At 73.0% G+C, this 55,998-nt stretch carries 54 protein-coding genes, 1 tRNA gene and 1 pseudogene (1 of these 56 only partly in view); 38 read left to right on the top strand and 18 right to left on the bottom strand.

All coding sequences use genetic code 11. The annotated features are described in order from the left end of the window. Positions 1–1,332 carry the 5' portion of a hypothetical protein gene (locus AB0K37_RS03735; RefSeq protein ID WP_363974268.1) on the bottom strand. It extends 909 nt beyond the left edge of the window, so only the first 1,332 of its 2,241 coding nucleotides appear in the window; it begins with the start codon at positions 1,330–1,332; the stop codon falls past the left edge of the window. A 54-nt stretch (positions 1,333–1,386) separates the two neighbouring features. On the opposite strand from AB0K37_RS03735, the gene AB0K37_RS03730 reads away from it, so the two are divergent. From AB0K37_RS03730 to AB0K37_RS03690, 9 genes are all read left to right on the top strand, one after another. Further along, positions 1,387–2,718 (top strand): glycosyltransferase 87 family protein, encoded by a 1,332-nt coding sequence (locus tag AB0K37_RS03730; protein ID WP_363974265.1) that lies wholly within the window; start codon positions 1,387–1,389, stop codon positions 2,716–2,718. Next, complete coding sequence (locus AB0K37_RS03725; RefSeq protein WP_363974340.1) at positions 2,718–3,176, top strand: DUF4446 family protein; 459 nt, start codon at positions 2,718–2,720, stop codon at positions 3,174–3,176. The genes AB0K37_RS03730 and AB0K37_RS03725 overlap by 1 nt, the downstream gene beginning before the upstream one ends. A 110-nt stretch (positions 3,177–3,286) precedes the next feature. Next, positions 3,287–4,225 carry a prephenate dehydratase gene (pheA, locus tag AB0K37_RS03720; protein ID WP_363974262.1) on the top strand — a complete coding sequence of 313 codons (939 nt, stop codon included), beginning with the start codon at positions 3,287–3,289 and terminating at the stop codon, positions 4,223–4,225. 70 nt (positions 4,226–4,295) lie between these two features. Next, positions 4,296–4,937 carry a DsbA family oxidoreductase gene (locus tag AB0K37_RS03715; protein WP_363974259.1) on the top strand — a complete coding sequence of 214 codons (642 nt, stop codon included), beginning with the start codon at positions 4,296–4,298 and terminating at the stop codon, positions 4,935–4,937. A 92-nt stretch (positions 4,938–5,029) separates the two neighbouring features. After that, a complete protein-coding gene (locus AB0K37_RS03710; RefSeq protein ID WP_363974256.1) occupies positions 5,030–6,157 on the top strand; it encodes a hypothetical protein in 1,128 nt (375 codons plus the stop codon). A 71-nt stretch (positions 6,158–6,228) separates the two neighbouring features. Beyond that, entirely contained in the window at positions 6,229–7,845 is a 1,617-nt protein-coding gene (locus AB0K37_RS03705; RefSeq protein ID WP_363974253.1) for a hypothetical protein, read from the top strand. A 15-nt stretch (positions 7,846–7,860) separates the two neighbouring features. Beyond that, positions 7,861–8,667: a methyltransferase domain-containing protein gene (locus AB0K37_RS03700; protein WP_363974250.1), complete on the top strand. Its 807-nt coding sequence runs from the start codon at positions 7,861–7,863 to the stop codon at positions 8,665–8,667. A gap of 87 nt (positions 8,668–8,754) precedes the next feature. After that, positions 8,755–10,014 (top strand): serine--tRNA ligase, encoded by a 1,260-nt coding sequence (gene serS, locus AB0K37_RS03695; protein ID WP_363974247.1) that lies wholly within the window; start codon positions 8,755–8,757, stop codon positions 10,012–10,014. A gap of 133 nt (positions 10,015–10,147) precedes the next feature. Next, entirely contained in the window at positions 10,148–10,951 is an 804-nt protein-coding gene (locus AB0K37_RS03690) for a Cof-type HAD-IIB family hydrolase (protein WP_363974244.1), read from the top strand. 42 nt (positions 10,952–10,993) lie between these two features. On the opposite strand, the gene AB0K37_RS03685 is transcribed toward AB0K37_RS03690, so the two are convergent. Both AB0K37_RS03685 and AB0K37_RS03680 read right to left on the bottom strand, forming a co-directional pair. Continuing rightward, positions 10,994–11,533, bottom strand: coding sequence for a bacterial proteasome activator family protein (locus AB0K37_RS03685; RefSeq protein ID WP_363974241.1), 540 nt, complete (start codon positions 11,531–11,533; stop codon positions 10,994–10,996). Between the two features lie 13 nt (positions 11,534–11,546). Then, the gene (locus AB0K37_RS03680; RefSeq protein ID WP_363974238.1) at positions 11,547–12,503 is read right to left on the bottom strand and encodes an NAD(P)H-quinone oxidoreductase; all 957 of its coding nucleotides are present in this window, start codon (positions 12,501–12,503) and stop codon (positions 11,547–11,549) included. 172 nt (positions 12,504–12,675) lie between these two features. Between AB0K37_RS03680 and AB0K37_RS03675 the strand changes: the two genes are divergently transcribed. The 4 genes from AB0K37_RS03675 to AB0K37_RS03660 all read left to right on the top strand — a co-directional run bounded on the left by AB0K37_RS03675 (position 12,676) and on the right by AB0K37_RS03660 (position 15,937). Continuing rightward, entirely contained in the window at positions 12,676–15,096 is a 2,421-nt protein-coding gene (locus tag AB0K37_RS03675; RefSeq protein WP_363974235.1) for an AAA family ATPase, read from the top strand. Between the two features lie 21 nt (positions 15,097–15,117). Continuing rightward, entirely contained in the window at positions 15,118–15,486 is a 369-nt protein-coding gene (locus AB0K37_RS03670; RefSeq protein WP_363974232.1) for a signal peptidase I, read from the top strand. A gap of 78 nt (positions 15,487–15,564) precedes the next feature. Further along, positions 15,565–15,653, top strand: a tRNA-Ser gene (locus AB0K37_RS03665). Between the two features lie 119 nt (positions 15,654–15,772). Continuing rightward, the gene (locus AB0K37_RS03660) at positions 15,773–15,937 is read left to right on the top strand and encodes a hypothetical protein (protein WP_363974229.1); all 165 of its coding nucleotides are present in this window, start codon (positions 15,773–15,775) and stop codon (positions 15,935–15,937) included. Between the two features lie 3 nt (positions 15,938–15,940). On the opposite strand, the gene AB0K37_RS03655 is transcribed toward AB0K37_RS03660, so the two are convergent. Further along, positions 15,941–16,681 (bottom strand): M15 family metallopeptidase, encoded by a 741-nt coding sequence (locus AB0K37_RS03655; RefSeq protein ID WP_363974226.1) that lies wholly within the window; start codon positions 16,679–16,681, stop codon positions 15,941–15,943. Between the two features lie 162 nt (positions 16,682–16,843). Here AB0K37_RS03655 and AB0K37_RS03650 point away from each other — a divergent pair, with 162 nt between their 5' ends. Continuing rightward, positions 16,844–17,266, top strand: a complete 423-nt coding sequence (locus tag AB0K37_RS03650; protein WP_363974223.1) for a hypothetical protein — start codon at positions 16,844–16,846, stop codon at positions 17,264–17,266. Here AB0K37_RS03650 and AB0K37_RS03645 read toward each other — a convergent pair. Beyond that, positions 17,263–17,724 carry a MarR family transcriptional regulator gene (locus tag AB0K37_RS03645; RefSeq protein ID WP_363974220.1) on the bottom strand — a complete coding sequence of 154 codons (462 nt, stop codon included), beginning with the start codon at positions 17,722–17,724 and terminating at the stop codon, positions 17,263–17,265. The two genes, AB0K37_RS03650 and AB0K37_RS03645, sit on opposite strands and share 4 nt — an antisense overlap. Before the next feature lie 162 nt (positions 17,725–17,886). Here AB0K37_RS03645 and AB0K37_RS03640 point away from each other — a divergent pair, with 162 nt between their 5' ends. The 3 genes from AB0K37_RS03640 (at position 17,887) to AB0K37_RS03630 (ending at position 20,953) form a co-directional block, all read left to right on the top strand. Beyond that, positions 17,887–18,897, top strand: coding sequence for a pirin family protein (locus AB0K37_RS03640; RefSeq protein ID WP_363974217.1), 1,011 nt, complete (start codon positions 17,887–17,889; stop codon positions 18,895–18,897). A gap of 298 nt (positions 18,898–19,195) precedes the next feature. Further along, entirely contained in the window at positions 19,196–20,389 is a 1,194-nt protein-coding gene (locus AB0K37_RS03635; protein ID WP_363974214.1) for an ATP-binding protein, read from the top strand. Positions 20,390–20,716: 327 nt separating this feature from the next. Then, the gene (locus AB0K37_RS03630; RefSeq protein WP_363974212.1) at positions 20,717–20,953 is read left to right on the top strand and encodes a hypothetical protein; all 237 of its coding nucleotides are present in this window, start codon (positions 20,717–20,719) and stop codon (positions 20,951–20,953) included. Between the two features lie 65 nt (positions 20,954–21,018). Here the strand turns inward: AB0K37_RS03630 and AB0K37_RS03625 are convergent, their stop codons facing one another. Both AB0K37_RS03625 and AB0K37_RS03620 read right to left on the bottom strand, forming a co-directional pair. Then, positions 21,019–21,837 carry a MauE/DoxX family redox-associated membrane protein gene (locus tag AB0K37_RS03625; RefSeq protein WP_363974209.1) on the bottom strand — a complete coding sequence of 273 codons (819 nt, stop codon included), beginning with the start codon at positions 21,835–21,837 and terminating at the stop codon, positions 21,019–21,021. Next, on the bottom strand, positions 21,831–22,787 hold the full coding sequence (locus tag AB0K37_RS03620; protein WP_363974206.1) for a hypothetical protein: 957 nt from the start codon (positions 22,785–22,787) through the stop codon (positions 21,831–21,833). Before AB0K37_RS03620 ends, AB0K37_RS03625 begins: the two co-directional genes overlap by 7 nt. 202 nt (positions 22,788–22,989) lie before the next feature. Between AB0K37_RS03620 and AB0K37_RS03615 the strand changes: the two genes are divergently transcribed. From AB0K37_RS03615 to AB0K37_RS03605, 3 genes are all read left to right on the top strand, one after another. Then, the gene (locus AB0K37_RS03615; protein ID WP_363974204.1) at positions 22,990–23,529 is read left to right on the top strand and encodes a SigE family RNA polymerase sigma factor; all 540 of its coding nucleotides are present in this window, start codon (positions 22,990–22,992) and stop codon (positions 23,527–23,529) included. Positions 23,530–23,793: 264 nt separating this feature from the next. Further along, on the top strand, positions 23,794–25,404 hold the full coding sequence (locus tag AB0K37_RS03610) for a long-chain fatty acid--CoA ligase (protein ID WP_363974201.1): 1,611 nt from the start codon (positions 23,794–23,796) through the stop codon (positions 25,402–25,404). Between the two features lie 203 nt (positions 25,405–25,607). Continuing rightward, positions 25,608–27,212, top strand: a complete 1,605-nt coding sequence (locus AB0K37_RS03605; protein WP_363974198.1) for a sigma-70 family RNA polymerase sigma factor — start codon at positions 25,608–25,610, stop codon at positions 27,210–27,212. Between the two features lie 4 nt (positions 27,213–27,216). On the opposite strand, the gene AB0K37_RS03600 is transcribed toward AB0K37_RS03605, so the two are convergent. After that, positions 27,217–27,987 carry a MerR family transcriptional regulator gene (locus tag AB0K37_RS03600; RefSeq protein ID WP_363974195.1) on the bottom strand — a complete coding sequence of 257 codons (771 nt, stop codon included), beginning with the start codon at positions 27,985–27,987 and terminating at the stop codon, positions 27,217–27,219. Positions 27,988–28,075: 88 nt separating this feature from the next. Here AB0K37_RS03600 and AB0K37_RS03595 point away from each other — a divergent pair, with 88 nt between their 5' ends. The 15 genes from AB0K37_RS03595 (at position 28,076) to AB0K37_RS03525 (ending at position 42,882) form a co-directional block, all read left to right on the top strand. Beyond that, a complete protein-coding gene (locus tag AB0K37_RS03595; RefSeq protein WP_363974192.1) occupies positions 28,076–29,056 on the top strand; it encodes an adenylate/guanylate cyclase domain-containing protein in 981 nt (326 codons plus the stop codon). A 181-nt stretch (positions 29,057–29,237) separates the two neighbouring features. After that, positions 29,238–30,800 (top strand): amidohydrolase family protein, encoded by a 1,563-nt coding sequence (locus AB0K37_RS03590; protein WP_363974189.1) that lies wholly within the window; start codon positions 29,238–29,240, stop codon positions 30,798–30,800. A gap of 67 nt (positions 30,801–30,867) precedes the next feature. Continuing rightward, a complete protein-coding gene (locus AB0K37_RS03585) occupies positions 30,868–31,920 on the top strand; it encodes an ABC transporter substrate-binding protein (protein ID WP_363974186.1) in 1,053 nt (350 codons plus the stop codon). Positions 31,921–31,922: 2 nt separating this feature from the next. Next, the gene (locus AB0K37_RS03580; RefSeq protein ID WP_363974183.1) at positions 31,923–33,533 is read left to right on the top strand and encodes a sugar ABC transporter ATP-binding protein; all 1,611 of its coding nucleotides are present in this window, start codon (positions 31,923–31,925) and stop codon (positions 33,531–33,533) included. Then, positions 33,526–34,470, top strand: a complete 945-nt coding sequence (locus tag AB0K37_RS03575; RefSeq protein WP_363974180.1) for an ABC transporter permease — start codon at positions 33,526–33,528, stop codon at positions 34,468–34,470. Before AB0K37_RS03580 ends, AB0K37_RS03575 begins: the two co-directional genes overlap by 8 nt. Further along, positions 34,470–35,435, top strand: coding sequence for an ABC transporter permease (locus AB0K37_RS03570; protein WP_345171582.1), 966 nt, complete (start codon positions 34,470–34,472; stop codon positions 35,433–35,435). Before AB0K37_RS03575 ends, AB0K37_RS03570 begins: the two co-directional genes overlap by 1 nt. Further along, on the top strand, positions 35,435–36,574 hold the full coding sequence (locus tag AB0K37_RS03565; RefSeq protein ID WP_363974176.1) for a M20 family metallopeptidase: 1,140 nt from the start codon (positions 35,435–35,437) through the stop codon (positions 36,572–36,574). The genes AB0K37_RS03570 and AB0K37_RS03565 overlap by 1 nt, the downstream gene beginning before the upstream one ends. Then, complete coding sequence (locus tag AB0K37_RS03560; RefSeq protein ID WP_363974173.1) at positions 36,571–37,314, top strand: MBL fold metallo-hydrolase; 744 nt, start codon at positions 36,571–36,573, stop codon at positions 37,312–37,314. The genes AB0K37_RS03565 and AB0K37_RS03560 overlap by 4 nt, the downstream gene beginning before the upstream one ends. Further along, entirely contained in the window at positions 37,311–38,168 is an 858-nt protein-coding gene (locus AB0K37_RS03555; protein ID WP_363974170.1) for an IclR family transcriptional regulator, read from the top strand. The genes AB0K37_RS03560 and AB0K37_RS03555 overlap by 4 nt, the downstream gene beginning before the upstream one ends. Beyond that, positions 38,165–39,379, top strand: a complete 1,215-nt coding sequence (locus tag AB0K37_RS03550; RefSeq protein WP_363974167.1) for an alanine racemase — start codon at positions 38,165–38,167, stop codon at positions 39,377–39,379. The genes AB0K37_RS03555 and AB0K37_RS03550 overlap by 4 nt, the downstream gene beginning before the upstream one ends. Positions 39,380–39,405: 26 nt before the next feature. Continuing rightward, positions 39,406–40,071 carry a bifunctional 4-hydroxy-2-oxoglutarate aldolase/2-dehydro-3-deoxy-phosphogluconate aldolase gene (locus AB0K37_RS03545; RefSeq protein ID WP_363974164.1) on the top strand — a complete coding sequence of 222 codons (666 nt, stop codon included), beginning with the start codon at positions 39,406–39,408 and terminating at the stop codon, positions 40,069–40,071. Continuing rightward, on the top strand, positions 40,068–41,018 hold the full coding sequence (locus AB0K37_RS03540) for a sugar kinase (protein WP_363974161.1): 951 nt from the start codon (positions 40,068–40,070) through the stop codon (positions 41,016–41,018). The genes AB0K37_RS03545 and AB0K37_RS03540 overlap by 4 nt, the downstream gene beginning before the upstream one ends. A gap of 10 nt (positions 41,019–41,028) precedes the next feature. Then, on the top strand, positions 41,029–41,412 hold the full coding sequence (locus AB0K37_RS03535; protein WP_258940161.1) for a Rid family detoxifying hydrolase: 384 nt from the start codon (positions 41,029–41,031) through the stop codon (positions 41,410–41,412). After that, the gene (locus tag AB0K37_RS03530; protein ID WP_363974158.1) at positions 41,412–42,563 is read left to right on the top strand and encodes a hypothetical protein; all 1,152 of its coding nucleotides are present in this window, start codon (positions 41,412–41,414) and stop codon (positions 42,561–42,563) included. Before AB0K37_RS03535 ends, AB0K37_RS03530 begins: the two co-directional genes overlap by 1 nt. Before the next feature lie 109 nt (positions 42,564–42,672). Continuing rightward, complete coding sequence (locus tag AB0K37_RS03525) at positions 42,673–42,882, top strand: hypothetical protein (RefSeq protein WP_363974155.1); 210 nt, start codon at positions 42,673–42,675, stop codon at positions 42,880–42,882. Position 42,883: 1 nt separating this feature from the next. On the opposite strand, the gene AB0K37_RS03520 is transcribed toward AB0K37_RS03525, so the two are convergent. From AB0K37_RS03520 to AB0K37_RS03495, 6 genes and pseudogenes are all read right to left on the bottom strand, one after another. Continuing rightward, entirely contained in the window at positions 42,884–43,315 is a 432-nt protein-coding gene (locus AB0K37_RS03520; protein ID WP_363974152.1) for a DUF6069 family protein, read from the bottom strand. A 58-nt stretch (positions 43,316–43,373) separates the two neighbouring features. Next, positions 43,374–44,309, bottom strand: a pseudogene (locus AB0K37_RS03515) (sigma-70 family RNA polymerase sigma factor); the annotation flags it as partial. Between the two features lie 10 nt (positions 44,310–44,319). Then, positions 44,320–44,703, bottom strand: coding sequence for an SgcJ/EcaC family oxidoreductase (locus AB0K37_RS03510; RefSeq protein WP_363974149.1), 384 nt, complete (start codon positions 44,701–44,703; stop codon positions 44,320–44,322). 169 nt (positions 44,704–44,872) lie between these two features. Then, positions 44,873–46,114 (bottom strand): amidohydrolase, encoded by a 1,242-nt coding sequence (locus AB0K37_RS03505; protein ID WP_363974146.1) that lies wholly within the window; start codon positions 46,112–46,114, stop codon positions 44,873–44,875. A gap of 218 nt (positions 46,115–46,332) precedes the next feature. Next, the gene (locus tag AB0K37_RS03500; protein ID WP_363974143.1) at positions 46,333–46,692 is read right to left on the bottom strand and encodes an MmcQ/YjbR family DNA-binding protein; all 360 of its coding nucleotides are present in this window, start codon (positions 46,690–46,692) and stop codon (positions 46,333–46,335) included. Between the two features lie 55 nt (positions 46,693–46,747). Further along, a complete protein-coding gene (locus tag AB0K37_RS03495) occupies positions 46,748–48,841 on the bottom strand; it encodes a peptidoglycan recognition protein (protein ID WP_363974140.1) in 2,094 nt (697 codons plus the stop codon). Between the two features lie 197 nt (positions 48,842–49,038). Between AB0K37_RS03495 and AB0K37_RS03490 the strand changes: the two genes are divergently transcribed. Beyond that, positions 49,039–50,040, top strand: a complete 1,002-nt coding sequence (locus tag AB0K37_RS03490) for an ATP-dependent DNA ligase (protein ID WP_363974138.1) — start codon at positions 49,039–49,041, stop codon at positions 50,038–50,040. A gap of 36 nt (positions 50,041–50,076) precedes the next feature. On the opposite strand, the gene AB0K37_RS03485 is transcribed toward AB0K37_RS03490, so the two are convergent. Beyond that, positions 50,077–50,667 (bottom strand): TetR/AcrR family transcriptional regulator, encoded by a 591-nt coding sequence (locus tag AB0K37_RS03485; protein WP_363974135.1) that lies wholly within the window; start codon positions 50,665–50,667, stop codon positions 50,077–50,079. 83 nt (positions 50,668–50,750) lie between these two features. Here AB0K37_RS03485 and AB0K37_RS03480 point away from each other — a divergent pair, with 83 nt between their 5' ends. Further along, entirely contained in the window at positions 50,751–51,806 is a 1,056-nt protein-coding gene (locus tag AB0K37_RS03480; RefSeq protein ID WP_363974132.1) for a hypothetical protein, read from the top strand. 69 nt (positions 51,807–51,875) lie between these two features. Here the strand turns inward: AB0K37_RS03480 and AB0K37_RS03475 are convergent, their stop codons facing one another. The 3 genes from AB0K37_RS03475 to AB0K37_RS03465 all read right to left on the bottom strand — a co-directional run bounded on the left by AB0K37_RS03475 (position 51,876) and on the right by AB0K37_RS03465 (position 54,365). After that, positions 51,876–53,126, bottom strand: coding sequence for an RNA polymerase sigma factor (locus AB0K37_RS03475; RefSeq protein ID WP_363974129.1), 1,251 nt, complete (start codon positions 53,124–53,126; stop codon positions 51,876–51,878). Positions 53,127–53,232: 106 nt separating this feature from the next. After that, positions 53,233–53,598: a YciI family protein gene (locus AB0K37_RS03470; protein WP_363974127.1), complete on the bottom strand. Its 366-nt coding sequence runs from the start codon at positions 53,596–53,598 to the stop codon at positions 53,233–53,235. Positions 53,599–53,660: 62 nt separating this feature from the next. After that, positions 53,661–54,365 (bottom strand): DUF998 domain-containing protein, encoded by a 705-nt coding sequence (locus AB0K37_RS03465; protein ID WP_363974124.1) that lies wholly within the window; start codon positions 54,363–54,365, stop codon positions 53,661–53,663. Positions 54,366–54,766: 401 nt separating this feature from the next. Between AB0K37_RS03465 and AB0K37_RS03460 the strand changes: the two genes are divergently transcribed. Further along, positions 54,767–55,998: DUF4185 domain-containing protein (locus AB0K37_RS03460; protein ID WP_363974121.1), on the top strand; the 1,232-nt coding region annotated here is incomplete at its 3' end.

The raw sequence follows: 55,998 nt of genomic DNA, 5'->3' as shown, positions 1-55,998 counted from the left end.
CCCGGCCAGCGCCACGCCCGTCAGCAGCCCGGCGAAGCCCAGCACGGTGCAGATCAGGACGGGGGTCGGGTGCTCGGCCCGCCACCACGGCAGCAGCCCGGCGAGGAAGGACGCGCCGGGCGCCGCGCCGCCGAGCAGCGCGATCACCCGGGTGCCTCCGAGGATCCGCGCCCGTGAGCGTCGGTCGCCGCCGAGGCGCCGCAGCGCGACCACCGCGATCCCGTACAGGACGAGCTGCACCGCGAACAGCACCCAGTAGAACGACGTCTGGACGGCCCGGATCGCCTGCGCCGCGACGTCCTCGTCCATGAGCGCGTCGACCCGGTCGTGCGCGGACGACGTGGACGGCTGGGACCGCCACGCGGACCCGACGGCCTGCTTGGGCTGCTTCACCCCGAGCAGCTTCAGCGTCGTCGCGGTGAGGTCGGTCAGCGTGACCAGCCCGTCCTGGCGGGTGGCGCTTGAGGTCATGTAGCCGGGCCCGTAGGCGGGGCCCTTGGCGACGGCCACGCGCAGGTGCGGGTTGACGCCGGTGTCGGACAGGCCCGCGACCAGCACGGTCGTCCCCGCCGGGAGCGCGGCCACGACCTGCGCGACCCGGCGGTCGGCGGCCTTCGCCGCGGCGGCGCGGCTCTCGTCCGACAGCGGGACCTGGTCGCCGTGCGGGTCGACGCCGGCGTTGATGTAGGCGCGGAAGAGGTCGTCGACGTCGACCGCGGCGAGCGGGCAGCGCGCCCAGTCGGCGGCGGTGGCCTTGTCGGTCGAGTCGACGTACCGGTCGACCCGGCCGGCGCCGTCGGCGGCGCCGAACACCGCGCCTGGCCCGACCGCCGTCGTGCAGCCGCCCGCCCGGTGGACCTCGTCGCCGAGCAGGCCGACCCGCGCGTGGTAGTTGGTGCCCGCGTTGTCGCTCTTGATCGCGGGCCAGCCCGCGGCGACGGCACCGCCGGCGGGCGGCGGGCCGGTGGGGGAGGACTGGCCGGGCGGCACCGGCGTGGACGGCAGCGCGCAGTCGCCGTGCGCCAGCCGCGACCGCTGCCCCGCCGACAGCGTCAGCCAGCCGTCGGTGGGGCAGGTGATGACGCGGGTGGTGCGGACGCTGAGACCCGCGGCGGAGCCCTGCGCGGTCAGCCCCCACAGTGCCGGGGTGTTCTCGCGGGTGACGTCGCTCCACATCAGCGCCGGCACCCCGATGATGACCACGCGGCCGGTGACGGCCCGCTCGGCGGGGGCCGTGGGGGAGGCGTGCGCCGCCGCGGGCCCGAGGACGGCCGCGAGCGCCGCCGCGAGGGTCGCGAGGAACATGGCGATCTTCGTTCCCCGGGACGTCATGGCGTTCAGGTTACAAGAGCCCTACCACCGGGCAGGGGCCATATCCTGCGGGCTGTGGACGGTCTGATGGCGCGGGATGCCCGTGACTCCCCCGGTGAGGCGGCCGGTGCCCCCGCCCGGCGGGGCGCCCGCGACCTTCTGGTCCTGCTCGCCGGGATCGCCGTCGCCGCGGCCGCCGCCGCGCCGATCGTCCAGCGGTGGCTCGGCAACCAGCCCGACCAGCGGCTCGTCGACCTGGAGGTCTACCGGGAGGGCGGGCTGGCGGTGCTGCGCGGCGCGCCCCTGTACGACTTCCTCACGCAGCCGCCGCAGCTGCTCCCCTTCACTTACCCGCCGATCGCCGCCGCCCTGGCGGTCCCGTTCACGCTCCTGCCGTGGCGCGCGGCGCAGTGGACGTGGACGGTGCTGATCTACCTGTCGCTCGTGATCGTCGTCTGCTACGCCTTCCGCGACCTGATCCGCCGGACGGGTCGCTGGGCGCCGCTCACCGCGGGCGTCCTGGTCGCGGCGACGGCGTGGCTCGACCCCGTCCGCGACCAGGTCCGGTTCGGGCAGGTCGGGCTGTTCCTGCTGGCCATGTGCCTGGCCGACTGCTGCGCCCGCACCGCCCGCTGGCCGCGCGGCATGCTCGTCGGCCTCGCCCTGGCGATCAAGCTGGTGCCGGGCGTCTTCCTGATCTACTTCCTGGTCACCGGGCGGCGGGACGCGCTGGTCAACGCCGTGCTGACCGCCGTCGTCGCCACGCTGGGCGGGTTCGCGCTGCTGCCGTCCGACTCGTCCGCGTACTGGTTCGGCGCGCTGCTGGAGGGCGGCGACCGGACGGGCGCGGTCGACGGCACCACCAACCAGGCGATCCACGGGATCGTGGCCCGCATCCTGGACGAGGGGCCGGCCCGGACGCTGGTGTGGCTGGCCCTGGCCCTGGTCGTCGCCTGGTTCGGCTTCGGGTGGGCGCGCCGGGCGACGCTCGCCGCCGACGCCGCGACCGGCGCCGACGCCTCCAGCCTCCTGCTCGCCGGGGTGGCGATCGTCGGGCTGCTGTCCGTCGTCCTGTCCCCTGTGGGATGGATTCATCATCTCGTGTGGATGATCGCGGTATTGGGGGCTTTGGTCGGCGATGGGCGTGACACGCGAAGATGTCTGGTCGCGTTCGCCCTGTGGCTGCTGTTCCTGTTCCCGGTCCCGTGGTGGGCGCGCGGTCTGATCGGCCCGGATCATTCCCCTGCAACGGTTCTCGCGGGCCAGGTGCTGCGCGACTCGTTCGGACTCGCCGCGCTGGCCTCGATCCTGGTCCTCGGAACATGGCTGGTGAAACGGCTCGATCCGGACAACCACCCCCGAGATCCTTCGCAACGGCAGGTCGGCATGGGTACGCTCGGCGCGTGATGCTCGTCGCAGTGGCCGTCGCCGGCCTGGTCGCCGGGATTGCGGGGCTCTCCATCGCGGTGGTCGCGCACAACCGGGTCAACCAGGTCGTGGACGAGTGCGGGGAAATGCTGAGGCGCCAGCTCCAGGTCGCGAGCGGCGAGGTGGACGAGCGCGCCCTGCGCGATCTCGCGATCGTGCACTACGACGCGCTCAAGGAGATGTCCGGGCACCGGTCCTTCTCCCTCGCGCTGATCAACGCGGTCGGCGACGGGGTGGTGGTGAGCTCGATCAACGGGCGGACCGAGACGCGGACGTACGCCAAGGCCGTCCAGGGCGGGCACGCCGTCGAGACGCTCTCCCCCGAGGAGAACCAGGCCCTGCGGGCCGCCCGGCTCGGCAAGGGCCCCATCGTCTCGATGGACGACCCGCTGCCCGACTTCGGCAACGGCGCCCGCACCCCCACGGCCCGCGCCTGAGGCGGCGCCCGCCGCTCCTGAGGGGCCGGGGCGCCGGACGGTAGACTCGTCTTTCTCACCATGCCTCTAGACGGCTGCCGCACAGCCGAAACACGCCCCGGGGGACTCCAGTGACCGCAGACGACAGGCAAGCGCGCTACGCCTACCTGGGTCCGCAGGGCACCTTCACCGAGGCGGCGCTGCTCACCCTCCCCGGCGCCGCCGGGGCCGAGCACATCCCGTACGCGACCGTCCCGGCCGTTCTCGAAGCGCTGCGCCGCGGCGAGGTCGACACCGCCGTCGTCGCGCTGGAGAACTCCGTCGAGGGCTCGGTCCCCACCACGCTGGACGAGCTGGCGACCGGCGAGCCGCTCCAGATCGTCGGCGAGATCCACCTGCCGGTGTCGTTCGCCCTCCTCGTCCGTCCCGGCACCGCGCTGGACGACATCAAGACCGTCGCGTCCCACCCGATCGCGCAGCCGCAGTGCCGCCGCTGGCTCCTGGAGAACGTCCCCGACGCCGAGTGGCGCGCCGCCACCTCCAACGCCGAGGCCGCCCAGCACGTCGCCGACGGCCACTACGACGCCGCGCTCGCCGGCTCGTTCGCGGCCGCCCGCTACGGCCTGTCGGTCCTCGCGGAGGACATCCACGACGTCGCCGACGCCGTCACCCGCTTCGTCGTCCTGAGCCGCCCGTGCCCCCCGCCGGCCCCCACCGGCATGGACAGGACGACCGTCGTCGCGTTCATCGGCGAGGACCACCCGGGCGCCCTGCTGGAGATCCTCACCGAGTTCTCGGTCCGCGGCATCAACCTCACGCTGATCCAGTCCCGCCCGACCGGCGCGGGCCTCGGCTCCTACCTGTTCTGGATGGACTTCGAGGGCCATGTCGCCGACGCCCGCGTCGGCGAGGCCATGATGGGGCTGCGCCGCGTCTGCGCCGACGTCCGCTTCGTCGGCTCCTACACCCGCGCCGACCAGGTCCGCCCCGAGATCCGCCGCGGCACCCACGACGCCGACTTCACCGAGGCCGCCGCCTGGATCACCGGCATCCGCACCGGCCGCGCCTGAGCCCGCGCCGGGAAATCAAAGGCGCCGGGGCCGTGTTGGCACGGTAGACCGTCCTGAGAGAGGTGTCCCCGTGCGTGTTGAGATCTGGGCCGACGTCGTGTGCCCCTGGTGCTATCTGGGTAAGCGGCATTTCGAGCGCGCTCTGGAAGGCTTCGCGCACCGGGACGAGGTCGAGGTCGTCTACCGCGCGTTCCAGCTCGACCCCTCCTTCCCGCCGGGCGAGACGGTCGACGTGGCCGACATGCTGGCCGAGAAGTACGGCATGACGCGCGACGAGGCCGTCGAGAAGAACCGGGAGATGGAGGAGCGAGCCGCCGCGGCCGGCCTGGAGTACCACCTCGAAGGCCGCCAGGCGGGCAACACCGCCGACGCGCACCGGCTCGTCTACCTCGCGGGTCAGCGCGGCGTGCAGGGCGCGGTCGTGGAGGCCCTGTTCAGGGCCTACTTCACCGACGAGCGCCCGGTGTTCGACCGGGACACCCTCGTGGACGTCGTCGCCGAAGCGGGCTTGGACGCGGCCGAGGCACGCGGCGTGCTCGCGTCCGACGCGTTCGCCTCGGAGGTGGACGCCGAGCAGCGCGCGGCGCGGGACATCGGCGCGACCGGCGTGCCCTTCTTCGTCATCGACCGCCGCTACGGCGTCTCGGGCGCCCAGCCCGCCGAGACGTTCGCGCAGGTCCTCGATCAGGCGTGGGCGGACGCGCACCAGTAGCGGGCGCGGCCTCGCCGCCGTGACGCAACCGAGACCGTCGGAACGCGTCCCGCGACAACCGGTTGTCGATCTTGGGCGTCCTCTTCACACCAGTGAACAGTGGAGAGGTCGTTCCGTGCGCCGAATTCGCCGTCGTCGCGGCCCTCGCCGTGGCTTCCCCCTTCACCGCGGCCCCCGCACACGCGGCGGCACCCCTGCGGGTGCCCGGTGGCCGCGCCCTGGCGCCGGCGGGCTCGCCGCTGATCGCCGAGCAGCGGCTCAAGACCCGGTTGACGATGCACGTCCCGGACCGCCTGCTCGTCGGTGAACGGGTTCCCGTGACGGGCCGCCTCGAACGGCAGGACCGCGACGGCGCCTGGGGCCCGCTCGCGGGCAAGCGGCTCGCCCTGAAGTTCGACCCGCCGTCGGGGCCGAGCTGGAGCACGGTCGCCACTCCGGTCACCGACGCGAACGGCGACTACAGGGTCCAGGTCCTGGTCGTCGAGAACGGCGCCTGGGTGATCGATTTCGCGAACGATCCGGTCAACCTGCCGGACGACTACTACAGCTACGAGATGGCATACGCCCAGACCGACGTCCGCCAGGTCACGCACCGGACCTCCATCAGCGGTTTCAACGCGACGCCCGAGCCGGTCGGCCTGGGCAGCACCATGCGGGCGTCCGGCACCGTGATGTTCACGATGGCCGACGGGACGAGGAGGCCCGCGGGCGGCGCCACCGTGCGGCTCCAGTTCTCGGCCGACGGGAAGACCTGGAAGGACAAGGCCGCGCAGTCGCCCGGCCTCGACGGCAAGTTCGCCATCGACGTGAAGGCCGAGCGTGACGGTCACTGGCGGGCGAGGGTCCCCGACGACGACGGCTACCTCGTGGTGCCCTCCGTCAGCAGCACCGACAACGTCGACGTGAGGTACCGGACGTACATCCACCAGTTCAACGCCTCCCCGGAGCCGGTGAAGAAGGGTGCGGCGATCACCGTCAAGGGCCTGCTGTACCGCTACATGCCCGCGGGAGGGCCGGGCCCGGGTGCGCCGGTCTCCCTCTACTTCAAGGCCAAGGGGTCGTCGACCTGGACCGGTGTCGCGGTGGTGAAGACGGCGAGCAACGGCTGGTTCAGCAAGAAGGTCACGGCGTCCAGGGACGGTTACTGGACGGCGGTTTACCAGGGCAGCTCCGGCTACCTGCCGTCCAACCAGCCCGCCGACTACGTGGACGTCCGCTAACGGCCATTGATCAACCGCTGGTCGATCTTGGGCTTAAGCTCCATACCAGCATTCAGTGGAGAGGTTTTCCCTTGCGTCGATCATCCGCACTGCTCGCCACCGCGGCCATCACGGCCTCGCTCTTCGTCGCGCCAGGCACCGCCGGCGCCGACGCGACCGATGTCAGCCTGGCCCTCGCCTTCGACAATCTGGCCAAGGACCGCGTCGTCAAGTTGACGCTGGGCGCCAAGTCGGCGAGCGGGGTCACGAAGGTCCGCGCGAACATGCGTTACCTGAACACCGGGACGGAGCCCTACGCCACCGTCGAGTTCACGCGGAGCAGCGGCACCGACAACGACGGTGTCTGGGGGGCCGAGTTCCGTCCCGACATCGAGGCCCGCCCCGGGCTCACGTACGTCGAGGTGCTGGTCACCACGGCCGACGGCGCCACGTACACGCGGAACCACGGGTTCTTCGACTGCTACTCGACCGCCATCACCGACTTCTCGAACTCACCGAGCGTCATCGACATCGATCACTCCGACGTGACGATGCGCGGCCGGGTGATGATCCAGAAGTACCGCGAGGCGGCGCCGGAGCCGGCGCAGGGCGCGGAGGTCAGGGCCGGAAGCCTCGCCAAGACGACGGCGGGTGAGGACGGCTCGTTCACGCTGACGTCCACCGGCCTCGCGTCCCCGAGCGTCGCGGTCCCCCGGGCAGGGCGGTTCTGCGGAGCTTCCAAGGCCGCCGCCGTCACGGTCGACAAGCAGGCCACGTCCGTCACCGCGCTGATGGCGCCGGGGCCGACCGTGGCGCCGTACACGCAGGTGACCGTCCGCGGCACGGTCCTCCGGCGGAGCTCCGCCGGCGCCGTGCCCGCGGCAGGCGCCGAGGTCCAGATCGATGTTCCGGACGACATCAAGGACGACGGAGGCATCACGTCGGTCCGGACCGCCGCCGACGGCACCTTCCGCGCCTACTTCCCCGCCGGGCGGCAGGTCGGCAAGTCGGGCACGGTGACGGCTCGCGTCCTGGACGACGGTTTCCTCACCGGCAGCCAGATGAGCCTGGGGACGGTGAACATCCGGAACGGCGCCGAGATCACGGGGTTCGACGCCTACCCGGAACCCCTCGCCTACCGTGACCCGATCGTCGTGCACGGCCGGCTGGACGTCCGGCCCGACTACACCAACGTCGCGAACCTGCCGGTGTACCTGGAGTACTCCCTGGACGGCACGACCTGGAAGATCTGGGCCAGCCAGACCCTGGCACGGCCGGGGACCTTCTACTTCAACAGCGAGAAGGCCGTGACGAAGGACGCGTACTGGCGCGTCCGGTACCCGGGCAGCGATCTGACCATGCCGGTCGTCAGCAACACCGACTTCGTCGACGTCAAGTACCGGACGCAGTGGTACAACTTCAACGCCTCGCCCGAGCCCGTGAAGAAGGGCGCGACCATCACGGTCAAGGGGCAGCTCTACCGGTTCAGGGACGTGCCGGGCCCGGGCCCGAACGCGCCCGTGTACGTCTACTTCAAGGCCGCGGGCACCTCGACGTACAAGCAGGTGGCGGCGACGAAGACCGACGCCAACGGCTGGTTCTCGAAGACCTTCAAGGCGTCCGTGGACGGCACCTGGAAGGCGGTCTACAAAGAGACCTCCGGGTACCTCGGCTCGACCTCGCCGGGTGATGCGGTGGACGTCCGCTGACGTAGGCTGCGGGGCGTGGCGAAGGACTTCGACCTTTACGAGCGGGAGCTGTGGGCCGGGCGGGCCCCCGCGTACGAGCGGGGATTCGCCCACGTCACGCGGTACATGATCGAGCCGCTGCTGGACGCGGCCGGGGTGGCCGACGGAACGCGGCTCCTCGACGTCGGCACGGGCCCCGGGTTCGTCTCGCGGGAGGCGGCGCGGCGCGGCGCGCTGGTGTCGGCCATGGACGCCGAGCCGGGCATGGCGGAGACGGCGCGCCGGAACGTCCCCGGGCTGGACGTGCGGGTCGCCGTCCTGCCCGAGGTCCCGTTCGAGGACGCGACGTTCGACGCGGTCGCGGGCAACTTCGTCATCAACCACGTGGGCGCACCCGACGCGGCGCTGGCCCGGCTGCGGCGCGTCCTGCGCGAGGGCGGGCGGCTGGCGATGACCTGCTGGGCGATGCCGGGCAGCGGGGCCCTCGCGGTCGTCCGGGAGGCGATCGAGGCGGCGGGCGTGCCGTGGCCGGACGACATCCCCGAGCCGCCGTTCCTGGAGTACGGCGAGCCGGCGGCCTTCGGGCGGCTGGTCGCCGAGGCCGGGTTCGCCGACGTCGCGGTCGAGGAGGTGACCTGGGAGCACGTCGTCGACCCCGAGGAGTGGTGGCGGACGGGCGCGCTGGCCCGGGTCGGCACGAACGGCGTGGTCGTCGGACGCCAGGACGCGCCGACCGTCGCCCGCGTCAAGGCCGCCTACGACGAGATCGTCGCGGACTACGCCGCCGGTGACGGGAAGGTGGCGCTGCCCGCGCACGCGCTGCTGGCGAGCGGCGTCCACTAGCGGCGTCCATGAGCGGCGGTCATCGGCGGACGCGAACCGCCGATACTCGCGCGCGGACGGGGGCGTCGGGCCGGTAGCCTCGGGTCTGTGATTGACCTGCGAGCTCTTCGAGAGGATCCCGAGCGGCTGCGCGCCTCGCAGCGCGCCCGCGGTGAGGATGACGGCGTCGTCGACCGGCTGCTCGACCTGGACGGGAGGCGCCGCTCCGCGCTGACCTCGTTCGAGCAGCTCAGGGCGGAGCAGAAGAGTTTCGGCAAGTCGGTGTCCAAGGCGCAGGGCGACGAGCGGCAGGCGCTGCTGGCCCGCGCCAAGGAGCTGGCGCAGCAGGTGAAGGAGCGCGAGGCCGAGGCCGACCGCCTCGGCGAGGAGCTCGACGCGCTGATCAAGGGCGTTCCGAACCTCATCGAGGAGGGCGCCCCGCCCGGCGGCGAGCAGGACTACGTCGTCCTGGAGCACGTCGGCGAGCCGACCGCGTTCGACTTCGAGCCGAAGGACCACCTGGAGCTCGGCGAGAGCCTCGGCGCCATCGACATGGAGCGCGGCGCGAAGGTGTCGGGCGCGCGGTTCTACTACCTGACGGGCGTCGGCGCGCGGCTCCAGTACGCGCTGCTGAACCTCGCCATGGAGCAGGCCGTCGCGAGCGGGTTCGTGCCGATGTACCCGCCGGTCCTGGTGAAGCCGGAGGCGATGGAGGGCACGGGGTTCCTCGGCGCGCACGCCGCCGAGGTCTACCAGCTCCCCCAGGAAGAGCTGTACCTGGTCGGGACGTCGGAGGTGCCGCTCGCCGCGTTCCACATGAACGAGATCGTCGACGAGCTGCCGCGCCGGTACGTGGCCTGGTCGTCCTGCTTCCGCCGCGAGGCCGGCTCCTACGGCAAGGACACGCGCGGCATCATCCGCGTCCACCAGTTCGACAAGGTGGAGATGTTCTCCTACTGCGACCCGGCCGACTCCCACGCCGAGCACCTGCGGCTGCTGGAGTGGGAGAAGGAGATGCTCGCCAAGGTCGAGATCCCGTACCGGGTGATCGACGTGGCGGCGGGCGACCTCGGCGCCAGCGCGGCCCGCAAGTACGACTGCGAGGCCTGGGTGCCGACGCAGAACACCTACCGCGAGGTCACCTCGACGTCGAACTGCACCGAGTTCCAGGCGCGGCGCCTGGCGGTGCGGTACCGCGACGCCGACGGCAAGAACCAGCCGGTGGCGACCCTGAACGGGACGCTGGCGACGACGCGCTGGATGGTCGCGATCCTGGAGAACCACCAGCAGGCCGACGGCTCGGTGCGCGTCCCGAAGGCGCTGCAGAAGTTCCTGGGCCTGGAGGTCCTGGAGCCGGTCAAGCGCTGAACGCGCGTGGAGCGGGGCCCGTCCTGACCGGAACGGGCCCCGTTCGCGTCTCCGCGGGCCTTGGGGCGATGCCGGGAGCCGGGCGTGTCAGGGCCCTGGCCTAGGGTGTGTCCCATCTGCCCAGGAAGGTGACATGACTGAGTCCTCGCCGCGTGTGATCGCCACCGACCTCGACGGCACGATCGTGCGCTCCGACGGCACGATCTCCGCCCGCACCGTCGCCGCCCTCGCCCGGGTCGAGCGGGCCGGGGCGATGCTCGTCATGGTCACCGGGCGGCCGCCGCGCTGGATGACGGAGATCGCCGCGGCCGTCGACCACCGCGGCGTCGCGATCTGCGCCAACGGCGCCGTCCTCTACGACCTGCACACCGAGACCGTCCTGCAGGCCAACGAGATCGCGCCGGACGTGCTCGCCGAGGTGATCGGGCGGCTGCGCGGCGTCGTGCCCGAGCTGCGCTTCGCGGTGGAGTACCCGACCGGGTTCGTGTTCGAGGCCAGCTACGACCTCGGCCGGTGGGACGCGGCGGCGCTCGGCGGCCGTCCCGTCGACGACGCCGAGCTGGTCAGCCGGGGCGGGACCAAGCTGCTCGCCTTCCACCCGGCCGCCGACCCCGACGCGCTCTCGGCGAAGGCGGTGCGGGCCGTCGGCGACCTCGTGACCGTGACGCACTCCTCCGGGCGGGGGCTGCTGGAGATGAGCGCGCTCGGCGTCACCAAGGCCAGCGCCCTGGCGGCCCTGTGCACCGAGCACGGCATCACGGCGCGGGACGTCACCGCGTTCGGCGACATGCCCAACGACCTGCCGATGCTGACCTGGGCGGGCACGTCCTACGGGGTCGCGAACGCGCACCCGCTCGTGCTCGCCGCCGTGTCGCACAAGACGTCCCGCAACGACGACGACGGCGTGGCCGAGGTCCTGGAGCGCCTCTTCCCATAGCGCGGCCGCACCCGCTGCGGGGTGCGGCCGGAGTCGTGCGTCCTACAGGTAGGGGCCGGACGAGCGCGGACCGGGCTTCGGCTCCTCCTCGACGCCGGGGGGCATCATTCCCGCGGGCAGGGCGCGCCGCATCTGCTCCAGCTGCGCCCGCGCCGCCATCTGCTGGGCGAACAGCGTCGTCTGGATGCCGTGGAACAGGCCCTCCAGCCAGCCGACGAGCTGCGCCTGCGCGATCCGGAGCTCCGCGTCGCTCGGCACCGTGCCCTCGGTGAACGGCAGCGACAGCCGCTCCAGCTCCGCGACCAGCTCGGGCGCGAGACCGTCCTCCAGCTCCTTGATGGACGACTGGTGGATCTCCCGCAGCCGGGCCCGGCTCGCCTCGTCCAGCGGGGCGGCCTTGACCTCCTCCAGCAGCTGCCGGATCATCCCGCCGATCCGCATGACCTTCGCCGGCTGCTCGACCATCTCGGTCACCGACTTGCCCTCGGACTCGCCGTCCCCGCCGCCCTCGACGGTGATGCCGCCCGGGCCCAGAACGAGCACCTGGGGCTCTTCCGACTGCTTCTTCGAAGCCTCGCTCATAAACTCCACATCCTCACACGGTCAGCAGGATCTTGCCGACGTGACCGCTTTCTTCCATCAGTTGGTGCGCGCGCGACGCTTCCGCCATGGGAATCCGCCGGTCGACGACCGTCCGGATCCGTCCCGACTCCAGGAGCGGCCACACATGCTCCCGGACGCCGGCCACGATCTCCGCCTTCTCCTCCAACGGACGGGCCCGCAAAGTCGTGGCGTGCACCAGCGCCCGCTTGCGCAGCAGCATGCCGATGTCCAGCTCCGCCTTCGCGCCGCCCTGGAGCCCGATCACCATCAGCCGCCCGCCGGTGGCGAGGGCGTCCACGTTGCGCCCGAGGTACCTGGCGCCGATGAGATCGAGGATCACGTCGTAGGGGCCGCTCTCGACGAAGTCGTCCTCGCGGTAGTTCACGGTGACGTCCGCGCCGAGCTCCCGGCACCGCTCGGCCTTCTCCGGGCTGCCGACCGTCGTCACCACGCGCGCCCCGCGCGCCTTGGCGAGCTGGATGGCGAACGTCCCGATGCCGCTGCCGCCGCCGTGGACGAGCAGCGTCTCGCCCTCGCGCAGCCCGGCCAGCATGAACACGTTCGACCACACCGTGCAGGCGACCTCCGGGAGCCCGGCCGCCTCCACGACGTCCACGCCGCGCGGCACGGGCAGCACCTGCGAGGCGGGGACGGCGACCCGTTCGGCGTAGCCTCCGCCGCCGAGCAGCGCGCACACCTCGTCGCCGACCTTCGGCCCGGTCACGCCCTCGCCCAGCCCGGCGATCCGTCCGGACACCTCAAGGCCCGGGTACGGGGGAGCGTCGTCCGGCGGGGGATAGAACCCCCGGCGCTGCATGACGTCGGCCCGGTTGACGGCGCTCGCCGCCACGTCGACCAGCACCTCGCCAGGACCCGGCGCCGGATCCGGCACCGGCTTCCATTCGAGGACGTCGGCTTCGCCCGGCTCGCGAATCACGATCGCATGCATACCGGTCACGCTACCGGGCGCGTCCAAGACGTCCCTTGCCCCGGGCTCCGCCGCGGGCAAGGCCGATCTACGCGCGGGATGCCCGCTATTGACGCACCGGTATCCTGCGTGGGGGTCTTTTTGCCCGCCTGCACCGTGTGGATCATCAGAGGCGTGCCCGAGGGGGAAAACGGTGGCGAGGAACGAGCACGACGGGCGCTCCCTGGAGGAGCGACTGGCCTCTCTGGACGCGATGAGCGGTGACGCGGCGGGCCCGTCCCCCGCCCCCGAGGGCGCGCAGCCGCCGGCCCAGGAACCGGCCCGGGAACCCGAGGAGCAGGACGCGCAGCCCGCCCCCGCCGAGCCCCCCGCCCTGAACGACGAGCCCTGGCTCGCGGCGCCCCCCGCCTTCCAGGATTCCCCGGAGAACTTCGGCCCGCCGCAGCCGGCGCCCTACGAGGGCGGCCCGATGCCGCAGCCGTTCGACGGCGGGATGCTCCCGCCCCCGTACGCGACGGGCGGCTACCAGTCCCAGCCGTCCCCGTACGACACCAACGGCAACGCGGCCCCGCCCCTCGACCAGCTGCCGCCCTACCCGGCCGACCAGTTCGGCCGCCAGGACGCGCCCGGCCAGGCCTACCAGCCCGTCGACCCCGCCACGGGCCAGCCGTACCCGCAGGACACGGACGACTCCGGCCGCCCGTACGTCCCCCTCGACCCGGCCACGGGCCTCCCCTTCGCCCCCGACCCGAACGCGGCCGGCCAGCCGTACCCGCCGGTCGACCCGTCCACGGGTCAGCCCTTCGCGCCTGAGCCGAGTCCGGAGGGGCAGCAGTTCCCGCCCGTCGACCCGAGCACCGGTCAGCCGTTCCAGCCGGGCCCGGCCGCGCCCGGCCAGCCCTACCCGCCGGTCGACCCCGCCACGGGCCAGCCCTACGACCCGAACGCGGGCGGTCAGCCCTACCCGCAGGTCGACCCGGCCACGGGCCAGCCCTACCCGCCTGACCCGAACGCGGGCGGCCAGCCCTACCCGCAGGTCGACCCGGCCACGGGCCAGCCCTACGCGCCTGACCCGAACGCGGGCGGCCAGCCCTACCCGCAGGTCGACCCGGCCACGGGCCAGCCCTACCCGCCTGACCCGAGCATGGGGGACCCCATCCTGTTCGGCCCGAGCGCTGAGGGGCAGCAGTTCCCGCCGATGGACCCGAACGCCGCGGGTCAGCCGTACGCCCCTGACCCCAATGTCGGCGGCCAGCCCTTCCCCCAGGTGGACCCGAACGCCGGGCAGCCGTACCCGCCTGACCCGAGTGCGGGCGGCCAGCAGTTCCCGCCGATGGACCCGAATGCCGCGGGTCAGCAGTTCCCGGTGGTCGACCCGAACGCCGGGCAGCCGTTCCCGCCGGGCCCGCCCGCGCCGGGCCAGCCGTATCCCCCGATGGACCCCGCCACGGGCCAGCCCTACGCGCCTGACCCGAACGCGGGCGGCCAGCCGTACCCGCCGGTCGACCCGAACACCGGCCAGCCCTACGCGCCTCCCTTCGACCCGGCCACCGGGCAGCCGTACCAGCCGCAGGGCTACGGGTATCCGGCCGGGCCCCCGCAGGGGGAGGGGCAGCACCCGCAGGCGCCCGGACAGATGATGCGGCCGGGCCACCCCGCCCAGCCCCAGCAGCCGCAGAGCGCCGACAGCCTCAGCTCCGAGAACCTGCTCGGCGAGCGCCGCATCGCGCCCTCGTCCGGCTGGCGGCGCGCGGTCTACAAGGCGACCGCGGGCAGCATCCACCCGGGCGAGTCGCAGGGCGACCTGCGCCGCAAGGACCTGATCGGGCGGGCGCGCACCGCCGTGGCGGGCGGCCACCACCGGGTGGCCGTCATGTCGCTGAAGGGCGGCGTCGGCAAGACGACCACGACCACCGGCCTCGGTTCGATGCTGGGGTCGCTGCGCGGCGACCGCGTCATCGCGGTGGACGCGAACCCCGACCGCGGGACGCTGTCGGACAAGGTCAGGCTGGAGACCGCCGCGACCGTCCGCGACCTGCTCAACAACCGCGACCAGATCCACCGGTACGCCGACGTCCGCGCGTTCACCTCGCAGAACGAGGCGCGCCTGGAGATCCTCGCGTCCGACCGCGACCCGGCGGTCAGCGAGGCGTTCAGCGCCGACGACTACGCGGCCGTCGCCGTCGTCCTGGAGCAGTACTACTCGGTCTGCATCACCGACTGCGGCACCGGGCTGCTGCACTCGGCGATGGCGGGCGTGCTGAGCCTGGCCGACCAGCTCGTCCTGGTCAGCTCCCCGTCGGTCGACGGCGCCCGGTCCGCGAGCGCCACCCTCGACTGGCTGGAGGCGCACGACCACGGCCACCTGGTCCGCAACGGCGTCGTCGTCCTGTCGATGGTCCGCAACCGCACCCGCAGCCAGGTCGACCTGGACAAGCTCCAGGCCCACTTCGAGAGCCGCTGCCGCGCCGTCGTCCGCATCCCCTACGACGACCACCTGGAGGAGGGCGCCGAGGTCGAGCTGGAGCAGCTCGCCCCCGCGACCCGCGAGGCCTACCTGACGCTCGCCGCCGTGGTGGGCGACGGCTTCGCCTTCCAGCGCCCGCAGCTCTGACCTGGGCTACCGTTGCCATCTGTGACGGACGACGACGGTGTGTACGTGGGGAAGGCGGCACCGGACGCGGCCACCGACCGCGGGTGGCTGCTCGGGCACTTCAAGACGCCCGGCGACCTGCGGCACAGCGCCGAGGTCGAGATCAAGTGGGGCGTGCACCCCAAGGGCGAGCGCCGCGCCGCGTGGACGGACGGAGAGAAGCGCACCGCCCTGCTCGTGCTGATCAGCGGCCGCTTCCGGCTGGAGTTCCCCGGCCGCGACGTCGTCCTCGCCGAGCAGGGCGACTACGTGGTGTGGGGACGCGGCGTCGACCACTCGTGGGAAGCCGAGGAGGAGTCGGTGGTGCTCACGGTGCGCTGGCCGTCCATCCCCGGCTACCGCGTCCCCTGAGGGCGGTCGCCATATGCGGTCGAACGCAACCGCCCCCGCCCGCTATCGTGGGCGATGACCGCCGCGAGGCGGTCACCTGGAGAGTTCGCATAGTGGACTAGTGCAGGCGCCTTGAAAGCGCCCAGGGCTGGGGACAGTCCTCGTGGGTTCGAATCCCACACTCTCCGCTCAGAAGTTCTCGCCATGTAGCCCGGGGGCGACCCCCTGGAACCCCCGGCTGCGACTCGGGATGCTCTCGTGGTGAAATCGTCCGACTCGGGCGGAAGGGTTCGTTACCCTCTTCGGCATGTCGCAGACACCGCAGGATCCTGCAGGCACGACGCACCAGTTCCAGAACTTCGCCAGCCAGGCGCAGCCGGAGAAGTCCGGCCCGAACATCGGCCTCATCGTCGGCATCGTCGCCGTGGTGGCCGTCGTCGCGATCCTCGTGATCGCCCTGATGATGATGTGACGCTCAGCGGCCCGAGCTGGAGAAGTGCTGGTAGTCACGGGCGCCGCTCCAGGTGCCGCCCCAGCTCCAGCCGATCGAGGCGAACGCCTTGACGACCTTGTCGCCGGCGTGGATGACGCCCGGGTCGTCGTTCTTGCGGTTCTTGTACTTGACGCAGTCCTTGTGCGCGACGCGCCCGTCCGCGTAGACGTACGGGTTCTGGCACGGGTTGATGTCGACCGCGAGACCGTAGGCGTGGTTGGAGAACGAGCTCGACCCGGTCGCCTGGCGGCAGTTGAACGCCGAGGTGTTGTTCGCCTCGATGGAGTCGAAGTCGCTGCCCTTGTACTTGTCGACCGGCTCCATGCGCTCGATCGGGTACCGCATGGCGTACAGCTTCCTGAACACCTTCACCAGGTCGTCGGCCGCCTTCGCGTTGACGACGAGCCGCCCGCCGGTGTGCGGCTCGTCGTCCATCCCCCAGTAGGTCATCTCGATCATCCGGAGCCCGGAGGGCGACACGGGGCAGCCGCGCCGCCACGAGTACTTGAGATCCCCGGCCGTCACCTTCTTGATCGTGGACTGGAAGCCCTGCTTGCTGGGGGACGGCGACGGGGAGGTCGGAGCGGACGCCGTCGGCGGGGTCGCCGGGGGCGCCGACTCGCCCGTGTCGTCGCCGCCGCGGCCACATCCGGCCGCGGCGAGCGGCACGGCCAGCAGCGTGGCGAGGAAAGTCGCGGTTCCTTTGGCCCTCCTACCTGGCATCTTTGCAGCATACGCAGGTCACGGGGTGCGCGCGCCGGGCCGGGTATTCGCTACGGTGCGTTTGAAGGCGCGCTCGCCGGAAAGGGCCGGGACGGACGGGCCGTGATCCTCAACCTTCCGCCGGGCATGTCGCCCGGCGGGCGCCGGCCCCAGGGAGCCGGGATGGCGGAACCTCAGGAGAGGGACCTCCCAAGCCTCGAAGACGAGATCTTCGCGGTCGCGCACAGCGTGGAGGTCGAGCAGGCTGCGCATGCGCACCCCCTGCTGCAGACGGAGAGGGCGCAGGTCGCCGCGGAGCGCGCGCGGGCGTTCCTCGGCCGGGACGTCAAGGCGCTCGCCGCCGGGATGGCGGCGTTCGTCTTCGTCGACGCCGTGATGATGTACCCGCCGCTGATGATGAGCCGCAGGCCCAGCCTGATGCCGCAGTTCGTGACGCTGCTGGTGCTGGCGTTCGGGCTCGGCGGCCTGCTCGTCTGGAGGGTCGGCGGGCGGTGGCGGACGTTCGGCATCGGGATGATGCTCGCCTGGGGCCTGCTGACCCTGCTGTCCGTCGGGTTCCTGACCGGCGTGACCGCCCCGCTCTAGGACGAGCCGCCGAGCCGCTTGAGGACGACGCTGAACGCGCGCCCGATGGCCTCCAGGTCCTGGGGCTCCACCACGTCGATGAAGAACGTCCGGACGACCTCGACGTGGTCGCGTGCGGCGCGGTCCAGCACGGCGAAGCCCTCGTCGGTCAGGTGCGCGTAGACGCCGCGCTTGTCGTTCGGGCAGCTGTCACGCTTGACCAGGCCCTTGGTCTCCAGGCGGGAGCAGGTGTGGGAGAGCCGGCTGCGCGACTGGCTGGCGTTGTCGGCCAGCTCCGCCATCCGCAGCCGCCGGTCGGGCGCCTCCGACAGCCGGACGAGGATCTCGTACTCGGAGTTCGACAGCCCGTGCTTGGTCTTGAGATCGCGGTCCATGACCTCGGCGAGCCGGACGCTGCCGTCCACGTATGCCCGCCAGTCGCGCTGCTGGGCGGCGTCGAGCCAGCGAGGTTCGGTCATGCCCCGAGTATAGACCACACATTGAAGATTCAACTAACTCTCGCTATCTTCAGCCTAACAGGACGGGCGCATCCGTCCGAGGAAATAGTTGAAGCATCAACTACGTTGCAGGGACCATGCGCCGCCCGATCGCGGACGGACACCCGGACGAGGGAGAACCCGATGCCTGCCGTGATGGCCGACCCGCTGACCCTGCCCCGCCTGCCGCTGCTGCCGCAGGAGGGCACCGACTGGCGCCGCGTCGCGAAGGTCGTGACCGCCAAGCGCCACCTGGAGGGCGAGGGCTTCCAGGTCAGGCGCCCGTTCCCGGGCATCGACCTGTCCCTGGCCGACCCGTTCCTGCTCCTCGACCACATGGGCGCCGTCGAGTACGCGCCGGGTGAGGCGAAGGGAACCCCGTGGCACCCCCACCGGGGGTTCGAGACCGTCACCTACATCATCGACGGAGCGTTCCAGCACCAGGACACCACCGGTGGCGGCGGCCTGATCTCCGACGGCGCCACGCAGTGGATGACGGCCGCGTCCGGCATCCAGCACATCGAGCAGCCGCCGCCCGAGCTGGTCGCCAAGGGCGGCCTGTTCCACGGCGTCCAGCTCTGGGTCAACCTGCCGCGCGCGCAGAAGTGGGTCCCGCCGCGCTACCAGGACATCGAGGCCCGCGACGTCAAGCTGCTCGCCGCGGACGACGGCTCGTCCCTGGTGCGCGTCATCGCCGGGTCGCTCGCCGGGTACGACGGCCCCGGCACCACCTACACGCCGATCAACTACCTGCACGCGACCGTGGCGCCCGGGGCGCGCCTGGCGCTGCCGTGGCCGCGCGACTTCAACGCGCTGGTGTACGTCCTGTCGGGCCGCGGGACGGCCGGCGTCGAGGAGGTCGCGCTGGACGAGGGGCAGCTCGCGGTGTTCGCCGGCTCGCACCACAAGGGGGACGGGGACGGCCTCGTCGTCCGCGCCGCCGACGCCCAGCCGAACGCCGGCGCCGAGGGGTGGGAGATCCTCGTCCTCGGCGGTCTGCCGATCCGGGAGCCGATCGCCCGGTACGGGCCCTTCGTGATGAACACCCGCGACGAGATCGTCCAGGCGTTCGAGGACTTCCAGGCCGGGCGCATGGGCACCGTCCCCGCCGAGAAGGTCCCCCACCGGTCCGAGGCGGACGAGTCCCTGGCCTGACTCCGGTCCGGCCCCTGAGCTCCCCGGCCGCGGGGGTGGTGCCCGCGGCCGGGGTCCGGCTTCCGTGTTCCACGGGACGGGGGAGACGGCATGCGCTACTGTGTTCGAATGGTCGAACAGAAGTTCGACCGCCCTGTTCGATCGCGCTCGCCCGGGAGGCGACATGGTGGCGACCATGGCCACACGGGGGCCCGACGGCTCCGCGCGCTGCGGGCGGCGGCGTGACCACGCGACACGCCGCGGCGTTCTCTACGCAAATCTACGGCCGCAGCTATATCGCCTCATAGAGTCCGAGAGCGTGGACCCCGTGCGGAACCCCTATGCCCCCGGCGCCGGGCAGCGCCCGCCCGAGCTGGCCGGCCGCGACCGCGAGCTCCGGCAGTTCGAGGTGGTGCTCGAACGCGTGGCCCGCGGCCGCCCCGAGCGCAGCATGATCGTCACCGGGCTGCGCGGCGTGGGCAAGACCGTGCTGCTCAACGCCTTCCGGTCGCAGGCGATCCAGCGGCTGTGGGGGACGGGGAAGATCGAGGCCCGGCCCGACCAGTCGATCCGCCGCCCGGTGGCGTCCGCGCTGCACCGGGCCGTCCGGGAGCTGGCGCCCCGGCACCGCGCGCCCGACCGCATCGAGGAGTTCCTCGGTGTGCTCAAGGCGTTCGCGCAGGCGGGCCCCGAGCCGTCCGGCAAGGCCAAGGCCCGGGCGCACCGCTGGCAGCCCGGCATCGACGTGCCCGCCGCGCGCGGCCGCGCCGACTCCGGCGACCTGGAGATCGACCTCACCGAGCTGTTCGTGGACGCCGCCTCCGTCGCGACCGACGTCGGCGTCGGCATCGCCCTGTTCGTCGACGAGATGCAGGACATCCCGGCCGACGACGTGTCCGCGCTGTGCGCCGCGTGCCACGAGCTGTCGCAGGTCGGCGGTCCGCTGATCGTGGTGGGCGCGGGCCTGCCGCACCTGCCGGCCGTCCTGTCGGCGAGCAAGTCCTACTCCGAGCGGCTCTTCCGGTACGCCCGCATCGACCGGCTCGACCGCGAGTCGGCCGACGTCGCGCTGCTGGCCCCCGCCGAGCGGGAGGACGTCACCTTCACCCCGGAGGCCCTCGACGCGCTGTACGGCGCGGCCGACGGCTACCCCTACTTCGTCCAGGCGTACGCCAAGGTCGTCTGGGACGTCGCGCCCGACAGCCCCATCACCGTCGACGACATCAAGGTCGCCGCGCCGGAGGCGGAGAGCGAGCTCGCCGTCGGCTTCTTCGGCAGCCGCTACGAGCGCGCCACCCCCGCCGAGCGCGACTACATGCGCGCCATGGCCATGCTCGGCGACGACCCGGTGCCCACCGCGTCGGTCGCCGACGAGCTCGGCCGCAAACCGTCCAGCCTGTCGCCCGCGCGCGACGGGCTCATCAAGAAGGGCCTCATCTACAGCGCCGAACGCGGCATGGTCGCGTTCACCGTCCCGCACTTCGGCACGTTCCTCCGCTCCCAGCCCGCCTGAGCTATCCGACTATCGGGCTCTCTAGCGCCGACGCTAGAGAGCGGTAGAAGGCCGCATCGAGCTGGCTTGCTGGATGAATATCCGGCCCTCTAGCGGCAGAGGTAGAGAACCGTAGATTTCGCTCGTCTCCCCTCTGGCTTCTTCTAAGCCTTTCTAGATTTCTCGGTATAGAGCGCTAGAGAGTTGCAGAGAGGCGATCGGGCGCCGTCCTGACGAGGCGGACGGGGCCGGTCGACCGGCGACGTCCGCATGTTGTCGTGCCAGGTCAGCGGGGTAGGAGATCACTGGCGACCCGCGGCGGGCATCTGGGCGATGCCAGGGGAAGACATGAAAGTACGACGCCGGCCCGACGGATACGAGACCGACGACGAGCTCTCGGGCGAGGACGATATATCGGCCTCGATCCTCGGCTACGACGAGTCGGCGATGCGCCAGGACCAGGGCGGCCGCCCGCCGGAGATCGGGTCGGAGAACCGGTACATGGTCCGGCTGCGCGAAGCGCTGCACGCCCGCACCCGGCGCCTCCTCTACCGGCGCTCGCGCGGGGGCGCCCAGCAGTTCTGACGGCGTCCCGGCGTCACGGCGTCCCAGCCTCCCGGCGTCCCGGTGGCCCAGGGCCCTCCCGCGGGCTATCCGGCGCATCCGGCGGACGCCACCACCGCCGACCGGACGGCCCGGTCCCGCTCCGACGTCGACACCGCGAACACGATCTCCACGTCCCGCTCGCTCAGGCGTCCGGGAAAGGCCACGAACCGCCAGCAGCCCTCCCGCCACACGTCGAGCGGCACGGCGCTCCTGATCGCGTTCTCGTGCTCGGCCCACGCCGGACTCCCGTACAGCCGCGCGTACGTCTCCGGCATCGGGCTGCGGCGCCGCTCGCACGGGACGGCGGCGCGCGGCAGCCGGTGCCGCCCGGCCAGCTCCGCCAGCTCGGGGGACAGCGCCACGAACAGCGCGACCTCGACCGCGAACATGAGCCCCACCTGCGCGGGGACGTCCCGCAGCACGTCCACGCCCGCGTGCGGCGCGCCGAGCGAGACGACGGCCGCGCAGGTGAACAGCATCGCCCGCAGCACGCTGCGCCGGTCCACCTTCTTGGCGCTCAGCGCGCCGAAACAGCCGCACCCCGCGTCGGGCCTGTGCACCCGCAGCTCCCCGACCACCCAGGTCGCGGCGGCGAACGCCACCGTCGTGGCCAGCCGCACCGACAGGTGCGAGGTCACCAGGAGCGCGAGGCCGAGCAGGCCCTCGCCGATGCCGAGCCCGACCGTCATGCCGCGGCTGCGGCGCAGCGCCGACAGCCGCGCGAGCCTGGCCGGCACCGGGACGCCGTGCACGTGGTCCGGCGCGCCGGCCGCCCGCTCCCGGACCGTCAGCTTCGCCAGGCACGCCACCAGCAGCACCGACGCCAGCAGCAGGACCTGCGTGTTCTGGATCGCCGTCACCATGGCCCCTCCATCCCCCCCGGCGCACCCGGCCGGACGGTCGCGTTGAAGCAGCCGGCCGCCAGGTCGCCGCCGAGCCCGGCGAAGGCGGCCGGGGTCAGCTCGACGATCCGCCCCCGCGGCGACGCGTCGCACTCCACGCACCGGTCGCAGAACCGGGCCGCCGTGCAGCCGCACTCGATCACCGGGACCGTCGCCGCCCGCCCCCCGCACTCGTTGCGCACGGTGATCTCGCTGCCGATCGACAGGTACGGCATCGGCGCGCATCCGGACGGGGCGTCCGCGCAGCCCCCGGCGTCCCCCTCGGAGTCGACCGCCGGGTAGGACGCCCCGTCCCGCCACTCCCCCTCCACGCCGCCGAACCAGGTCGCCGTCCCGCGCAGCTCCCGCGGCACCGGCGCGGCCGCCTCCGGCGCGGCGAGGTCGGCCACCCGGTACCCGGGCTGCGACGTGCCCGGACGCACCGCCTGGGGGCCGCCGGGGGACCCCACGCAGACCACGTCGAGCAGGTAGCCGGGCTCCAGGCGCGGATGCCGGACCAGCACCGGGCCGAGGACGGACGGCGGGATCACCACATGGGCGCGCCCGCGGTGCGGCCCCATGTCCACCTCCACGGCGCCGCGTCCGCACGCGAGGATCGTCCCGCTGACCCGGCCGATGTCGACCCAGATCCGCTCGGCGCGGCCGCCGCCGGCCCGCCGGACGACCACGGGCCGGCCCGGCCGGAGCGCGGCGGGGCCCCCGCGCCCGCCGTGCCAGATCGCGGTGTCCTCGCTCATCGGGACGCGGATCTCGGCGCCCCGCGCCGACGCCTCGGCCACCACCAGCAGATGCGGGCTCGCGTCCAGGATGATCCCGCTGATCGCACGCGCGCGGCGATCGGCCTCCGGGCCTTCGGGAGCCGCGAACAGCGCCCGGCGGTGCGCCGCCCGGCGGAGGTGGGTCGTCGGCATCGCGGCACTCCGGCATCGATCGTCGTGACGTACGGCAAGAGCTGTTAGGACAGTGAGTCAAGAGTCACGCGCCGTGACCTCGCTGTCGACGGATTTGTCGCGATAAGTCAACGGCCGGAGGAACTTTGATCTACCTCGGTGGAAAAATATAAACTGGTTGACCCGGAAATATTGTTCTAGTAGGCCCGTAATTACGCCGAGCATGCGATCGTCGTCGTACCGGGAGTCGGTGCGGCTCCCCAGCCCTGGTCCGGTGGTGGGTGTGAACGCGACGCGGCACGAGGAGTTCCGCGCATACGTGGTGGAACGCGGCCCCGTCCTGCTCCGGGCCGCCACCCAGCTCACCAGCGACCGCGCCGAGGCCGAGGACCTCCTCCAGGCCGCCCTCGCCAAGACCTACCTCGCCTGGGACCGCATCGAGGACCGCTCCGCCCTGGACGGCTACGTCCGCCGAGCCATGGTCAACACCCAGATCTCCTGGTGGCGCCGCCGCAAGCTGGACGTCTACCCCACCGACAAGCTCCCCGACCGCCCCGTCGAGGACCACACCGACCGCAGCGAGATGCGCGACGCTCTGGGCCGCGCCCTCGACCGCCTCCCCGAACGCCAGCGCCTGGCCGTGATGCTCCGCTACTACGAGGACATGTCCGAACGCGAGATCGCCGAAGTCCTGGGCGTCAGCGTCGGCACGGTCAAGTCCACCGTCTCCCGAGCCATGGCCCGCCTCCGCGAGCTCTACTGACCCGGGGGCGCCCCTCGGCCCGTGCCCCGTCTGAGCTTTAGTCCAGAGGGTTGATTTGTCCTTTCCGGCGCTTTTGGATGGGGACACCCCTATCCGCCCTTGGAGGGGGACCCGAACCCCGGCGAGCCGGGCGACCGCAGCGACACGACGACAACCCGCACTGGCCCGGCAGACCCGCAGCGTGGCGGCAGGATCGCCCGGCTCGTGACGGGGGTTCCAGGGGGCGCCACCCCTGGGGAGAGGCAGACTCCCGTGTGGAGCACGATGCAGGACTTTCCGCTGACCATTACGACGATCATGCGCTGCGGGGCCGGGGTCTTCGGGGAGGCCGCGGTCTCCACGTGGACGGGCGACGGGACGCGGCGCCGCACGTACGCGGAGGTGGGTGAGCGCGCCGCCCGGCTGGCGGGGGCGCTGCGGGGACTCGGCGTGGACGGGGACCAGCGGGTCGCCACGTTCCTGTGGAACAACACCGAGCACCTGGAGGCGTACCTGGCGGTGCCGTCGATGGGCGCCGTGCTGCACACGCTCAACCTGCGGCTGTTCCCCGACCAGCTCGTCTACATCGCGAACCACGCCGAGGACCGTGTCGTCATCGTGGACGCGTCGCTGATCCCGCTGCTCGCGCCGGTGCTGGCGCGGTTCGAGACCGTCCGGCACGTGGTGGTGGTCGGGGAGGGCGACACCGCCCCGCTGGAGGGCGCCGGCAAGGAGCTGCACCGCTACGAGGAGCTGCTCGCCGCGGCCCCGGCGACGTTCGCGTGGCCGGAGATCGACGAGCGGTCGGCCGCCGCGATGTGCTACACGAGCGGGACGACCGGCCACCCGAAGGGCGTCGTCTACTCGCACCGGTCGGCGTACCTGCACTCGATGTCGACGTGCACGGGGAACGCGATGGGGCTGAGCGCGTCCGACGTGGTCCTGCCGGTGGTCCCGATGTTCCATGCGAACGCCTGGGGGCTGCCCTACGCGGCGGTGATGGCGGGCGCGCCGCTGGTCATGCCGGACCGGTTCCTGCAGGCGGAGCCGCTCGTCCGGCTCATCGAGGCCGAGCGGCCGACGGTCGCGGGCGCGGTGCCGACGATCTGGTCGGACGTGCTGCGGTACGCGAAGGAGCACGGGTCGGACCTGACCTCCCTGCGGCTCGTGCCGTGCGGCGGGTCGGCCGTGCCGGAGTCGCTGATGCGGGGGTTCGAGGAGATCGGCGTCCGGATCGTGCAGGCGTGGGGGATGACGGAGACCTCGCCGGTCGCGTCGGTCGCGCACCCGCCGCCCGGGGCGGCGGGCGAGGACGCGTGGCGGGCGCGGGTGACCCAGGGGCGCGTCCTCGCCGGGCTGGAGATGCGGATCGTGGGGGACGGCGACGTGGTGCTGCCCAGCGACGGGGAGGCCGTGGGGGAGGTCGAGATCCGCGGTCCGTGGATCACCGGCGCCTACCACCTGGACGAGGACCCCGGCAGGTTCCACGACGGCTGGCTGCGCACCGGGGACGTCGGGACGCTGTCGCCGGACGGGTACCTCGTCCTCACCGACCGGGCGAAGGACGTCATCAAGTCGGGCGGGGAGTGGATCTCGTCGGTGGAGCTGGAGAACCACCTCATGGCCCATCCGGACGTCGTGGAGGCGGCCGTGGTCGGCGTGCCCGACGACCGCTGGCAGGAGCGCCCGCTCGCGTCCGTCGTCGTGCGGGACGAGGCCGCGGTCACGCCGGCGGAACTGCGGGAGTTCCTCGCCGGCCGGGTCGCCAGGTGGCAGCTTCCGGAGCGCTGGGCTTTCATCACCGAGGTGCCGAAGACCAGCGTGGGCAAGTTCGATAAAAAAGTGCTTCGGCGGCGCTACGCGGACGGTGATCTGGAGGTGCGGCGCGCTGATTGACACCGCATTGATTACTGGATTCTGACCCCGAGTCACAGATCGGGTGGTCACTCAGAGACGCGGCCAATCACCCCGGGTCACGTTCGCGGTGATTTCAGTCGATCAAGTGGTGCGGGCGGGGTTCGGGGGTGTATGCAAGGTGGGCCGAATGTCCGGATGGCCCCCATGGGGGCAACTTCCACACTCCGCTGCCGGGAGCGTGAATGCCCAGGTTGTCCACCTCCGCCCCCACAGCCGACCGCAAGCTCGTCAAGGGACTCAACGAGGGTGACGAGGCGGCCCTGGCCGCGCTCTACGACGAGTACGGCGAGCGCCTTTACGATTACACGCTGTCCATGTCGGGGGACGGGAAAGCGGCCGCCGACATCGTCCATGACGCGTTCATCGACGCCTGCCGCCGCGCTCCGCGAATGCGCGACCACCTGTATCTGAGTTCCTGGCTGTACGGCGCGGCGCGGCGCCGCTGCATCCGCCGCGGACGCCCCAAGGTGCTGTTCTGGGACCGGGACGGCGAGTTCTCCGACACGCCGTTCCTGGACCGCGCCGAAGCCGGCGACCCGGCGCCGGCCCGGCCGCGCTCGGACGAGCTGCACGACCTTCTGCGCGCGTGCCTGTCCCGGCTGGAGCCCGTCGACCAGGAGGTGATGCTCCTGACGCACCGGCACGGCCAGCCCCCGGCCCGCCTCGGGGCGACGCTCGGCCTGTCGGCGCGGCGGGCCGCGGCACGGGTGCGCAGGGCGCGCGCCGAGCTCGACGCCGCCCTGCGGCGGGAGATCGGCCGCGCGGGACGGGAGTGCGCCGCCGCCGCCGGCGCGGCCGAGGAGTCGCGGTCCGCGGCGATCCCCGTCCTGGCGGCACGCGCACCGGAGCGCCGGGAGGAGCCCCCTCCGGCGGAGCCGGTCCGGCGGCCGTGGTGGCGGTTCCGCGGCCGAGGCGAGGTCTCCCCGGTCGATCCCGCGACCGAATCGCACGCCGCAGGCTGCGAGGACTGCCGTGCCCGGTCCCGGGTGACCGCGGCCGAACTGCTGGGGCGGGCGCCCGCGCCGGTGCTGCCCGCGGCGCTGCGGCACCGCGTCATGCACACCGCGACGGACCCCGAGCTGGCGGGCTACCGCGCCGACATCGCGGCGCGCGGCGGCACGCTGACCCCGTCCGGCCTGCCGAGCCAGCCGGACGTGCCGTCGCCGTTCACTCGCCGGTGGCTGTTCACGGGGGGCGGCATGGTGGGCGCGCTGGCCGCGGCCCTCGCCGCCGCGGTCGTGATGGGCCCCGGGATCGGCGGGGGGACACTGTCGTGGCCGCCGTTCCGCACCCATCCGGCGCCGTCGATCACGCAGGAGAGGCCGGAGGGCCAGGGGCCCGGCAGGAAGGCGCCGCAGGGGCCCGGCGGTGGCGCGCAGGCCCGTCCCGGCCAGCCGCCGCCCGAACCGCAGACCCACGAGAAGGGCCAGGAGAGCCCGGAGGGCCCGCGGCCGACGCCGCAGCACCCGGCGCCGCCGTCCCACTCGCCCAAGCCGCCCGGCGTCCTCGTGGTGAACCCCGCCAAGGTCGAGATGTACGGGACGAAGACCGCCCAGGTCAGCCTCGCGGCGAAGAGCGGCCCGGTGTCGTGGACGGCGATGACGTCCTCGAACCAGCTGATCCTGTCGCAGATGCAGGGCGGCATGCCCGAGGACGGCACGACGCGTCTGACGGTCACGCTGCGGACGGCGCTCATCGGCCTGCCGGGCCAGGGCACGCTGACCTTCACCGACTCCGAGGGCGCGCCGCACGAGGTGAAGGTCGTCTGGGGCGCGACGCTGCTGTAGCGGCTCAGGCGTCGGGGGTGGGGCGGTCCCCGAGATGGCTTCTGATCGTTTCGAGGTGGTCGCCGAGCGCCGCCTGGACGCGGGCCTCCATGGCCCGCGCGATGAACGGGTCGACGACCATCTTCACCAGCGGGCGCATCCGGCGGACCACGGCGGCGATCTCGCCCACCTCGTCGCCGTCCGGGACGGGCTGGTGCTCCAGCCGGGAGAACACGTGCTCCTGGACGAGGTTCACGAACCGCCCGGCGATCACGTCGCAGTCGGCGCGGATCTGCCCGGCGATGTCGAGGACGGACTCCAGCGGGATGCCGGCGGCGACGAGTTCGGCGCCGACGTGCAGCAGCCGCGGGCTCGGCACCCGGTACTTGTCCCCGTCCGGTTCGATCAGGCCGAGCTCGACCGTCCGCTCCAGGGTCCGGGCGAGCTGGTCCTCGTCCAGGCCGGAGCCGAACTTCGCCACGAGCTCCTCGTAGGTGGCGGTGCCGGGGATCTCGTCCGACCACGGGTCGGTGAGGACCTTCTCCAGGCCGAGGACCTCGGCGACGTCCTTGCCGGTCTCCCAGGCGCCGATCAGGTCCTTGATGATCGCGAAGGTGTAGCCCCGGGCCAGCAGCTTGCCGATCAGCCGCAGCCGCGCCAGGTGCGTGTCGTCGTACATGCCGACCCGGCCTTCGAGGCGGGGCGGCGGCAGCAGGCCGCGGTCCTGGTAGGCGCGGATGTTGCGCACCGTGCTGCCCGCCAGCCGCGCCAGCTCGTCGATTCGGTACTCGGCCATGCCCCGTCCGCCGGCTCGTGTCGTCTGACCGCCGTGATCTTACCCGCACCTCATTGTTACATCGATCGATGGCACATAGGGTTGCCGCATGGCGGACGACATCGAGGAGACCCTCCTCGGCGGCCCCCTGCGCTACACGCGCAGAGAGGTCGAGGCCAGGGCGGGCGTCTCGGACGACTTCGCGCGGCGCATCTGGCAGGCGCTCGGCTTCCCCGTCCCGCCGGACGACGAGGTCGCCTTCACCGACGGCGACGTGGCCGCGCTCGTCGAGATCCGCGAGGTGCTGTCCCACGAGCTGGTGGACGAGGAGACGGTGCTCCAGCTCGTCCGCGCGGTCGGCCAGACGATGGGACGGCTGGCCAGCTGGCTCGGCGACGTGTGGCTCCAGCGCCTCGGCGCGCTGCCGTCCGACGAGCCGGTGACGTCCGACCTGGTCACCGCGGCCCTGGTCGCCACCGAGGAGCTGCGGCCCTCGTTCGAGCGGCTGCTGCTGCACGGGTGGCGCCGCCAGCTCACCGCCGCCGGGATGCGCGCCGCCGCGTCCACCGCAGCCGCGCAGGCCGACCCCGCCGCGGGCGTCGCGCTCCTCGCGGTGGGGTTCGCCGACGTCGTGTCGTTCACCCGGCTGAGCCGCAGCCTGGACGGCGACGCCCTGGCCGGCTTCGTCGAGCGCTTCGAGTGGGCCGTCACGCACATCGTCGCCGAGTGCGGGGGCCGCGTGGTCAAGACGCTCGGCGACGAGGTGCTGTTCGTCGCGCCCGCCGCCGGTCCCGCCGCGGAGATCGGGCTGCGCGTCGCGGAGCGGTTCAACGAGGACCCCGATGTCCCCAAGGTCCGCGTCGGTCTCGCCTACGGCGAGGTCATCCAGCGGCTGGGCGACGTGTTCGGCACGCCCGTCAACATGGCCGCGCGCCTGACGTCCACCGCCTACCCGGGGACGGTCCTGGCCGACGCCGGCCTGGTCTCGGCGCTGCCGTCCGGGCCCTACGACGCCTCCGGTCTGCGTCCACGCCCGCTGCAGGGCCTGGGCCGCGTGCGGCCGTTCCTGCTGCGCCGTCCCAAGGCGTAGGCGGTCCCCCCTTCACCGGCGCCGAACCCTCCGGCTTCGGGTAACGTCGCAGGTCAACGGGTAGTTGTGCAATGCAAAATCATGTGTTGCAAATCTGGTGCCGCGCTTGGTGCGCCCCATAACCTCCACGACTACCGGCACTGAAGTCCGGTTACGCGCTCGTTGGGGTGAATGAGGTCCAATGTACGATCTGCTGGTTCGCGGGGGGACGGTGCTGGACGGCACCGGGGCCCCGGGGCGCCGCGCGGACGTGGCCGTCACCGCGGGCCGGATCGCCGCGGTCGGCGCCCTCGACGGCGCGCGGGCGTCCGCCGAGATCGACGCGACCGGCCGGTACGTCATGCCGGGCTTCATCGACACCCACGTCCACGGCGACGCGGCCGTGTTCGACCCCGAGGTGCAGCTCGCCGCGCTGCGGCAGGGCGTCACCACGTTCGTCCTCGGCCAGGACGGCGTCTCCTACGCGCCGGCCGGCGCCGGGACGCTCCGCTACGTGAGCCGCTACTTCGCGCCGGTCAACGGCACGCACCCCGGCCTGGACGGCGGGCCGGTGACCGTCGCGGAACTGCTCGCCTCCTACGACCGGCGCACCCCGCTCAACACCGTCTACCTGCTGCCGCACGGCACGATCCGGCACGGCGTCATGGGGACCGCCCGGCGGGCTCCGGAGCCCGGCGAGCTGGCGGCCATGCGGACGCAGGTCGAGCGCGGGCTCTGCGAGGGCGCGGCCGGGCTGTCCACCGGGCTGGAGTACGTGCCCGGCGCCTACGCCGCCGCCGCCGAGATCGCCGCGCTGTGCGCGCCGGTCGGCGCGGCCGGGCTCCCCTACGTCACGCACATGCGCGGGTACGAGTCCGCCGCCGGCGCGGCGATGGCGGAGGTGCTGGAGATCGCGCGGGCCGGACGCGTCGCCCCGCACGTCTCGCACTACCACGGCCCCGGCGCCGAGCTGGTCGCGCTCGTGGACGGCGCCCGCGCCGAGGGCATCGACCTGACCTTCGACAACTACCCCTACCTGCGGGGGTCCAGCACGCTGACGCTCGTCACGCTGCCGGACTGGCTCCCCATCGCCGACCTGGACGCCACGCTCGACGCGCTCGCCGACCCGTCGGTCCGGGAGCGGCTGGAGCGCGACTGGTTCGCGCACCGGCCCGAGGTGTGGCCCCGCATCACGCTCTCGCACGTCCCCGCCGACGAGTTCCGGTGGGCGGAGGGCATGAGCCTGCCGGACGCGGCCGAGCGGGCCGGTTCGGGCCCCGGGGCGTTCTGTTGCGACCTGCTCGTCGCGACCCGGCTGGAGGCCGGATGCGTGTTCGGGCAGCCGCCGACCAACAGCGAGGAGTCGGTGCGGGCCCTGCTGCGGCACCCCGCCCAGACGACCGGATCCGACGCCATCTACCAGGGCGGGCACCCGCACCCGCGCGGGTGGGGCGCCTTCGCCCGGCTGCTCGGGCGGCACGTCCGCGAGCTCGGCGACTGGACGTGGGAGCAGGCGGCCGTGCACTTGGCCGGGCGCGCCGCCGACCGGTTCCGGCTCACCGACCGGGGCCGCGTCGCGACCGGCCGCGCCGCCGACCTCGCCGTCGTCGACCCGGCCGCCGTCACCGACCTCGCCACCTACGAAAGACCCAGGGTGCCCGCCGAAGGCGTCGAGCACGTCGTGGTCAACGGCGTCCCCGTCCTGTCCGGAGGCGTCCTCGCCGAGACCGCGAGACCGCCGGGACGGGCCCTCGCGCCCGCCTGAACCCGAAGCGCCCCCCGCCCAGTTCGCCGAGGCCCGTCCGGGCCCGGACCAGCACAAGGAGTCCCTCATGATCGGTAGGTTCACGCGCGCCGCCGTGGCCGTCACGGCGCTGGGCACGCTGGCCGCCACCGCCGCGTGCGGCGTCGATTCCGGCGACGGCGGGTCGTCCGCCTCCGCCGGGAAGTCCAAGGCCCTCAAGGTGGGCTGGTCCACGATCTACCTGACCCCGTCGTGGATGCAGCAGACCGACAAGATGCTGAAGGACGACGTCGCCCAGCTGAAGAAGGACGGCAAGGTCGCCGACTACCAGGTGTTCAACGCCAACGGCGACACCTCCCAGCAGATCGCCCAGATCCGGGCGATGATCCAGCAGAAGTACGACGTGATCCTCGTGGACGCCGGGTCGTCCACCGCGCTGAACCCGGCGCTGGAGCAGGCCGCGGGCGCCGGCATCACGGTCGCCAACTTCGACAGCCTGGTCACCTCCGACAAGGTCGTGCGCGTCGGCACGGACCAGAAGGAGTGGGGCCGGATGATGGGTCAGTGGCTCGGCGAGAAGCTGGGCGGCAAGGGCAAGATCATCGCGTTCAACGGCCCGGCCGGGGTCGCGGTCAGCGAGGAGCGCTGGCAGGGCGCCCAGGAGGGCCTCAAGCAGTACCCGGGCGTCAAGGTCGTCTCCAACGTGCACAGCGAGTACAACCTCGCGCCGGCCGCGCAGGCGTTCGCCTCCGCCTACTCCGCCAACCCCGACATCGACGGCGTGTTCTCGCAGGGCGGCGCCCTCTCGGCCGCCGCGCTCCAGACCCTCGTCAAGCAGAAGAAGAAGCTCGTCCCGATCACCGGCGAGAACTACAACGGGTTCCTCAAGCTCTGGAAGGACAACAAGGCCGGCGGGTTCTCCTCGCTGTCCACCGCCCAGCCGAACTACCTCGGCGTGATCGCGCTGCGCGCGGCGGTCGCCAAGGCCGGCGGCGCGACGGTGCCGAACCAGATCACGGTCCCGCTGCCCAAGATCACGGACGAGAACCTGGACCAGTACGTCAAGGCCGACCAGCCCGACGACTCCTACCCGATCCAGGCGCTGCCGCTGTCCGAGATCGACAAGCTGATCGGCAAGTAGCGATGACACTCCTGGCCGTCGAGCGGGTCTCCAAGTCCTTCGCGGGCAACCGCGTGCTGAACGAGGTGAGCTTCGACGTCCGCGCCGGTGAGGTGCTCGCCCTGGTGGGCGAGAACGGCGCGGGCAAGAGCACCGTGCTCTCGCTGATCACGGGACTCCTGTCGCCCGACTCCGGACGCGTGGTCTACGACGGCGCGCCCGCAGGCGCCTGGTCCCCGCACCGCGCGCGGGCCATGGGGATCGGCTCGGTGCACCAGGAGCTCAGCCTCAACCCGCACCAGACCGTCGCCGAGAACGTGTTCCTCGGCCAGTGGCCGGCGCGGCGCGGGCTCGTCCTGCGCCGCGACCTGGCCCGGCGCGCCCGGCCGCTGCTGGAGCGCGTCGGCCTGGACGCCGACCCGCTGACCCGGGCGGGACGCCTCCCGCTCGGGCAGCAGCAGCTCGTCGAGCTGGCCAAGGCGCTCGCCTCGTCCCCGCGCCTGCTGATCCTGGACGAGGCGACGTCCGCCCTGGACGACGACCAGGTCGCGTGCGTGTTCAAGGTCGTGGACGAGCTGCGCGCGGCCGGCTCCTCGGTGATCATGGTCAGCCACCGGATGGGCGAGCTGTTCGCCGTCGCCGACCGGCTGACCGTGCTCAAGGACGGCGAGGTCATGGCCACCCGCGAGCGCGCCGAGACGGATCACGACGACATCGTGCACCTGATGATCGGCCGGGAGCTGTCCGACCTGTTCCCGCCGAAGGCCGGGGCGAGGGCCGCCGCCCCGGCGGTCGGCGACGCCGCGGCCATCCCCTCCGAACGGGAGATCGCCGCGGAGAGGACCGCGGCCGAGGACTCCGCGGGGGACGCGACCCCGGTCCCCGCGGGCGAGCCGGTGCTGAGCGCGCGGGGGCTGACCGTCCCCGGCGCCTGCGCCGGCGTCGACCTCGACCTCGAACCCGGCCGGATCATCGGCCTCGGCGGCCTCCAGGGGCAGGGGCAGCGCGCGGTGCTGCGCGCCCTGTTCGGGCTCGTCCGGCACACCGGCCGGGTCGAGCTGGACGGACGCCCCGCGCGCCTGGCGTCGCCGCGCGAGGCGATCCGCCGCCGCATCGCCTACGTCCCGGAGGACCGCAAGGTCGAGGGCCTGCACGTCGCGCAGACCGTCCGGGCCAACCTGTCCCTCACCAACCTCGGCGTCGTGACGCCCGGCCGCCGGCTCACCACCGTCGACCGCGGCGCCGAGGACCGGCTCGTCGCCGACCTCGTCGAACGGATGCGGATCAAGGTGACCGGGCCCGAGCAGGAGGCGCGCCGGCTGTCGGGCGGCAACCAGCAGAAGGTCGCGCTGGCCCGCTGGCTGCCCTCGGAGCCGCGGGTGCTGCTGCTGGCCGAGCCGACGCGCGGCATCGACGTCGGCACCAAGCGCGAGATCTACCACCTGCTCCGCCGGCTGGCCGACAGCGGCGTGGCGGTCCTGGTCACCTCGGGAGACACCATGGAACTCGTCGGCCTGTGCGACGAGGTCGCCGTCATGTACGAGGGCGCGGTCGTGGACCGGCTCTCCGGCGGCGACCTCACCGAGGAGCGGCTCGTCCGCGCCTCCGTCACCGGGACGGTGGCGCATGCCTGACCGCCTCTCCGCCGCGCTGCGCGGCAACCTGGACGTGACGGGCCTCGGCGCGCTGCTGGTCGTGCTGCTGGCCGTCTACAGCCACTACGACTCGCAGGTGTTCACCCCCGCGTCGATCACGATCCTGTCGGCGCAGTTCCTGCCGCTGATCCTGGCGGCGATGGGGCAGAGCACCGTCATGCTGGCCGGCGGCATCGACCTGTCGCTCGGCGCGGTGCTGTCGCTGGCGATGGCGGTGTTCGCCGTCCGCGCCGAGGACGGCGTGCCGGCCGCCGCGGGCCTGGCCCTGGCCGCCGCCGCCGCGACCGGCGCCGCGAACGGCGTGCTCGTCGCCTACGCCGGGCTGCCGCCGATCATCGTGACGCTGGCGGCGTCGTTCCTGTGGGGCGGCGTCACGCTCGTGGTCCTCCCCCAGCCCGGCGGGAGCGTCCCGTCCGGCCTGGTCAAGGCGTACAACAACGGCTGGAACGGCCTCGCGCTGCCGTTCGTGGCGATCGCCCTGGTGCTGCTGCTCTGGAAGCTCGTGCGGACGACCCGCTTCGGTCTGTCGCTGTACGCGGTCGGCGGCAACGAGCACGGCGCCTACGCCAGCGGCATCGGCACCCGCAAGGTCAAGATCTCGGCCTACGCGCTCGCGGGCGTCTTCATCGGCCTCGCGGGCATCGGCCTCGCGATCCAGACCGGCTCCGGGGACGCCACGATCGGCGCCCCGTACACGCTCAACTCGATCGCCGCGTCGGTGCTCGCCGGGGTCAGCTTCTTCGGCGGCGTCGGGCAGATGCGCGCCACCGTGCTGGCCGCGCTGCTCATCGGCCTGCTGACCAACCTGCTGCTCTTCACCGGCCTCTCGCCGTTCTACCAACTGATCATGCAGGGCGCGGTGCTGATCGTGGCGATCGCCGTCAAGACCTTCGCGACCAGAGAGAGGACGGACTGATGGCCGCGCTTTCGCGCACCGCGGGCGCCCGCGGGCCGGTGGCGGCGCTGCGGGACAACCGCGCCGCCTGGGCGTTCGGCGTGCTGCTCGTGACCTGGCTCGCCGCGATCCTGTTCGCCAAGGGGTTCGACAGCGTCTCCAGCGTCCGCTACCTGGTGCAGACGGCCGCGTTCCTCGGCATCGTCGCCGTCGGCCAGACCCTCGTGATCATGATGAGCGGCATCGACCTGTCGGTGTCGGGCGTCGTCGCGCTGTCGGCGGTGGTGTGCGCGCAGGTCGCGTCCGGCTCGGGCGGGCCCGCGGGCGTCGCCGTCGCGCTCGCCGCGAGCCTGCTGGTCGGGCTCGCCAACGCCGCCGGGGTGACCTGGCTGCGGGTGCCGCCGATGGTGATGACGCTGGCCACCGGCACGATCGTCGCCGGCGCGCTGCTCGTCTACACCAACGGGTCGCCGAAGTCGGCGAAGGTGCCGATGCTGGCGTCCCTCGCCAACGACCGCGTCGCGGGCGTCCCGCTCGCGTTCGTCCTGTGGCTCGGCATCACCGCCGTCGCCGCGTGGCTGCTGCACGCCTCCCGCGCCGGGCGGTGGGTCTTCGCGCTCGGCAACGGGGAGCGCGCGTCGCGCGCGTCCGGCGTGCCGCTCGCCCGCACCGCGTTCATCGCCTACGGGGCGTGCGCGCTGCTCGCCGGGGTGTCGGGGCTCGTGCTGCTCGGGTTCACCTCCACCAGCTCCCTCACCATGGGCAACCCGTACCAGCTCCTGTCGATCGCGTCGGTCGTGCTCGGCGGGACGTCGATCCTCGGCGGGCGCGGGCACGTCCTCGGCACGGTCGCGGGCGCGCTGCTGCTGACGCTGCTGACCGCGCTGCTGGCGGCGTGGAACGTTTCGGAGGGCGTCCGGCAGATCGTCCTCGGCCTGCTGATCATCGCGCTGCTGCTCGCCTACGCGCGGGAACGGCGGTCCTGATGACGCGCTCGGGGGAGCTGCTCAAGGCGATGGTCGGCATCGCCAGCGTCAACCCGCGCGCCGGGTCCGGACCCGGGTTCGGGGAGGCCGCGGTCGCCGAGTACGTGCGCGGCTGGCTCGAAGCGCGCGGCGTGAGGGCGGAGCTTCGGGAGGTGCTGCCGGGACGTCCCAACGTCGTCGCGACCGTGCCGGGACGCGATCCCCGCATGGTGCTGCTGGAGTCGCACCTCGACACCGTCGAGACCGCCGGAATGACCGTCGACCCGTTCGCCGGGACGATCCGGGACGGCCGCCTCTACGGCCGCGGCGCCTGCGACGCCAAGGGCCCGCTCGCGGCGTTCATGCTGGCGGCGGCCGAGCTGGCGGCCGGCGACCCGCCGCCGTTCGGGGTCGTTCTCGCAGGGGTCGTGGACGAGGAGCACGCCTACCAGGGCGTCCTCGCCCTGATCTCCGACCTCGGGGACGCGCCGATCGCCGGCGCCGTCGTGGGGGAGCCGACCGGGCTCGTCCCCGCCCCCGCGCACAAGGGCTGCGTCCGCTACACCGTCCGCGCGCTCGGGACGGCCGGGCACAGCTCCCGGCCGGACGAGGCCGTCAACGCGGTCGCCCTCATGACGCGGGTGATCGACCACATCGGCGCGGCGGCGCCGGACGTCCCGCCGCACCCGCTGCTCGGGACGGCGACCCGCTGCGTCACCCGGATCCGGGGCGGCGAGGGCCCGAACACCGTGCCGGGCCGCTGCGAGATCGACGTCGACCGCCGCACCCTGCCCGGCGAGGACCCCGTCGAGGTGTGGCGCCGCGACCGCGCCGAGCTGGCCGCGCTCATCCCGGGCCGCATCGAGGTCGACGAGCCGTTCACCGTCGACCACGCCCTTGACACGCCCGCCACCAGCCCGGTGCCCGCGGCTCTCAGCCGCGCCCTCGAAGCGGCGGGACGTCCCGCTGCGGTCCAGGGCATGCCGTTCGGGACCGATGCCAGCAAGCTCGCCCGCGCCGGCATCCCCTCGGTCGTGTTCGGCCCCGGCTCCATCGCCGACGCCCACTCCGCCGACGAGTCGGTCGCGCTGGCGGACGTGGACCTCGCCGCCCGGCTCGTCGCCGACACCGTCCGCTCGCTCGGCGGGGGGCGGTCATGAGGCTGACGCAGCACGTCGAACTCGTCGGCAGCGGTGCCGCCGGGTTCGACCTCACCGACCCGCTCGACTGCCACGTCTACCTCGTGCGGGGGTCGCAGGGCGCGGCGCTGGTCGACGCGGGCGCCGGGGTGTCCGCCGGGCTGTTCGCCCGGCGGATGCTCGCGGCGGCCGGGCCGACGGGGGAGCGGCACCTGCTGCTCACCCACGGGCACGCCGACCACGCGGGCGGGGCCGCCGGACTGGCGCGCGGCGTGGAGGGGCTCGCCGTCCGCGCGGGGGCGCCGGCGAGCGACTGGATCGCCTCGGGCGACGAGGAGAAGCTCAGCGTCGACCGCGGCAAGGCCGCCGGGGTCTACCCGGAGGGCTACACGTTCCCGGCGTGCCCGCGGGTCCGCCCCATCGCGGACGGCGAGCGCGTCGACCTCGGCGGAGGCGTCGCCCTCCAGGCCGTCGCCACCCCCGGGCACGCCGACGGGCACACCTGCTACCTGCTCGACGCGCCCGAAGGCCGCGCGCTGTTCTCGGGGGACTGCGTCTTCACCGGCGGGCGGATCTCGCTGCAGAACCTGCACGACTCGCGCGTCCCCGACTACGCCGCCAGCCTGGAGCGGCTCGCCGGGCTGGAGGTCGACATGCTGCTGCCGGGCCACCACGAGATATCGCTCGCCCGCGCCGGGCGGCACCTGCGCGCCGCGCGGGACGTCCTGCGCCGGGGCCTGCTTCCGGGGAGCACGACATGACGACCGACCAGGCGAAACCGAGGAACCAGTCGTCGTCGCTGCGGCGCGCGCTCGCCGTCCTCGACCACGTCCGCGACCACGCCGACGCGCGCGGGGTGTCGCTGACCCGCATCGCCGACGACCTCGGCATCAGCAAGAGCACCGTGCTGCGGCTCGCGCAGCCGCTCATCGACGGCGACCTGCTCACCCGCGACCGCGAGACCGGCTGGTTCCGGCTCGGGCACGGCGCGCTGCGGCTCGGCCAGGCGTACCTGTCGACGCTGGACATGCGGTCGGTCGCCGCCGACCCGCTGCGCCGCCTCCAGCACCTCGTGGGGGAGACGTGCCACCTGGTCGTCTACGAGGCCCCCGACGTCGTCTACATCGACAAGGTGGAGAACGAGCACAACGTCCGGATGGCGTCCCGCGTCGGGCTGCGGATGCCCGCCTACCGGACGGCCGTCGGCAAGGCCATCCTCGCCTGGCTCGGCGAGGACGACTTCCAGACGGTCGTCGCGGCCGGGATGCCCGCGCGCACCGAACGGACGATCACCGACCCGGCGCGGCTGGCCGCCGAGCTGGAGCGGGTACGGCTTTCCGGGTACGCCGTGGACGACCGGGAGAACGAGCCCGAGGTCCGCTGCGTCGCCGCGCCGATCTTCGACCACACCGACCGGGCCGTGGGGGCGCTCAGCGTGTCCGGGCTGACCTCCCGGATGACGCCGGCGCGGGTCCGGGAGGTCGGTCCGATGGTCGAGCGGGCGGGCCTGGAGATCTCCCGCGTGCTGGGCTCGTCCCGGCCGTCCCGCCGCCGCCCGGACCGGCCCCGCGACGACCCGTCGCGCCACGACCCGCAGGAAGGGAACCAGCCGTGAGCCTCACCATTCCCGGCGAGCATGTCGACTGGCGGACCAAGGGCCTCTGGCTGCCCGGTCCGCCCGTCCCCCTGGAGGAGTTCGCCGCCGCCCGGCACCCGCTGTTCGACGGCCCGTTCACCTGGCCGGTGATGGTGGCGCGGCGGTCGGCGCTCGACCACAACATCGCGGCGCTCGCCGCGTTCTGCCGTGAGCACGGGCTCGCGTTCGCGCCGCACGGCAAGACGTCCATGGCGCCGACGCTGTTCCAGGCCCAGCTGGACGCGGGCGCCTGGGGCATCACCGCCGCGACCGCCAACCAGGTGCTCGCCTACCGGACGTTCGGCGTCCCCCGCGTCCTGCTGGCCAACGAGCTGCTCGACCCGACCGCGCTGCGCTGGCTCGGCGGCGAGGTCGACCGCGGCATGGAGTTCCTGCTGTACGCCGACTCCGCCGAGGGCGTCGCGGCGATCTCCGCGGCGGCCGGTGAGCGCCCGATCCGGGTGCTCGTCGAGCTCGGGCACCCGAACGGCCGCACGGGCTGCCGCACCGTGGAGGAGCTGGCCGCCGTCGCCCGCGCCGTCGCCGGCGCCCCCGGCACGGAACTCGCCGGCGTCGCCGGGTACGAGGGCGGGCTGCCGGACGTCGCGGCGGCCGGCGCCTACCTCGGCGCGCTGCGCGACGCCACCGTCGAGCTGTCCCCGCTGCTCCCCCGCGACGTCGTCGTCACCGCGGGCGGCAGCGCCTACTTCGACCAGGTCGCCGAGAAGCTCGCGGGCGACTGGCTGCCCGGTCACGACCTCACCGTGGTGCTGCGCAGCGGCGCCTACGTTTCCCACGACGACGGCATCTACACCGAGCGGACGCCGTTCACCCGCGTCCCCGGCTCGCTGGACGCCGCGCTGGAGATCTGGGCGCAGGTCACGTCCGTCCCGGAGCCCGGCCTCGCGATCGCCGGGATGGGCAAGCGGGAAGCCCCCTACGACGCGGGCCTGCCCGTCCCGCTGCGGATCCGCAGGCCGGACGGGACGATCGCCCCGGCGGACGGCATGCGCGTCACCGACACCAACGACCACCACGCCTACGTCGCGACGGGGGACGCCTCCGTGCGCCCGGGAGACCTGATCTGCTTCGGCATCTCCCACCCGTGCACGGCCTTCGACAAATGGCAGGTCATCCCCGTCGTCGACGACGACCACACGGTGGTCGACCTGATCCGCACGTACTTCTGAACCGGTACCTCCGAGAAGGGAACCCCATGATCCCCCGCCTGGCGCCGGGACCCGCGCTGACCGCCACCGGCGTGGTCGCGGTCGTGCGCGGCCGCCGCGCCGACCGCGTCGCCGACGTCCTGGACGCGCTGGCCGCCGCCGGCGTCCGCTGCCTGGAGGTCACCCTCAACACCCCGGGCGCGCTGGACGGCCTGCGCGCGGCCCGCGACCGGCTGCCCGCGGGCGTCGAGGTCGGCGCCGGAACGGTCCGCACCCGCGCGGAGGCGGAGGCCGCGGCGGACGCCGGCGCGTCCTTCCTCGTCGCCCCCGACACCCGCGCGGAGGTCGCCGAGGCGGCCCGCGACCGGGGCCTGCGCTACTACCCGGGCGCCCTCACCCCGAACGAGGTCGCCCGCGCCTGGGACCTCGGCGCCACCGCCGTGAAGATCTTCCCGGCGAACGCGTTCGGGCCGCGCTACCTGCGCGACCTCGCCGAGCCGTTCCGCGACGTGCGGCTGCTGCCGACGGGCGGCATCGGCCCGGACACCGCCGCCGGCTACATCGCGGCCGGGGCGATCGCGGTCGGCGCCGGGGGCTCCCTCATCGGCGACGCCCTCGACGGCGGCTCCCTCACCGCCCTGGCCGACCGGGCGCGGGCGCTGCTCGCCGCGGCGGCCCCGGGGGAGCGCGCCCCGCAGGAGGCCCCCCGATGAGCCCCGACCTCGTCACGTTCGGCGAGACCATGGCGCGGCTGGAGAACCCCGCCGTCGGGCCGATGCGGCACGCCCGCTCGCTCGACCTCGGCATCGGCGGCGCCGAGTCGAACACGGCGATCGGGCTGGCGCGGCTCGGCGGCAGCGCGGCCTGGTTCGGCCGCGTCGGCGACGACGAGTTCGGCAGGCTGATCACCACCGCGCTCGCCGGGGAGGGCGTCCGGCTCGACCACACGGTGGTGGACGGCACCGCGCCCACCGCGCTGCTGTTCAAGGAGCGCCGCTCGGGCACGCTCACCCGCGTCCAGTACTACCGGACGGGCAGCGCGGGCTCCCGGCTCCGCCCGTCCGACGTCCCCCACGACCTGATCCGGACCGCGCGCGTCCTGCACGTCACCGGCATCACCGCCGCCATCAGCGACACCGCCCGCCAGGCCCTGGACGACGCCGTCGACACCGCGCGGAACGCCGGCGTCCCCGTCTCCCTCGACCTCAACTACCGGTCGGCGCTGTGGACGCCCGCCGAGGCCGGGGAACGCCTGCACACCCTGGTCAAACACGCCGACCTGGTGTTCGCGACCGAGCAGGAGGCCCGCCTCGTCGTGTCCGGCGACGACCCGGCCGCGCTCGCCGCCGCCCTGGCGGCGCTCGGCCCCCGCGACGTCCTCGTCAAGCGGGGCGCCGCCGGGGCGGTCGCGTTCTGCGAGGGGCGGCTGCACGTCCAGCCCGCCCACCGGGTCCCGGTCGTGGACCCGGTCGGCGCCGGGGACGCGTTCGCCGCCGGCTACCTCGCCGAGTTCGTCCGCGGCCTGCCCGTCGCCGCCCGCCTGGCCACCGCCACGGCCGCGGGCGCCTACGCCGTCACCGTCCGCGGCGACTGGGAGGGGCTCCCCAGCCGCGCCGACCTGGAACTCTTGAAGACCGCGGAAAACGACGTCACCCGATAAGGAGACAGATATGAGCAAGCGCGAGATTCGCAGCGCGGACTCCGCCCCGCCCGTCGGCACCTACTCGCAGGGGCTCGTGGTCGGCGACTTCGTGTACACGTCCGGCATGGGGCCGCTCGACCCGAAGACCGGCGAGATCGTCGGCACGGACGTCGCCACGCAGACCCGGCAGACCCTCGCCAACCTGGCCGCCATCCTGGCCGAGCACGGCCTCGGCCTGGACGACGTGGTGAAGTCGACCGTCCACCTCCAGGACCTGCACCGCGACTTCGCCGCCTACGACGAGGTCTACCGGGAGCACTTCACCAAGCCCTACCCGGTGCGCACCACCGTGGGATCGCAGCTGATGAACATCCTCGTCGAGATCGACTTCGTCGCCTACAAGAAGAGCTGATGGACTCGTCCCTCTTCGCCATGGTGGAGGATCTGCGCGGCGCCGACGCCGCGCGGATCCTCTCCCACGGGGTCTCGGCCATCACGATCGGCGCCGCCTACCACCGCGCCCGTGACGTGACACCGCACGGCACGACGCGCGTCACGTTCCGCCACGACGGCGTCCATTTCCCCCTGGGCGACGTCTTCGACGGGCTCCGGCTGGTGCCGCCGGTGCAGAAGGGCGCCGACCAGGAGCCCATAAAGGCGCTCAGAGAAGAGACCCGCGCGCGTGGAATCGCGCTGCACGGCTGGGGCGTTTTCCTGCACAACACCACGCTCGGCCTCACTTTCCCGGACGTCACGCAAGAGAACTGCTTCGGCGACCGTGGTGCGCCGGCCGACCTATGCCCGTCCCACCCGGACGTCCGCGCATATGCCATCGCGTTGGGTCGCGCCATCGCCCGCCAAGGCGTGGACTCCGTCGTCGCGGAATCCCTCCACTTCGGGACGTTCGGCCACGGCTATCACCACGAACGCTCTTTCGTGGACCTCGGCCCTGCCGCCGAGTTCTCCTTGGGCCTGTGCTTCTGCCCGCACTGCCTGGCCCTTCTCCCGGACGCGGCGAACGCCCGCGACGCCGCGGCCCGCTTGGTCGGGGAGGTCCTGGACGGCGGCCCGCCCGCCGCCGACCTCCCTGACGTTCTCACCGAGTACGCCCGTGCCCGCTCGCCGATCGTGACATCGCTGGCCGCCGAGGTCGCCGCCGCCATCGCCGCCGAGGGCTCCCGGCTGACGTTCCTCGACCTCACCGGCGCCGTCCTCGGCTACGCGGACGGACGTCCCACCGGCGCCCCGGCGGCCGCGTCCGCCTGGCGGGTCGGCGTCGACCCCGCGGCGCTCGGCTCGGCCGTCCCGTCCTACGCCGTCCTCTGCTACGCCCACGACACCGCCCGCGTGGCCGAGGACGTGGCCGCCTACCGGGCCGTGCTGGGGCCGGACACCGTGCTCCGCGCCGTCCTGCGCCCCGGCCATCCCGACACGACCTCGGCCGAGCACCTGTCCGCCAAGGCCGCCGCCGCCCGCGCCTCCGGCGCCGACACGGTCGACTATTACGCCTACGGCCTGTCCCCGCTGCCCGTCCTCGACCGCATCCGGTCCGCCGGGGCATGATGGGCGCATGAACGCGTGGATCACCGTCGTCACGTACGAGAACGTCCAGGGCTGCCCGCGGCCCGCCGCCGCACTGCGGCGTTGACTGCGTGACCGCGGCATCGACTGGATGCCGTTCCAGAACGACGACATCACGATAGGGCTCGCCTGCGGGCGCGACGACGACGGGCGCCCGCGCGGCTGGTACAGCGTCCAGGTGCGGGCCGAGGCCCTCCGGCGCCTCGGACTGCACCCCGGCCAGCCCACGTCCCGGGCCGCCGCCCCCTCCCCCCCGGCCTGGTGGCACGCCGCCGCGGAGCGCGCGGCGCGCTGGCGATGACTCAGTCGTCCGCGGCCGACAGGCGGCGGGCGAACATCGGGATGATGATCGCCGCGGCCAGGACATGCGCGGCGCACAGCATCACCTTCGTCGAGGTCGCCGTGGCGCCCGCGGCGACGGGCGTCGTGAACGACACGACCGTCAGCGCCACCGCCGCCGGCACGAACGTCCGGGACGGGTTCCCGGCGAACCGCGCGAGGAGCATCGCGAGGACCGTCCCCCAGAACGTGCAGATGACCGTCCCCATCGCGAACATCCCGACCATGATCGGCTCGGCGGTGTCGGCGCCGACGCCGCCGGCCTCCATCGGGACGCCGGCCGCGCGGGCGGCCAGGCCGAACAGCTCGGTGGCGACGGAACCCGCCAGCGCCGCGGCGGCCCCGGTCAGCCAGATCGGGCGGGCGCCGCTGGTGAGCGTCTGAGCGATGTCCATGATGTGCTCCTTTCAGGGCTTCTGAAAGGAAGTCGAAGCCGCGCCCCCGGAATCGACATCATCCGCCGAACATCTCCGGCAGATCGAACGCGGCGAACACCCGCGCGTCCTGGAAGACGACGTTGCGCGCCACGCCCCGCGGCGTCACGGTGAAGACCTGGAGGGTGTGCAGCCGGTACGCGCCCTCGGACCGCCGGTACGCGACGAGGGCCGGCTGCCCGTTGGCGGACGTCCGCGCCATCCGCCAGTCGGTGCCGGCCATCGCGAACACCCGCGCCATGAACCGCCCGTAGTCGCGCCGCCCCCGGTACCAGAGCGGCACGGGCGGCATCTCCATGACGGCGTCGTCGGTCAGCAGCGCCACCAGCCCGTCGACGTCGGCCGCCTCGAACGACCTCACGTACCGGTCGAGGACGGCGCCGACCTCCGCGTCGTCCGGCTCGGTGATCTCCTCCTCCGCGACGCCCGCCACCCCCGCCCGGGCGCGCTGCAGGGCGCTGTTCACCGCGGCCGGGGACGTCTCCAGCAGCTCCGCCGCCTCGGCCGCGCCGAACTCCAGGACGTCCCGCAGGATCAGCACGGCGCGCTGCCTCGGCGGCAGTGCCTGCATCGCCGCCACCAGGGCCAGACGCAGGCTGCCGCGCCGCACGACGCGCGATGCCGGGTCGTCGAGCAGCGCGTCCGGAAACGGCTGCAACCACGGCACCTCGAACGCCGGGCTCAGCGGCGCGTCCGGGTCCTCGCTCGGCCCCCCGAGCCCCGACGGGAGCGGGCGCCGGGCCCGCCCCCGCAGCGCCGTCAGGCACACGTTCGTCGCGATCTTGTAGAGCCAGGTGCGGACGGACGCCAGGCGCGGTTCGTAGCGGTCCCGGGCCCGCCACGCGCGCAGCATCGTCTCCTGGACGAGGTCCTCCGCCTCGTGCACCGAGCCGACCATCCGGTAGCAGTGCACCAGCAGCTCGCGCCGGTAGGAGTCGAGATCCTCGTCCATGGTGGTCCCCCTGTCAGCGGGCGGGCGCGTTGGCGTAGGCGGCGACGAGCCAGCGTCCGTCCCGGCGCGACAGCACCCACGTGGCGAGCCGCTCGCGCTCGGGCGGGAACTCCTGCTCCCCCGCCATGATGATGCCCGCCCTGCTGACGACGATCGCGGTGTCCCCGTGCACGCGGACGTCCTGCGGCTCGTCCACTGCTCGGGAGCCCTTGAGCGGCCCCTCGAACGCGGCGGCCATGTAGCCGCGCACGGCCTCGCGGCCCCGGTTGAACACGCCGGGCATCACCACGGTCGCGTCCTCGACGTAGAGGTCGGCGAACGCGTCGGCGTCGCCGTCGCCCCACGCCTTGTACAGCCGCTCGAACACCTCGCGGACGGCCGTCTCGTCGCTGTTCATCGCGTGATTCCCTTCTCGAACCGGATCGGTCGAGGTGTGTACTGCGGAGGGCTCACCGATTCATCGCTCCGCCACGAGAAATCTCGCGGAGGAAACGTGAAGGGGGCCCGGCGTGAACCGGGCCCCCAGGCCGTGACCGACGCGTGGTCGATCACGGCCGCTCGGTGCGTCAGGCCTCAGACCGCGAGCGGTCCAGAGCCGTCAGCGCCGTGTGCACCAGCAGGTCGACGCCGAGCGCGATGCAGCGCTCGTCCACGTCGAAGCCGCTCTGGTGAAGGCCGTACTTCGGCGTGCCGGGCGTGCGCACGCCCCAGCGCGCGTAGGCGCCCTTGATCTTCTCGGTGTACAGGGAGAAGTCCTCCCCGCCCAGGCTCTGCTCGGTGTCGATGATCTTGTCTTCACCGAGCGCGTGGGTACCGGCGGCCCGGAAGATCTCCACGCTCGTCGCCTCGTTCACCGTGGGCGGCATGTCGACGGGGATGGTCAGCTCACACCCGACCCCGTAGGGCGAGGTCAGGGCGGCGAGCAGTTCCGGCATCACGGCCAGGGCCCACTGCCGGACCAGCGGGTCCGCGCAGCGGAGCGTTCCCTCCAGCTCACCCTCGGGGGGGATCGCGTTCGCGGTCAGGCCCGCTGAGATCCGGCCCCAGCCCAGCACGTGGGCGGAACGGGCGTCGATCCTGCGCGCCAGCACCGCCGGCAGCTCCGTCGCGACCTTCGCCACGGCCGTGACCAGGTCCTCGGTCTCGAAGGGCCGCGCGGTGTGCCCGCCCCGCCCGGTGAGCGTGATGAGGACCTTGGCGAGGGAGGACGTGATCCCCCCGGTCTTCAGACCGAGGAATCCGACCTCCTCCGTCGGGTCGCAGTGCAGCGCGAAGATGCGCTGCACCCCGTCCAGACCCCCGGCGGCGATCACGTTCCGCGCGCCGCCGGGGAGTTCCTCGGCGGGCTGGAAGATGAGCCTGACCGTGCCGCGGAGCATGCCGGCCTCGGCCAGCATCGCCAGGTAGCGCCCGGTGCCCAGCAGCATGACGGTGTGCACGTCGTGGCCGCAGTTGTGCGCCGCGTCCTCCACCGTCGAGCGGTAGGAGACGAGCTTGGTGTCCTTCTGGGGCAGCGCGTCGATGTCCGCGCGCAGCGCGATCATCGGTCCGTCGCCCCCGCGGATGTCGCAGATGACGCCGGTGCCGTTGGGCAGGACCCGCGGCCGGAGGCCGATCGCCGTCAGGAAGTCGACGATGATCTGGGTCGTGCGGAACTCCTGGAACGCCACCTCCGGGTGCGCGTGGAGGTCACGGCGGATGCCGATCAGCTCCTGCTCGCAGCGGAGGAGGTACTCGTCGAGCCCGCGCCTGAGGCTGCGGGGGTCGAAACCGGGCGCGCCCGCGCCCGGGGTCCAGATCTTGGACATGACTTTCCTTTCCTGTTTCGTTTGTTCGCGGCGTCTGATGATCGCCACGGGGAATACCGTACACCGAATACGCGGTTTCGCAAATATGCCGGTCTCGGCAAGTGGCGGCCTTATGAATCGGCCAAAAGGGAGAAATAGGAAGATCATCTAGAAAAGGGCTTTATTTGCGCAAAACCCCAGTCAGGAAAGGTCGGTTCCGTCCGTGATCGGGAAGAGGGTCAGAGCCGGGAACGCTGGGCGCGGGTGAGCTTGGCGACCACGAGGTCGTAGGAGTGGTCGACCAGCTCCCACACCTCCTCGTCGGGCACCGAGCCGTCGAGCACCACGGTGTTCCAGTGCCGCTTGTCGAGGTGGTAGCCGGGCGTGACCGCGGCGTGCCTGGCGCGGAGTTCCTCCGCGAGGCCCGGATCGCACTTGAGGCTGACGGTGGGAGGCGACGCGCCCAGCGGAACCAGCGCGAACATCCGTCCGGCGACCTTGAACACGGCCACCTCGTCGCCGAACGGATAGTCCTCCAGCGCGCCCGGCTTGGCCAGGCACTCCGCGATCACGCGATCACGCCACGACCCGTCTGCCACTCGTCACACTCTAGGTCGGCCGCGGCCCGCCGGGGCCGGGGCCGACCCGCCGGAGTCAGCGGAGGTAGACCAGGCCGTCGATGCCGACCATCGGACGGCCCGAGGTGCCCGCCACGACGATCTTGATGGTGTGCGTGCCGCTGGTGCTCCAGGTGCGCGTCCACATCAGCTGGCGGTAGGCCGTGGTCGACGCCCGGGTGTCCAGCGTGCCGATCTTGACGCCGTCCACGTAGACGTACACGGCGCCGAGATAGGAGGCGCGCTTGAAGATCAGGCCCGCGGTGCGCCCGGTGAACGTCCAGCTCGCGCTGGCGCCCCGGTACTTGCTGTACATGCCGCGTCCGCCCAGGTAGGAACTGGTCGTGCTGACGCCCCAGGTGCCGGTGCGGCGCGCGGCGCCCTCGGTCTGGCCGCCGGTGTAGCGGCTCAGGCTGGAGGTTCCGGTGTTGCCCGCGGCGTCGGTGCCGGCCAGCGTCCAGGTCTGGGTCGTGCCCGGCTTGGACACCGCGGCCCACTGCGTCGTGGTGGTGGAGAACGTCTTGGCCGCGGGCGACGTGGCCTTCAGCGAGCTGAGAAGGCCGTTGTCGGCGGCCTTCCAGGTGAGCCAGACGGGCCACGCGCCGCTGTTGACCGTCGCCTTGCGCAGGGAGAGCGCCTGGGACGAGATGACGGGGGGCGTCGTGTCCGCGACGATCGTGAAGACGGGGGACGCCGAGGTCGTCCCGTCGGCGAAGGCGGCGTTCAGCTGGACCGAGTGCGTCCCGGGCGCGAGGGTCACCGTGGCGGACGTGGCCCCGGTGGCCGGTGTCGCGGCCGTCGCGCCGTCCACGCTGACGGTGTAGGTCGCGCCCTCGGCCGGCGTCCAGTTCAGCGTGGCCGTGCTCTTGGTGTAGTAGCGGCCCCCCGCGGCGGTGGCGCCGCTCACGGTGGCGCTCAGGGCCGGGACGGTGATCTGCTTGGCGGCCGTCCGGACGGCGGGAAGCGCGGAGTAGAGCTGCGCGCCCGGGCACGCGGTCGCGAACCCGTCGCGGTGACCGGAGATCGTGTTGAACTCGACCTGCTGCCCGTAGGGGTACTTCCCGCCCGTCCCGTCGGGGGCGGCCGACGTCAGCGTCGTCTTCGCCGTCGGGTCGACCCCGGTCAGCCCGAGCTTCCACGCGGCGATCTTCGCGACGCCGTCCAGGGCGGCCTTGGTGGGGGCGACGCCCGGGACGTCCGGGTCGTTCGCCGCCGTGTAGGTGCCGAGGACGGCGATCCCGGTGGTGTCGGTGTTGAACCCGTAGGTGTGGGCGCCGTGGACGGGGCGGTCGACGCCCCCGGCCCGCCCCTCGAAGACCGTGCCGCACTTGTCCACGAGGAAGTTGTAGCCGATGTCGTTCCAGCCCTGGCTCTGCACGTGGTACAGGAACACCGACCGGATCACCGACGGCGACTCGGTGCAGGAGTACCCGTTGCCCGTGTCGGTGTGATGGACGAACGCGGCCTTGACCGAAGCGTCGTAGTCCGGCGGCTCCTTGACGAGGGACTCGTCCGCGCCCCATCCGGCCCGCGCCACGATCGCCGGCTTCGGAGCGGTGACGGGCCCGGCGAGGGGCGTGGTCGCCGCCACCAGCTTCATCCCGGTGCCGCCGTCCGGCCCCGCCGCCCGCGGAGTCGCCGTCGCGGCGGAGGCGCCCGGGTCGATCAGGTCGACGCGCAGGCCCTCCGGCAGCGTGCGGCCCTTCTGCCCGGTCACGCGCACGTCGACACCGTTGGACGGGCCGACCCACAGCCCGTTCGTCCCGCCGCGCCCGCCCCGGTCAGGGGCGTCGGCCAGCTCGGGCTCCAGGGCGCGCCACCCCGACCAGCGGCCGGTCTTCGCGTCCCGCGTGCGGATCCGGACGGTTCCCCTGAGCTCCTCGCGCGGCTTGTTCCAGGTGACGCCGACGAGGCTGAACGGCTCGGTCTCCGTGGCGGGCAGCCCCTTGGCCTTCTGGCCCGCGGCGGCCGCGGTGGCGATGTCACCGAGGGCGCGGGCGTGGACCCGTCCGGGCCCCGGCCGGGTCGCGGACGCCGTCGTCGCCGTCGACGTCGACGAGACCGTCCAGACCACCGTTCCCGCCACCGCCACGGCGGCGAGCGACGTCCCGATCACTGTGCGCTTGAGCATGCTTCCCCGTTCACCTTCCGACCCAGGTGATCATTCAGCGCCGGGGTCGTTCAGAACGTTACATCTCGCCCGACCGGCTCGACCGGCGCCCTCGACAGGGCCTGCGCGAGGCAATGAGCTGCCCAAACCCGGGCCGCAGGGCACTCGCCGCGCCACCGGCGGGGTACCTCGGACACGAGCCGCGATCGGGGGTGGGGGTGCGCATCCAGGGACCCGTCGCCCCCATGGCCGCGACCGCGATCGACCGCATCCCCCAGGAAAAGGCCTGCTCGGGCGGCTGTCGCTACGAACCCAAGTTCGACGGGTTCCGCTGCGTCGCCCGGGTGGGAGAGGACGGCGATGTCCAGCTCTGGTCACGCCGTCTCAAGCGGCTGGACGCGGCCTTCCCCGAGATCGTCTCCGCCGTCTCCGGCACCCTCCCGCCCGGGACGGTGGTGGACGGCGAGATCGTCCGCTGGGGAGAGGACGGCCGCCTGGACTTCTCCGCCCTCCAGCGCCGCCACGTCACCCGCCGCACCGGCTCCCCGGTCGCCGAGCCGTGCCACTACGTCGTCTTCGACGTCCTGGAGGCCGGCGGAGCGGACCACCGCCCCGCCCCCCTCTCCGCCCGCCGCACCGAGCTGGAGCGCCTCCTGCGCGACCTTCCCGGCACCTCCCGCATCGTCCTCTGCCCGCAGCTCCGCGACGTGGGCGAAGCCCGCCTGTGGTTCGAGATCCTCGTCGCGCAGGGCATCGAGGGCCTGGTCGTGAAGGCCGCGGGCGACCCCTACAAGGAGGGCAAGCGCGGCTGGTGGAAGGTGAAGCACCGCACGACGACCGAGGCGCTCGTCGGCGGGGTGACCGGCACCCTCGAACAGCCGCAGACCCTGCTCCTGGGCAGATACACGACCGCCGGAGCGCTCCGCGTGGTCGCCCGGACCACACCTCTCACTCCCCGAGCGCGCACCGCGCTGGCCGGCGCCCTGTCGGAGGCGGGCCCGGACCACCCCTGGCCGGAGCCCCTGCCCGCGGGCTGGGCCGGCGGCCTCCCTTCCACCAGAGACCCGATCCACTACACCCGGGTGGCCCCGGACACCGTCGCGGAGATCAGCGTGGACGCCGCCGTGGAACACGGCCGCTGGCGCCACGCCGCCCGCTTCCTCCGCCTGAGACACGACCTGACCCCCGGCGACGTCCCCCAGGACCTGAACCTGGAGTGACCCCGGAAACACTCGGCGGCGGTGCCGCAGGCCCGGTCAGGCGGCACCGGCGGGACGGCCGAGTCCGGCGAGGTGGACGGCGATGATCTCGCGCATCCGCGCCGGGGTGGTCAGGTGGGGGTGGGTGGCGGCGTGGACGGCCAGGCCGTCGACGAGGGCGTGCAGCCGGTCGGTCTCGTACTCCACGGCGGGTTCGGGGACGTCCAGGGAGCGCACGAGGGAGCGGCAGCCCTCGCGCAGGAGGCCGTACCCCTCGCTCTGCAGGGCCCGCAGCGTCGGATCGACCATCGCGCGTGCGGTGAAGGCCAGCCATACCCGGTTCTCGACGGCCCGCTCCTCGTCCATCGGCAGCAGTTCGGCCAGCACCATCTCGGCGCGGCGCCGCTGATCGGGCTCGGGGGGCAGCGCCGCCATGCGTCGCTGGATCCGCTCGATGATCGCGCGCAGGGTGAACGCCAGCAGCTCGGACTGCGTCGCGAAGTAGTGCCGCAGCGACCCCATCGACAGGCCGGCCTCGCTCGCCACGTTGCGGACCGAGGCCCGGTCCAGTCCGTCGCGCAGGACCACCCGCAACACCGCCGCCGCCACGTCCAGGCGCCGCTGCTCACCGTCCACCACTCTTGGCATCCCCCATTACTAGCACAGTCGTGCTACTATCCGCTCGGAAATAGCACAGTCGTGCTAGTAAAACGTCGAACGGAGATCGCCCGATGCGCCTGAGATCCCCCTCGCGACGCCCGTCCGGCACCGGTCCGCCGACAGGAGGCGGCACGGCCGCGTCGCCGCTCCGCAGCCGCGCCGTATGGCTGGCCGCCTTGGCATGGGCGTCGGCGAACGCGCTGACGCTGGTCCTGGCCGGGCGCAGGCTCCCGCTCGACCTGCACGACGCCGGAGAGCGCACCACGTCCGCCTATCTGGTGGACCTCAACGTCCGGCTCGCCGAGGTCTTCCTCATCATGGCCCTGGTCTTCCTCCTCACCCGGCGCCGGACCAGGCCCGACCTCGCGGCCCGCGCCCCCGAGCGCGCCACCGCGCTCCGCGAGACCCTGCTGCTCATCGCCTACGGCGCGGGCGGGCTCGCCCTCGGGTTCGCGGTGGGCCGGGCGTTCGGCTGGCACCCGTTCGGCCTGCACCTGGCCGGCTCGATGAACGAGACGAACGACCACGTCACGCGGGCCGAGGCGATCGCCTGGGCCGCTTACAACCTGGTGGTGTTCGCGATCGCGCCGCTGGTGTACTTCCGGCGCCGCTACTCCGCCCGGGCGCTCAACCTGGTCTCCGCCGACCGGCGCGGCGACCTCCGCCTGATCGTCGTCGTGCTGCTGGTCGAGGCGGCCGTGCAGACCGCCGCGCTGCGGCCGGAGATCTTCGACCTCGGCGCCAGGCAGCTGCTGCTGGGCGCGCCGCTCACCTTCGTCCTCTACATGGCGGGGACGGTCCTGCCGACGATGGTCTTCGTCTACGCGATCCTGATCCCGCGCTTCGCCAGGCTGACCGGCTCGACCGCGACCACCGTGATCTTCGGCGGACTCGCCTACGCGGCCCTGCACGTGTGGGACTCCTGGGCGGAGTACGGGTCCCCCCGGGAGGCGGCCCTCTCGATCGCCTTCCTGCTGCTCACCTACTTCGGCCCCGGCATGGTGAAGGCCTGGCTGACCGTGCGCACCGGCAACGCGTGGGTGCACGTCTGGGCCTATCACGCCCTGGCGCCCCACACCCTGGTCGACACACCCCACGTCGCGCACACCTTCGGCATCCACCGATGACCTAGGCGGGGAGCTCCGATCTCCGGTCACGCGGGCGGCCGGCGATCGGAGTGCCGGTTCCGGTGGCGGTCACCGTCCCGCGCGGGCGAGGTACAGGGCCTGTTCGCGTTCGTTGCGGGTGAGCTCGGCGGCGCGCCGGAACTCCGCCCGCGCCTCGTCCAGGCGGCCCAGCTTCTCCAGCAGGTCGCCGCGTACGGCGGGCAGTTGCGGATAGCTCCTGAGGGAACGCTCCCCCCGCAGAGCGTCAACGATCTCCAGGCCCCGGGCCGGGCCGTACGCCATGCTCACCGCGACCGCGCGGTTCAGCTCCACCACCGGGGAGGGGGCGAGGTGGGCGAGCACCCGGTACAGGGCGGCCATCCGCTCCCAGTCGGTGTCCTCGGCGGCGGCCGCGCGGGCGTGGCAGGCGGCGATCGCGGCCTGCAGCCCGTACGGGCCGAGCGTACCGAGGGCTTCGGCGCGCGCGAGGGCCGCGAGCCCCCGGTTGACCAGCAGGCGGTCCCACAGGCTCCGGTCCTGGTCGAGGAGCAGGACGGGTTCGCCGTCCGGGCCCGTCCTGGCGCGCGTCCGGGACGCCTGGATCTCCATCAGGGCGACCAGGCCGTGCACCTCGGACTCGCCGGGCATGAGATCGGCCAGGAGGCGGCCCAGGCGCAGCGCCTCCTCGCACAGCGCCGGACGCATCCAGTCGTCGCCGGCGGTCGCCGAGTAGCCCTCGTTGAAGATCAGGTAGTTGACCTCCAGGACGGACGCGAGCCGGGCGGGCAGCTCGGCCGGCGGGGGCAGCTCGATCCGCACCCGCCCGTCGGCGAGGGCGCGCTTGGCCCGGAAGATCCGCTGTCCCACGGTCGGCTCCGGGACGAGGAAGGCCCGCGCGATCTCCTGCGTCGTCAGGCCCCCCAGCAGGCGCAGGGTCAGCGCCACCCGCCCCTCGGGCCGCAGCACGGGATGGCAGGCGGTGAACAGCAGGCGGAGCAGGTCGTCGCCGATGTGGTCGTCGAGGGCGTCGTCCAGCTCGGCCTCGGCCGACTCCCGGCGGACCTCCAGGTCCCGGCCGATCTCCGCGAGCTTGCCGGCGTACCGGGCGTTGCGGCGGATCAGGTCGATCGCCTTGTGCCTGGCGGTGAGCATGAGCCATGCGCCCGGGTTGTCGGGCACGCCGGTTCGCGGCCACTGCTCCAGCGCGCTGACCAGGGCGTCCTGAGCCAGTTCCTCGGCCAGGCCGACATCGTTGACCAGCCTGGCCAGGCTCGCCACCACCTGCGCGGACTCGATCCGCCAGACCGCCTCGATCGTCCGGTGCGAGTCGCCACCCGTCATGGACCGATCAAACCACCCGGGCGACCGCCGCCGCACCGCCCGCCGACGCGTGCGCCCCCGGCCGGAACCCGGCCGGGGGCGGCGGCTCGGTGAGCCGGTGGTGTGGTCAGGCCGGGGCGGCGAAGTCCTCCGGGCCCATGACGCGCAGCAGGTCCGCCTCGCCCTCCCAGCCCTTCCAGTGGTCGCGGTGGACCTTCAGGAAGCGGGACGTCCACTCCATGGCCTCCTCCTTGGAGCGGACCTCGAACAGGGCGTAGCTGATCAGCTCCTTGGCCTCGGCGAACGGGCCGTCGACGGCGCTCAGCGCACCCCCGGCGAGGGTGATCCGGGCCCCCTCCGAACTGGGCGCCAGCCCGGCGGTGTCCAGAAGGGCTCCGGACCTGGTCGCCTCCTCGCCGAGCTTGGCGATGGCCTCCATCAGTTCGGCGGGTGGCGGGGTGTCGGGCCGGTCGGTGACCCTGAGAGTGATCATGTATCGCACGGTGCTCTCCTTCGATGACGGTGTCGGACGAACGGGTGGTCGGGGGACGGCGCTCAGCCGCGGCCGGGCTCGGCGCGCCGGTACAGGTGGATCGACAGGGCCGACAACCAGCCCCAGCTGATCAGGATCCCGGCGATGAAGGTCACGGTGGCCCACGCGGCGCCGCCGCCGGAGGCGATCGCGGCGAACGAGACCAGGAAGAGCACACCGCTGAGCCGGGAGTAGAGGGCCCACCCCGGGCGGTTCTCGCCCGCGAACCGATGGGCGATGACGAAGCAGGCGCCGATCAGGCAGAGGAAGCCGGCGGTGCCGCCGGCGAGGTGGAGCGCGCCATGCCAGCTGACCGCGCCCGGTCCCTCCGGCGTCCCCACCGGGAAGCCCATCGCCGGGTCGGCGCGGAAGACGCCCGAGGCGAGCAGGCCCGCGCCGTAACCGCCGACCAGCCGAGGGGCCCAGGTCGCGCCCCGCCCCGGGGCCAGGGCGCGGCGCAGGCCGGCCGCGCAGGCCATGGTCGTGGCCGCGGCAGCCAGGAAGTTGGTGATCTGGATCCAGCCGAGGTCGCCGTTGGCCAGGAGGCTCCAGGCGTGCCTGGTGAGGTCGAAGCCGTCGCGGGTCAGCGCCTGGGCGAGCGCCACCGCGATGAACACCGGCCCTGCGATGACCCCGTAGCCCAGGAGCGACCTGGTCACGCCGGTCTCCCGGTCGCGGGCCTCCCGGTGCGCGGCCCTCGACGTGCTCCTCGTCCGCTGCTCGATCACGATCGTCTCCTCGCGTCCCGTGGGCCCGGCTCCTGCTGCCCCTCTCGGCCCTCTGCCGACACTTCGAACGGGAAGACGCGGTTTCGACAGACCAGCGAGATTTTTCTCGAAGACTTTTCCGGCGGGCGGCCGATCGGGGTGTTCTGCCTGATCAGCGGGCTCCGACCTCGTGGCGGCACCGCGCGGAACCGCTCGACCACCGGACGCTCGGTGACCCGCCGCCGGATAAATCGGATAACTGATCGTGATTCCCTGGCGACTCCTCCCGTCCTACGGTAAAACAGACACTGATGTTCTTCTGAGCTTGTCGCCGGACGACCGGGATCTGCCGATCCTCGCCAAGGGCCGCGGCGCCAAGGGCATCTCCAGTGCATGAGAGTCGACCTGAAAGGCATCGCCAGATGACACGTCCATCGGACGGCAAGGGCACGGACGCCGGCGGTCTCTCCCGCCGCAAGCTCCTCAGGGTGGGCGCGGGCGTCGCCCTCGGCGCGGGAGCGGTCGGCGCGGGGTGGGTCGGCTTCAGCCAGGACGGGCGGCAGGCGACGGTGAGGACGGCCGGCGGGCCGGGCGACCCGTCCAGCCCGACCCTCGCGACCAAGATCAAGAACCTGAGCGGCCCGGTCGAGACCGGCCCGTTCGCCTCGCCGTGGACCGACCTCGGCATCCCCGTGCGGTGCCCGGACGGCACCATGCTCTTCGTCTGCGGCGACACCTTCAACGGCGACCACGTGCCGAACCCGGGAGAGCCCGCCGACGACTGGCGCGCCCCCGTGGGCCTGCGCTCCAGCAACGGCGACGTGAACAACCTGCGCATCGACGGGAGCGTCGGCGGAGGCCACGCGAGGGCCCTCGTCCACGAGCCGCACAACCCGGTCGGCGACAAGGCCACGACGGCGATCCCCTCCGACGCCTTCGTCGTGGACGGCGTCATGTACATGCATCTCATGCGCGGGGTCATCTTCGACACCCACCACACCGACTTCTGGCGCTCGACCGACAACGGCGAGACCTGGGAGTACCTGTGCCAGTGGCCGGGCGACCTGCACGGCGGCCAGTTCCAGCAGAAGACCTACGCGGTGGCCGACGACGGGTGGTGCTACGTCCTGTCGACGGTCTTCAACCGGGAGCGGGACTCGGGGATGCTGCTCCACCGGGTGCGCAAGGAGCGGCTCGGCGACCCGAACGCCTACGAGCCCTGGGGCTACGCCGACGGTGACTGGCGCTGGGGGGCGCCCCCGACCACGGTCTTCGGCGTCCGCAAGTGGGGCGAGATCTGCTTCCGCGCCATGGACGGCAAGTACGTCCTGACCTGGTTGAACATGAACCCGCTCTCGATCCGGGCGATGGTCTTCCCGCTCCCGACCTCGGACCTGACGCGGACGCTGGAGCAGACGATGATCCTGCCGTCCGACCCCCGGGCCGAAGCGGCCAACCTCGTCGCCAGCCCCTACGGCGGCTTCGTCGTCCCCGGCTCGACGTTCGGCAACTTCCACATCATCGTCAGCCAGTGGTACGACCCGAGGAACTACCGGATCATGCAGTACAAGATCAACATGCTCTCGCTGCTGGTTACTCAGCGTGGAGGACCCTTAGTCATGGCGAAGGCTCTACTCGGCCACGTCGGCGGTCC

Origin of the sequence: Actinomadura sp. NPDC049753, assembly GCF_040674655.1 — a bacterium.
In the GTDB taxonomy this organism is placed as follows: Bacteria; Actinomycetota; Actinomycetes; order Streptosporangiales; family Streptosporangiaceae; genus Spirillospora; species Spirillospora verrucosospora.
The sequence above is the reverse complement of the archived record's forward strand: the minus strand, read 5'-3'. Positions and strand labels throughout refer to the sequence as shown.

Bases quoted from the DNA above. Each gene is read 5' to 3' on its own strand.
- AB0K37_RS03725 (WP_363974340.1), top strand. From the start codon at position 2,718: ATGCTCGTCGCAGTGGCCGTCGCCGGCCTGGTCGCCGGGATTGCGGGG.
- AB0K37_RS03690 (WP_363974244.1), top strand. From the start codon at position 10,148: ATGACTGAGTCCTCGCCGCGTGTGATCGCCACCGACCTCGACGGCACG.
- AB0K37_RS03685 (WP_363974241.1), bottom strand. From the start codon at position 11,533: ATGAGCGAGGCTTCGAAGAAGCAGTCGGAAGAGCCCCAGGTGCTCGTT.
- AB0K37_RS03680 (WP_363974238.1), bottom strand. From the start codon at position 12,503: ATGCATGCGATCGTGATTCGCGAGCCGGGCGAAGCCGACGTCCTCGAA.
- AB0K37_RS03660 (WP_363974229.1), top strand. From the start codon at position 15,773: ATGTCGCAGACACCGCAGGATCCTGCAGGCACGACGCACCAGTTCCAG.
- AB0K37_RS03655 (WP_363974226.1), bottom strand. From the start codon at position 16,681: ATGCCAGGTAGGAGGGCCAAAGGAACCGCGACTTTCCTCGCCACGCTG.
- AB0K37_RS03650 (WP_363974223.1), top strand. From the start codon at position 16,844: ATGGCGGAACCTCAGGAGAGGGACCTCCCAAGCCTCGAAGACGAGATC.
- AB0K37_RS03645 (WP_363974220.1), bottom strand. From the start codon at position 17,724: ATGACCGAACCTCGCTGGCTCGACGCCGCCCAGCAGCGCGACTGGCGG.
- AB0K37_RS03640 (WP_363974217.1), top strand. From the start codon at position 17,887: ATGCCTGCCGTGATGGCCGACCCGCTGACCCTGCCCCGCCTGCCGCTG.
- AB0K37_RS03630 (WP_363974212.1), top strand. From the start codon at position 20,717: ATGAAAGTACGACGCCGGCCCGACGGATACGAGACCGACGACGAGCTC.
- AB0K37_RS03625 (WP_363974209.1), bottom strand. From the start codon at position 21,837: ATGGTGACGGCGATCCAGAACACGCAGGTCCTGCTGCTGGCGTCGGTG.
- AB0K37_RS03620 (WP_363974206.1), bottom strand. From the start codon at position 22,787: ATGCCGACGACCCACCTCCGCCGGGCGGCGCACCGCCGGGCGCTGTTC.
- AB0K37_RS03615 (WP_363974204.1), top strand. From the start codon at position 22,990: ATGCGATCGTCGTCGTACCGGGAGTCGGTGCGGCTCCCCAGCCCTGGT.
- AB0K37_RS03610 (WP_363974201.1), top strand. From the start codon at position 23,794: ATGCAGGACTTTCCGCTGACCATTACGACGATCATGCGCTGCGGGGCC.
- AB0K37_RS03605 (WP_363974198.1), top strand. From the start codon at position 25,608: ATGCCCAGGTTGTCCACCTCCGCCCCCACAGCCGACCGCAAGCTCGTC.
- AB0K37_RS03600 (WP_363974195.1), bottom strand. From the start codon at position 27,987: ATGGCCGAGTACCGAATCGACGAGCTGGCGCGGCTGGCGGGCAGCACG.
- AB0K37_RS03595 (WP_363974192.1), top strand. From the start codon at position 28,076: ATGGCGGACGACATCGAGGAGACCCTCCTCGGCGGCCCCCTGCGCTAC.
- AB0K37_RS03590 (WP_363974189.1), top strand. From the start codon at position 29,238: ATGTACGATCTGCTGGTTCGCGGGGGGACGGTGCTGGACGGCACCGGG.
- AB0K37_RS03585 (WP_363974186.1), top strand. From the start codon at position 30,868: ATGATCGGTAGGTTCACGCGCGCCGCCGTGGCCGTCACGGCGCTGGGC.
- AB0K37_RS03580 (WP_363974183.1), top strand. From the start codon at position 31,923: ATGACACTCCTGGCCGTCGAGCGGGTCTCCAAGTCCTTCGCGGGCAAC.
- AB0K37_RS03575 (WP_363974180.1), top strand. From the start codon at position 33,526: ATGCCTGACCGCCTCTCCGCCGCGCTGCGCGGCAACCTGGACGTGACG.
- AB0K37_RS03570 (WP_345171582.1), top strand. From the start codon at position 34,470: ATGGCCGCGCTTTCGCGCACCGCGGGCGCCCGCGGGCCGGTGGCGGCG.
- AB0K37_RS03565 (WP_363974176.1), top strand. From the start codon at position 35,435: ATGACGCGCTCGGGGGAGCTGCTCAAGGCGATGGTCGGCATCGCCAGC.
- AB0K37_RS03560 (WP_363974173.1), top strand. From the start codon at position 36,571: ATGAGGCTGACGCAGCACGTCGAACTCGTCGGCAGCGGTGCCGCCGGG.
- AB0K37_RS03555 (WP_363974170.1), top strand. From the start codon at position 37,311: ATGACGACCGACCAGGCGAAACCGAGGAACCAGTCGTCGTCGCTGCGG.
- AB0K37_RS03545 (WP_363974164.1), top strand. From the start codon at position 39,406: ATGATCCCCCGCCTGGCGCCGGGACCCGCGCTGACCGCCACCGGCGTG.
- AB0K37_RS03540 (WP_363974161.1), top strand. From the start codon at position 40,068: ATGAGCCCCGACCTCGTCACGTTCGGCGAGACCATGGCGCGGCTGGAG.
- AB0K37_RS03535 (WP_258940161.1), top strand. From the start codon at position 41,029: ATGAGCAAGCGCGAGATTCGCAGCGCGGACTCCGCCCCGCCCGTCGGC.
- AB0K37_RS03530 (WP_363974158.1), top strand. From the start codon at position 41,412: ATGGACTCGTCCCTCTTCGCCATGGTGGAGGATCTGCGCGGCGCCGAC.
- AB0K37_RS03525 (WP_363974155.1), top strand. From the start codon at position 42,673: ATGCCGTTCCAGAACGACGACATCACGATAGGGCTCGCCTGCGGGCGC.
- AB0K37_RS03520 (WP_363974152.1), bottom strand. From the start codon at position 43,315: ATGGACATCGCTCAGACGCTCACCAGCGGCGCCCGCCCGATCTGGCTG.
- AB0K37_RS03510 (WP_363974149.1), bottom strand. From the start codon at position 44,703: ATGAACAGCGACGAGACGGCCGTCCGCGAGGTGTTCGAGCGGCTGTAC.
- AB0K37_RS03505 (WP_363974146.1), bottom strand. From the start codon at position 46,114: ATGTCCAAGATCTGGACCCCGGGCGCGGGCGCGCCCGGTTTCGACCCC.
- AB0K37_RS03495 (WP_363974140.1), bottom strand. From the start codon at position 48,841: ATGCTCAAGCGCACAGTGATCGGGACGTCGCTCGCCGCCGTGGCGGTG.
- AB0K37_RS03485 (WP_363974135.1), bottom strand. From the start codon at position 50,667: ATGCCAAGAGTGGTGGACGGTGAGCAGCGGCGCCTGGACGTGGCGGCG.
- AB0K37_RS03480 (WP_363974132.1), top strand. From the start codon at position 50,751: ATGCGCCTGAGATCCCCCTCGCGACGCCCGTCCGGCACCGGTCCGCCG.
- AB0K37_RS03475 (WP_363974129.1), bottom strand. From the start codon at position 53,126: ATGACGGGTGGCGACTCGCACCGGACGATCGAGGCGGTCTGGCGGATC.
- AB0K37_RS03470 (WP_363974127.1), bottom strand. From the start codon at position 53,598: ATGATCACTCTCAGGGTCACCGACCGGCCCGACACCCCGCCACCCGCC.